We start from the raw sequence: 55,529 nt of genomic DNA on the forward strand, positions 1-55,529 counted from the left end.
CAGTGTTTAGACCTTGGATTCCACGGACCCTTCTTCCCTCCCCCCCGAACCCCCGAACCAACAAACAACCCTCCACCCGGCGCCCGGGCCCCCCCCGCCCCGCCCCCCCCACTCCCACGGCGGCGGCCGGGCCCTGGGACCTACGACTGGCGCTTGCGCTTGTTGAACTCCGCGACCAGCTTCTCGTGGTCCTTGAGGTTGGTCGTGAAGTCCGTCTTCTTGCCGTCGATCGAGATGAAGAACAGCCACTTGGCGCTGTTGTCCGGGTCGATGGACGCCTTCAGCGCGTCCTCGCCCGGGTTGCCGATCGGGCCGGGCGGCAGGCCCTTGTAGAAGTACGTGTTGTACGGGTCGTCGTAGCTGCGGATCTCGCGCGTACTGATGTCGATCTTGCTCTGGTTCTTCAGGTAGTTGTACGTGGAGTCGAATTCGAGCTTCTGGTTGGTGACCGTGTTGCTCGGCGCGAGCCGGTTGTAGACGACCGCGGCCATCTTGCGGAAGTCGTCGTGGGTGATGCCCTCGGCCTGGGTGAGGCTGGCGACCGTGATCAGGTCCAGCGGTGACTTGAGGTCGAGCTTCTTCGCGTTCGCCTCCAGGTCGTACTTGGCGTACTCCCGGTTGGCCCGCGCCACCATCTCCTTGAGGACGTCCGCCGGCTTCGCCTTGCCGCTGACGCTGTAGGTGGAGGGGTAGAGGAACCCTTCCAGCGGGTCCTTGATCTTCGGGTTGCTGTTCGCCCAGGAGGGCAGCCCGAGGTTCTTGGCCTGGGAGAGGGCGACGTCCTTGGTCGTGCCGGACTTCAGGCGCAGCTTCTTGTCGATCAGGTCGTAGACGGCACCGTTGCGCAGGCCTTCGCGGACGGTGAGGCCGTTGCGGCTCTTGGGGTCGAGCATGAGCTGCACCGCGGACGCCGCCGACATCTGCTTGCGCAGCGAGTAGGCACCGGCCTGGAGCTGCTTGTCGCTGGCCGCCTCGGTGAAGGCGTCGGCGCTCTTGACGACGCCCTCGCGTTTGAGGATCAGGCCCATCTCCATGACGGAGGTGCCCGACGGGATCTGGACCTGGACGTCCCCGCTGCCCTCGCCCTCGAAGTCGGGGGCCGGGCCGAAGTGGCTCATCCAGAAGTCGTAGCCGAAGTAGGCGACCGCGCCGCCGCCGACGACGAAGACACCGGCGACGATCAGGCAGGCCATGCGGCTCCGCTGTCTGGTCTTCTTGCCGCGGCGCTCGCGCCCGGCGCGGCGTTCCTCGCGCGGGTCGGTGTCGTCGTAGCCGTCCCGCTCGTCGCGGTCGTCCCGATCGTCCTGGAAGAAGGAGTGCGCCGGGTCCCGTACCTGCTCGTCCTGGCCGGGCCCGGGAGCGGCCCGGAAGTCATCGCCGGGCGGGGACGGGTGCGGCGGCTGGCGCAGCTGCTCCGGCCGTACGGCCTCGAACTGGGCGGTCTGGGCGACCTGGTCACCCTGGTCGCCCTGGCCCTGCTGCTGCCCGTGCGGGCCGGGCTGTCCCGGTCCCTGCTGCCGGTGGTGCTGCGGCTGCGGCGGCGGGTAGGCGTCCTGCGTCCCGTAGTAGTCCGGGCTCTGGCCGCTGTACGGGTCGACCGGCGGGTGCTGTCCGTACGGGTCGTACGGGGCGCCGCCCTGGGAGGCGTCCCATCCGCCGCCGTACTGCTGCTGGGCCGGGGGGTAGGGGCCGGACAGCTCGTCCCACTGCCGGTCCTGCGGCTGCTGCCCGTAAGGCGGCTGCTGGCCGCCGTGCTGCTGGCCCCCGTGCTGCGGACCACCGTGCCCCTGGCCGTAGGCGGCCTGCTGCTGACCGCCGTACCGCCCCCCGTAGGAATCTTGCTGAGGTTGTTGCGGCTGACCTCCGTAACGACCCTGGTCTCCGTAGAGAGGGTCGTCGGGATGCCACGGTTCGGAGCCGTAGCCCCGGCCATACTCAGTCATCGATCCCCTAGAGCCGCGAGGCGGTGCGCTCCTGGGTGGCAGCGCCTGCGGTACCGACCGCCTCTTTCTGCACGTGCGGTTGTTCGATCCGCCGCGACGTCGCGCGGAACGTTACCGTACCGCGATCAGATGACCACTTCGACGCTCTCTCCGGGTGGCTGCCCAGACACCCGTTCGGTCTCCAGTGCGCTCTGCAGAATCACCACGGCAGCGGCCTGATCCACCACCGAACGGCCCTTCTTGCTCCGGACCCCCGAGGCCCGCAGACCCTGCGTGGCTGTGACGGTTGTCATGCGCTCATCGACGAGACGTACCGCCACCGGAGCGATCCCGCGCGCCATCTCCTGCGCGAAGGCCCGCACCTTGGCCGCGGCCGGCCCCTCTCCCCCGTTCAGGGAGCGGGGCAGGCCGACGACGACCTCGATGGGCTCGTACTCCTCGACGATCGCTTTGAGCCGCCGGTGCGCGGCCGGGACGTCCCGGCCCGGCACCGTCTCCACGGGGGTCGCGAGGACCCCGTCGGGGTCGCACGAGGCGACCCCGATCCGGGCGTCCCCCACGTCGATGGCGAGGCGCCTGCCGCGCCGCATCTCACTCACGCGCTCAGGCCGCCTCGGCCACGAGCCGCTCGACGGCCTCGACGGCCTCGGGCACCGCGGCGGCGTTCTGGCCGCCGCCCTGGGCCACGTCCGGCTTGCCGCCGCCACCGCCACCGAGCGTCTTGGCGGCCGTACGGACCAGGTCACCGGCCTTGATGCCGCGCTCGCGGGCGGCCTCGTTGGTGGCGATGACGGTCAGCGGGCGGCCGCCCGCCACCGTGAACAGGGCGACCACGGCCGGGCGGTCGCCCGGGATGCGGCCGCGCACGTCCAGCACCAGCTTGCGCAGGTCGTCGGCGGAGGTGCCGTCGGCGACCTGGGCGGCGGCCAGCGCGACACCCCGTACGTCCTTGGCGCCCTGGGCCAGCCCGGCGGCGGCCTGGAGGACCTTCTCCGCGCGGTAGCGCTCGATCTCCTTCTCGGCCTCGCGCAGCTTGGCCAGCATCCCGGAGACCTTCTCGGGCAGCTCCTCGGGGCGGCCCTTGACCAGCTCGGTCAGCTGCGAGACGACGGTGTGCTCGCGGGCCAGGAAGTGGTACGCGTCGGCGCCGACCAGGGCCTCCACGCGGCGCACGCCGGAGCCGATGGAGGACTCGCCGAGCAGCTTGACCAGGCCCAGCTGGGCGGTGTTGGCGACGTGCGTGCCGCCGCACAGCTCCTTGGAGAAGTCGCCGATGGTCACCACGCGCACCCGGTCGCCGTACTTCTCGCCGAACTCGGCGATGGCGCCCTGCTTCTTGGCGTCCTCCATGCTCATGACCTCGGCCTGGACGTCCAGCTCACGGGAGAGCACCTCGTTGATCCGCTGCTCGACGTCGGTCAGGACCGTGCCGGGTACGGCGGCCGGCGAACCGAAGTCGAAGCGGAAGCGGCCCGGGGAGTTCTCCGAACCGGCCTGGGCGGCGGTCGGGCCGAGCGCGTCGCGCAGCGCCTGGTGGGTGAGGTGGGTGGCGCTGTGGGCACGGGCGATGGCCCGGCGGCGCTTGACGTCGATGGTGGCGTACGCGGACGAGCCGACCACCACCTCGCCGACCTGGACGACGCCCTTGTGCACCGTGACGCCCGGGACCGGCCGCTGCACGTCGCGGACCTCGACGACGGCGCCGGACTCCAGCCGGATGCGGCCGGTGTCGGCGAGCTGGCCGCCGCCCTCGGCGTAGAAGGGGGTGCGGTCCAGGACGACCTCGACCTCGTCGCCCTCGTGGGCGGCGGGCGCGGACACGCCGTTGGCCAGCAGGCCCACGACGGTGGACTCGCCTTCGGTGTGGCTGTAGCCGGTGAATTCGGTGGCGCCGGCGCGGTCGGCGACCTCGCGGTAGGCGGACAGGTCGGCGTGGCCGTGCTTCTTGGCCTGGGCGTCGGCCTTGGCGCGCTCCCGCTGCTCCTTCATCAGCCGGCGGAAGCCGTTCTCGTCCACCGAAAGGCCCTGTTCGGCGGCCATTTCGAGGGTGAGGTCGATGGGGAAGCCCCAGGTGTCGTGGAGCAGGAACGCCTTGTCGCCGGGGAGCACCGTGCCGCCGGCGGCCTTGGTCTCGGTGACGGCGGTGTCCAGGATGTTGGTGCCGGCCTTGAGCGTCTTGAGGAAGGCGGCCTCCTCGGCGAGCGCGACCGTCTCGATGCGCTTGCGGTCCTCGATCAGCTCCGGGTACTGCTGGCCCATCGTCTTGATGACGACGTCGAGCAGGTCGGCGACGACCGGCCCGGTGGCGCCGAGCAGGCGCATGTTGCGGATGGCGCGGCGCATGATGCGGCGCAGCACGTAGCCGCGGCCTTCGTTGCCGGGGGTGACGCCGTCGCCGATGAGCATGGTGGAGGTGCGCATGTGGTCGGCGACCACGCGCAGCGACACGTCGCTGTCCTCGCCGGCGCCGTAGCGTACGCCGGTCAGCTCGCCGGCCTTGTCGATGACGACACGCAGGGTGTCGGTCTCGTACATGTTGCGGACGCCCTGGAGGATCATCGCCAGGCGTTCCAGGCCGAGGCCGGTGTCGATGTTCTTGCTCGGCAGGTCACCGAGGATCTCGAAGTCCTCCTTGCCGGTGCCCTCGCCGCGCTCGTACTGCATGAAGACCAGGTTCCAGATCTCCACGTACCGCTCGTCGTTGACGGCCGGGCCGCCCTCGACGCCGAACTCCGGACCGCGGTCGTAGTTGATCTCGGAGCACGGGCCGCACGGGCCCGGGACGCCCATGGACCAGTAGTTCTCCTTCTTGCCCAGGCGCTGGATGCGCTCCTTGGGCACGCCGACGACCTCGTGCCAGATGCGCTCGGCCTCGTCGTCGTCCAGGTAGACGGTGATCCAGAGCTTCTCCGGGTCCAGGCCGTAGCCACCGTCCGCCTGCGAGCCGGTCAGCAGCTCCCAGGCGTGCTTGATGGCGCCTTCCTTGAAGTAGTCGCCGAAGGAGAAGTTGCCGCACATCTGGAAGAACGTGCCGTGCCGGGTGGTCTTGCCGACCTCTTCGATGTCCGGCGTGCGCACGCACTTCTGGACGCTGGTGGCCCGGGCGAACGGCGGCTTGACCTCGCCGAGGAAGTACGGCTTGAAGGGCACCATGCCCGCGGGGACCAGCAGCAGCGTCGGGTCGTCCGCGATGAGCGACGCCGACGGCACGACGGTGTGCCCGCGCTCCTCGAAGAAGCGCAGCCAGCGGCGGCGGATTTCAGCCGACTCCATCAGTGGTCCTCATTTCCGGTCGGTCCGGTCGGTCCGGGTGTTCTCGTTCGGTGCTGCGTGATCTGGTACTGCGTCGGTTCGAGCGCGGTGCGGGGACGCGCCGGCGGCAGCTCGCGGGCGTCGCCCCGGTCCGTGAGGCCCAGTGCTTCGTGGAGCTGCCCTTCACGGTCCGCCATTCCCGTCCGGACGTCCAATGCGAATTGGCGGAGCCGGTGTCCGGTCTCGACGGCCTTGTCGGCGGCCTGCGCCGCGAGGCTGTCCGGCTGGAGCTTGCGCAGCTTGCGGTTGACCTTGGTGGTGGCCCAGACCCCGGCGGCGGCGCCGGTGGTGAACCAGAATGCGCGGCGGAACATCGCGGCGATCAGTCCTTGGAGCGACGGTTGCGGCGCCCGCCTCGGCGGGCTGCGGGCAGGGTACGGCCGACGACGGTGCGCTTCGGCTCGGGCGGCGCGCCCTTCTTGCCGATCGCGCGGCGCACGCCGTAGCCGAACGCCGCGACCTTGACCAGCGGCCCGCCGAACGCGGAGGAGACGGTCGAGGAGAGCGCGGAGGCGTTGGCGGTGACCTCCTGGACGTCGGAGGCGATCGCGTCGACGCGGGCGAGCTGGGTGTGCGCGGAGCGGACGGTCGCGGACGCGTCGGCCAGGAGCGGTACGGCCTGTTCGGACACCTCGGCGACCATCTTGGTCGTCGCCTTGAGCGTCTGTGCGAGCCTCACCAGCACGAGGGCGAGGAAGGACACGAGGATCGCCCAGAAGACGGCCACGAGGATCCCGGCCACCTCTCCACCGGACACGTTGGCACCACTCTCCGACTGACTTGGTCTGGCTTCGTCCTGCTCGAACGGCAGAGCCCGAGCCTATCGCGCCGCGGCCGTCCGCCCGTACCGCGTATCCCGTGCGGCGCGGGGGCCGCCGCCGGGCGATTGTACGGTGCGCACACCTGCGAGTACGCTCCGTGTTCCATGCGACGCCCGATGCGCCCCGGCCCCGTTTCCCGCCCCTTCGCCACGCGCCTGCGGGTGCCGGGGAACCTGCCGGCGGAGCTGACCCGGTTCGTCGGCCGCGATGGCGAACTCACCGCGCTCGCCGGCCATCTGGAGGCGGCCCGGCTGGTGACGCTCACCGGTGTCGGCGGGGTCGGCAAGACCCGGCTCGCCACCCAGGCCGCCGCACTCGTGCAGGATCGCTTCTGCGACGGGGTGTGGCTGGTCGAGCTGGCCGCCCTGCGCCACGGCAGCCTGCTGGACCACGCCGTCGCCGAAGCGCTGGGCCTCGCCGGCCACACGGGACGGCCGCCGCGCGCCGCGCTGCGCGACCACCTCGCCGACCGCGAGCTGCTGCTCGTCCTGGACGGGTACGAGCACCTGGTCGACGACTGCGCCGCACTCGCCGCCGACCTGCTCCGCCGGGCACCCGGCCTGCGCGTCCTGGCCGCGGGCCGCCGGCCGCTCGGCCTGCCCGGCGAGCAGAACCTGCCGCTGCCGCCGATGGACGGCCCGGACGCGGCCGCCCTCTTCCGCGACCGCGCCACGGCCGTGGTCCCCGGCTTCCGCACCGACGCGGACGACGAGGCCGCCGTCGCCGAGCTGTGCCGCCGGCTGGACGGCATCCCGCTCGCCCTGGAGCTGGCGGCCGGGCGGCTGCGGGTCCTGTCGGTGGAACAGGTGCTGCACCGGATCGACGACCGCTTCCGGCTGCTGACCGGGGGCGCCCGCACCTCTCCCCCGGGCTTCCCGGCGTCCCCCGGGGAGGGGGCGCCTCCGTCGCGCCACCAGACGCTGCGGACGGCCATCGGCTGGAGCCACGAGCTGTGCACGCCCGCGGAACGGCTGTTGTGGGCGCGGCTCTCGGTCTTCGCCGGGCAGTTCGACCTGGACGCCGCGGAGTACATCTGCTCGGGCCCCGACCTGCCGGCCGACGAGCTGCTCGACGTCCTCGGTGAACTGGTGGCCCAGTCCGTGGCCGTACGGGAGGAGACCCCGGCGGGCCTGCGCTACCGGATGCTGGACACCGTACGGGAGTACGGTGCGGGCTGGCTGGAAGCGCTGGGCGACGTCGAGCGGCTGCGCCGCAGGCACCGCGACTGGTACGTGGGCCTGGCCACCTGGTGCGAGCTGGACTGGTTCAGCCCGCGGCAGGCCGAGGTGGCCGCCCGTATCGAGTGCGAGCTGCCCAACCTGCGGATCGCCCTGGAATACAGCCTCGACAGCCCCGGTGACGCGCACCTGGGCCAGTACCTGGCGGGCACTCTGTGGTTCTACTGGGTCGGCTGCGGCCGGCTCTCGGAGGGACGGCACTGGCTCGACCGCTCACTGGAACTGGACGGCGAGCACGACGACGCCCGCCTGAAGGCCCTCTGGGTGGCCGGATACGTGGCGGTGCTCCAGGGCGACGCGGTCGGCGCGATGAGTGTGCTCCAGGAGTGCGGCGAGGAGGCGGAGCGTGCGGGCAACGCCACCGCGGCCGCGTACGCCGTGCACCGCACCGGCTGCCTCGCGCTGGTCCGCGACGACATGCCGCGCGCCGAGCGGCTGCTGCGCGACGCCCTGGGCCGCTATCGGGAGATCGGAGAACTCAACAGCAACGTGCTGATGGGGCAGGTCGAGCTGGCGATGACGGTGGCCTTCCAGGGCGACCTCGCGCAGGCGGTACGGCTGTGCGAGGACGTACGGCGGATCTGCGACGACCACGGGGAGCGGTGGACCCTGGCGTACGCGCTGTTCGTGCTGGCCTACGCGGCCTGGAACCGGGGCGAGGCGGCGCGGGCGCGCGCGCTGCTGGAGGAGTGCCTTGCCATCGACCATGCCTTCCACGACCTGCTGGGCGCGGTGCTGGCCATCGAGCTGCTGGCGCTGGTCACGCTCGGCGAAGGCGATCCGGCGGAAGCGGCGCTGCTCCAGGGGGCCGCCGGGCGGATCTGGCCCTCGGTGGGGCTGCCGCTGTTCGGCTCCCGCTACTACAACCGGCCGCACCAGCTGTGCGAGGAGCAGGCACGGGAACTGCTCGGGGCGGAGCGGTACGAGCGCTGCGTGGGCGCCGGCGCCCGGCTGGACCTGGACGCGGCGGTCGCCCGGATCCTCGACGGTGGCGGGGACACCCGGCCGGGCGGAGCCGTACCGGGCCCGCGCGCCGCGACATCGCGACCGCGCCCGGAAACGGGCGAACCCGCCGCCTCTCCCACCGCGAGCGGTGGGGAGACGACGGGCTGAGCACGCGGCCGGCTGCGCGCGGGGCGCGCGGCCGTGCGGTGATGACGCCTGGATCAGCGGGCGTAGTACTCGACGACGAGCTGCTCGTCGCAGATCACCGGGATCTCCTTGCGCTGCGGGTCACGGTCCAGGCGGAAGGCCAGGGCCTTGAGGTTGACCTGCAGGTAGCGGGGGGTCTCGCCGTCGGGGGCGTAGCCACCCTCGCGCGCGACCTGGAAGGGGTGCTTCTCGCGGCTGCGCTCGCGGACCATCACGACGTCGTCGGGACGGACGCGGAAGGACGGCTTGTCGACCTTGCGGTCGTTCACCGAGATGTGGCCGTGGACGACCATCTGACGGGCCTGGTAGATCGTCCGGGCGATGCCCGAACGCAGGACGAGCGCGTCCAGACGGCGCTCAAGCTCGATGATCAGCGCTTCGCCGGTCTTGCCTTCGACCTTCCGAGCGCGGTCGTAGGCACGCGCCATCTGGCGCTCGCTGATGTCGTACTGCGCACGCAGACGCTGCTTCTCCAGCAGACGGACCTTGTAGTCACTGTTCTGCTTGCGGCCACGGCCGTGCTCGCCGGGCGGGTAGGGACGGGCCTCGAAGTACTTGACGGCCTTCGGCGTCAGGGCGATGCCGAGAGCGCGCGACTTCTTGACCTTGGGACGCGACTGGTTCACGTGGAACGGACCTCCGTGTAGGTTAGGTTAGGCTTACCTTACTTCGAGGAGAACGCATGTTTCGACCTGGGATCCCCCTGCCCGGTGCTGGTCAGAGCACCGGGACGGGTCAGCCGCGTCCCGTGGAAGACGCCCAGCAGCCAGCCGCCGCCGAGCGCGTACGAACCCTCGTCGAGTCCAATGGTATGGCCTCGCTGAGCATCCCCGGAATCGAGGACCCCGACGACGCCGGACTCTCCGCACCAGTATGCCGTACGGTCACCCCTGCTGGTGACGTCCTGCTACTGGTTCCCGGGGACTCCGCGGCCGCCAGGGCCGCCGCACACGCCCAGGACGACGACCTCACCGCCGTGATGGAGATCACCGATGTGGCACCCGTCTCGGTGCCCCACCGCATCCGCGGCCGCGCCTGGATCGCGGGCTGGCTCACCCCCGTACGCAACGAGGAGCGCGCCCGCGCCGCCATGCTGCTCGCCGAGCGGCACCCGGTCGGCGAGCTGCTCGGCATCGGCGAGGCCCTGCAGCCGGATCCGCCGCCGGGCATGTTCGGGCGGCCCGCCTGGATGATGCTGCGCATGGAGGTCGGCGAGGCCTCCGTGGACGACCTGTGGGGCGCGCAGGCCATCGAGCCGGAGGAGTTCGCCAAGGCCGACCCCGACCCGCTGGCGGCTCACGAGGCCGAACTGCTCCAGCATCTGCACTCGGCCCACAGCGACCAGGTCCGCGGCCTGTGCACGCTGCTCGGCGACCGCTCGCAGCGCGCCTGCGACTTCCGCGACCGCGCCGTGCCGGTGGCCCTGGACCGCTTCGGCCTGCGCGTCCGCTTCACCGACGCCGCACACCGCTCCTTCGACGCCCGCTTCGACTTCCCCGAACCCGTCCGCGACGTCTTCGAACTCCGCCGGGCCATGCACACCCTCTTCGACGCGGCCGCGTCGGGATGACCCCGAGAGCCCCCGATCGCCGGACGGGCGACCAGCCGGCCCGTCCGGCGATCGGGGAGCGGCGCGAAAGCTCCTTGTCTCCGCACACCCCCTAGGCCGGGATCACAGATAGAGCGCCCGGTTGACCGGGATGCCCTGCTCCTGGCAGCCGCGCTCGTAGTGGTCGATGAACCAGAAGACGTCGATCACCTCGGTCACCCGGTCCTGCGCGTCGAGGAACTCCACCGGCCCGTTCAGCCAGAAGACGGTCTTCATGCCCTCGTCGGAGACCAGGGTGTGGGTACGGCCCGGACTCTCCCGCACGAAGTCACCGGGGCGGCCGACCCAGTCGTACTCCAGGTAGCGCCAGCTGCCGTCGAGCACATAGCCCGAGACCGGGCCGCGGTGGCGGTGACGGCCCAGCACGCCGCCGGCCTGCACCCACAGCACGTTCGCGGCCGAGCTGCTGCGGACGTCGAACGTCAGATGCTTGATCATCACCTGCGGGACGAAGGGGAGCCAGGGCGAGTCCGCCTCCGCGATATGGCCTTCGGGCAGCGCGTACTGGTCCCGGCGCCGGTCGATCCGCGCTTCGATCGCGGCCAGGCTGTCCGCACCCGGGTGCGAGCTGATCGTCATGGCGGACGTCCTTCCTGTCGGCACTGGAACGGACACACAGGCACAGCCATGTTCGGCTCTCCCCGGCCCGGCGCGACAGTCGCCTTCCGGACGGCCGGGTCAGCAGCACACAGCCCGTCCGGCGATTGAGGACGGCCCTCAGCCGCGAGTGACCCGCACCCGGCGCGCGACCGCCCCCGTCCACGCACCCGCGTTTACGGTTCCTCGCCGCGCAGCCGGCTTCGGACGCGATCCGTCACGTCCGCGTACCGCGCCTCCGCGCCGTACCGCGTCGGCTCGTAATACCGCTTCCCGTGCACCTCGTCCGGCGCGTACTGCTGGGCCGCGATGCCGCCGGGCAGGTCGTGCGGGTACTGATAGCCCTTGCCGTGCCCCAGCTTCTCGGCGCCCTTGTAGTGGCTGTCGCGCAGATGCGGTGGGACGGGGCCCGCGAGTCCGGCGCGTACGTCTGCGAGGGCGGCGTCGATCGCCAGGTAGGCCGCGTTGGACTTGGGGGCCAGGGCCAGCGCGATCGTGGCCTGGCTGAGGGTGATGCGGGCCTCGGGGAAGCCGATCAGCGCGACGGCCTGGGCGGCGGCGACCGCGGTCTGCAGGGCGGACGGGTCGGCGAGCCCGATGTCCTCGCTCGCCGAGATCATCAGCCGGCGGGCGATGAACCGCGGGTCCTCCCCCGCCTCGATCATCCGTGCCAGATAGTGCAGCGCTGCGTCCACGTCGGAGCCGCGGATGGACTTGATCAGGGCGCTGGCGACGTCGTAGTGCTGGTCGCCGGCCCGGTCGTACTTCACCGCGGCCCGGTCGACGGACTCCTCCAGCGTCTGGAGGGTGATCTCCTTCTCGCCCTTGGAGATCGCCGACCCGGCGCCGGCCTCCAGTGCCGTGAGCGCGCGGCGCGCGTCGCCGCCCGCGATGCGCAGCAGGTGCGCCTCGGTGTCCTCGGGCAGGGTGACCGCGCCCGCCAGCCCCCGCGCGTCCGTAAGCGCGCGCTTCAGCAGGCCGCGCAGGTCGTCGTCGGTGAGCGGTTCGAGCGTGAGCAGGAGGGAACGGGAGAGCAGCGGGGAGATCACCGAGAAGTACGGGTTCTCGGTCGTGGCGGCGATCAGCGTCACCCAGCGGTTCTCGACGGCAGGCAGCAGGGAGTCCTGCTGGGCCTTGCTGAAGCGGTGGATCTCGTCGAGGAAGAGGACGGTCTCCTTGCCGTAGCCGCCCGAGGCGCGGCGCGCGCCGTCGATGACGGAGCGCACTTCCTTGACCCCGGCGGTGATCGCGGACAGCTCCACGAAGCGCTTGTTCGTCGCCTGGCTGACCACGTACGCGAGGGTGGTCTTGCCGATGCCGGGCGGTCCCCACAGGAAGACGGAGGACGGGCCTGCGGGCCCGCCGTTGCCCTCGCCGACCAGGCGGCGCAGCGGCGAGCCCGGCTTGAGCAGGTGTTGCTGGCCGACCACCTCGTCGAGGGTGCGCGGACGCATCCGTACGGCGAGGGGTGACCCGGTGGGGTCTTTCTCCTGGCGGTCTTCGGCAGCGGCGGTGAACAGGTCGGGCTCCACGTTCCCGAGCCTAGTTCACCCCACTGACAACGCCGCCGGGGAGCCGGTTCCCCGGCCGCCCGACGGCGTTTCGAAAAGACTCGCGGACCGGTTCAGATCAGCGTGCTCCAGTACGACCACCACTTGGTGAGGATCAGCAGCGCGATCACGCCGTACCAGAGCACCGGCACGACCCAGTGGAACTCCAGCACCGCCTTCCGCAGCCCGTCCGGCGCGGGGATGATGCCGTGCTTGAGGTTGTGCACGGTGGTGTACCAGAACATCAGGATGGTGACGCACCAGGTCAGCGTGCACCACAGGCACAGCGAGTTGATGACGTACAGCGACTGCGACATCAGCCACATGCAGAAGACGGCGCCCGCGAGCGTGCCGATGTTCAGACCGATCCAGTACCAGGCGCGGTAGCGGGCACCCGCGAGCAGTCCGACACCGACGGCGATGACCACGCCGAACGCGATCAGGCCGGCGACCGGGTTGGGGAAGCCGAAGACCTCGGCCTGCGCGCTCTGCATCACGTTGCCGCAGGAGATGATCGGGTTCAGGCTGCAGGCCGGCTTGAAGCTGGGGTCCTTCAGCAGCTCGATCTTGTCCAGGGTGATCACCCAGGACGCGAGGATGCCGAGCGCACTGGTGATCACCAGCAGCCAGGCCAGGCCCCGCCCCGAGCCGGTCGTGCCGCCGCGGCGCGGGTGACCGTCGCCGGTGGACACGTCGTCAAGCGCTGTCGTCGTCATATCGCCGTTCCGTCGGTGCCTTGGGGAGTGAGCGGACGGCGCGTTCCAACTGGCGCGCGCCGGGCCCTCATTCTGCCCCAACCGGACACGCGACCACTGTTCGATGCATATAAAGACCCCCTTCCGAGCCACCGTGCGGACAGCGCGGTGGACGGCCGGAAGGGGGTCCCGTACCCGACGGCGGGCGTCCCGTACAGAGGCGGCCGGGGTCAGCCGAGCCTGCGGCGGACCTCTTCGACGACCTGGTCCAGCGCGACCGGGGTCTGCTCGCCGCTCTCCAGGTCCTTGAGCTGCACGACGCCTTCGGCCAGATCCCGCTCACCGGCGACGACCGCGAGGCGGGCACCCGAGCGGTTCGCCGACTTCATCGCGTTCTTCAGGCCCTTGCCGCCGTACGCGAAGTCGGTGGCGACCCCGGCCCTGCGCAGCTCGGTGACCGTGGCGAACAGGGTCCGCCGGGCCTCCTCGCCGAGCGGCACGGCGAACACGGCCGTGCTGGCGGGCAGCTCCAGCTCGACGCCCTCGGCCTCCAGGGCCAGCACCGTGCGGTCCACGCCGAGCGCCCAGCCCACCGAGGGCAGCGCGGGGCCGCCGATCATCTCGGACAGGCCGTCGTAACGTCCGCCGCCGCCGACCGCGGACTGCGAGCCGAGGCCGTCGTGGACGAACTCGAAGGTCGTACGGGTGTAGTAGTCCAGCCCGCGTACCAGCTTCGGGTCGTCCTCGTAGGCGACGCCCGCCGCGGTCAGCAGCTCGCGCACCTGCTCGTGGTACGCCTTGCACGCCTCGCACAGGTGGTCGCGCAGCAGCGGCGCGCCCACCAGCTGCTTCTGCACGTCGGGACGCTTGTCGTCGAGCACCCGCAGCGGGTTGATCTCGGCGCGGCGGCGGGTGTCCTCGTCCAGGTCGAGCCCGTACAGGAACTCCTGGAGGGCCGCCCGGTAGACGGGACGGCACTCCTTGTCGCCGAGCGAGTTGAGCAGGATGCGGAAGTTCTTCAGGCCCAGCGACCGGTAGGCGTCGTTGGCCAGGATGATCAGCTCGGCGTCCAGCGCCGGGTCCTCGGCACCGATGGCCTCCGCGCCGACCTGCGAGAAGTGGCGGTAGCGGCCCTTCTGCGGGCGCTCGTAGCGGTAGTACGAGCCGGAGTACCAGAGCTTGACGGGGAGGTTGCCCGCCTTGTGGAGGCTGGCCTCCAGGGCGGCGCGCAGGACGGAGGCGGTGCCTTCGGGGCGCAGCGCGAGCTGGTCGCCGCCCTTGGTCTCGAAGGCGTACATCTCCTTGGTCACGATGTCGGTGGACTCACCGACACCGCGCGCGAACAGCTCGACGTTCTCGAAGCCGGGCGTCTCGATGTAGCCGTAGCCGGAGCGCTTGAGGGGTCCGGAGATCGCGTCGCGGACCGCCAGGTAGGTCGCGGACTGCGGCGGGATCAGGTCGTAGGTGCCCTTGGGGGCCTTGAAGGTGCTCACGGAAGTTCTCGTCACATTCCTCGTCGCGGAGCCGGGCGCTGCGGTGCGCCGTCTCCGAGGCCGGCGGCCACGTCCCGCAGGAACGGGTTGGTGGCGCGCTCGCGGCCGATGGTGGTCTGGGGGCCGTGGCCGGACAGCACCACGGTCTCGTCCTGGAGCGGCAGGCACACCCGCTCCAGCGACCGCAGTATCTCGGCGTGGTCGCCGCCCGGCAGGTCGGTACGTCCGATGGAGCCGGCGAACAGCAGGTCGCCCGAGAAGAAGACCGGCGGAATGTCGGCCTGCTCGGGCATCCTGAAGGTCACCGACCCCTTGGTATGGCCCGGGGCGTGCGCGACGGAGAACTCCAGCCCGGCCAGCTCCAGCGTCGCGCCGTCGCCCAGCTCCTTGACGTCGTCCGGCTCCCCCACGGTCAGCTCGCCCATGAGCTGCTGCCCGATGGAGCGGCCGAGGGCCTTCTCCGGGTCGCTCATCATGTAGCGGTCCTCGGGGTGGATCCAGGCGGGCACGTCGTGCGCGCCGCACACCGGGACGACCGAGGCGACGTGGTCGATATGGCCGTGGGTGAGGACGACGGCGACGGGCTTGAGCCGATGCTTCTTCAGTGCTTCCTCGACGCCCTGGGCGGCCTGGTGGCCCGGGTCGATGATCACGCACTCCTCGCCTGCGGCCGGGGCGACCAGATAACAGTTGGTCCCCCAGGCCCCGGCGGGGAACCCGGCAATGAGCACGTTCGTCCTCAACATTCGACAGCGGCGGACGGATCACCGCACGGCGATCCGGAAGATTTCGGCTGTTGAAGAGCCTACCGGCGGGACTCCCACCCGGGCGAACCCGTATACGGTACGGCCCACGGCAGACCTCAGCGCACACCTAGGAGACGACCGGTGGTCAGCAGCGATCAGCGGCGGCGGCAGCTCGCCCGTGAGAAGTTCGAGCGCCAGCAGCAGCGGCGTGCCGCGGCCCGGCGCAAGGCCAAGCGCCGCAACGTGATCGTCGCCTCGGCGGTGGCGGTCGCACTGGCCGCGGGCGCGGCCGCGTACGCCTCGGTCGGGCTGGCCGGCGGCGACGGCAGCACGACGGACGCCGCGGCGCCGAGCCCGGGCAAGGCCGCCGACCCGTGCGGCAAGCCGGCCCCGGGCGCGCCGTCCAAGGAGCGCTGGAAGAAGGAGCCGGCGATGTCCGTGGACACCTCCGCTTCGTACGCGATGAAGCTGGAGACGACCTGCGGCGACATCGGGATCAAGCTGGACGCCGCGAAGGCTCCGCACACCGTCAACTCGTTCCGTTTCCTGGCGGGCGAGAAGTTCTTCGACCACAGCAAGTGTCACCGCCTGGTCGACCAGGGCATCTACGTCCTGCAGTGCGGCGACCCGACCGGCACCGGCGCGGGCACCCCCGGCTACACCGTCCCGGACGAGAACCTGAAGGACCCGAAGCTCAAGGGCGACGTCTACCCGGCGGGCACGGTCGCGATGGCGAACCGCTACGACGGCAAGAGCGACAAGACCCGTAACAGCGGCGGCAGCCAGTTCTTCCTGGTCTACCAGGACAGCAAGCTGCCCCCGAACTACACGCCCTTCGGGACGGTCACCGAGGGCATGGACGTCCTGAAGAAGATCGCGGCGGCGGGCTCCAGTCCCGACCAGGCGACGGGCAACACCGCGCCGAACGCGACGGTGGTGATCAACCGGGCGACGGTCACGAAATCCTGACCCGGGTGCGCCCCCGGGCACGCCGGAGGCGCCGCCGCGGTGGGCGAACCGCGAAATTTCGGTCGTGCTGGATGCGGACAGCCGGCCCGCCGGTCGCCTAGATTGGCGTTGTGTAGGGTGCCTGCTCCGACGGCTGCCACCCGCACCCGCAAGACACCCGTCGGACCGGCCGGGGCGCTGCCCCGCCGGACAGAAACTGTGGACGATGCCGGGGGGCGACGCGCTCTCGTCGGCATCATGTGGAGGAGGCGCTGTGAGCAGCGACCCATGGGGCCGCGTCGACGAGACGGGGACCGTGTACGTGCGTACCGCCGACGGCGAGAAGGTCGTCGGATCGTGGCAGGCGGGAACCCCCGAAGAGGCCCTCGCCTACTTCGAGCGCAAGTATGAGGGCCTGGTCGTCGAGATCGGCCTCCTCGAACGGCGGGTCAGGACCACCGACCTGTCGGCCAAGGACGCGACGGCCGCGATCGACCACCTGCGCCAGCAGATCGACGAGCACCACGCGGTGGGCGACCTGGAGGCGCTGCGCAAGCGGCTGGACCAGCTCGTCACCGATGTCGAGGCGCGCCGCGAGGAGCGCAAGGCGCAGAAGGCCCGGCAGAGCGACGAGGCCCGGCAGGCCAAGGAGAAGCTGGTCGCCGAGGCCGAGGAGCTGGCGGCCAGCGAGCAGTGGCGGGCGGCCGGCGAGCGGCTGCGGGCCCTGGTGGACACCTGGAAGGGCCTGCCGCGGCTGGACCGCAAGGCGGACGACGAACTGTGGCACCGCTTCTCGCACGCCCGCTCGGCGTTCTCCAAGCGGCGCAAGGCGCACTTCGCGTCGTTGGACGCCCAGCGCGAGGAGGCCCGTAAGACCAAGGAGCGGCTGGTCGCCGAGGCCGAGGCGCTGTCCGACTCGACGGACTGGGGGCCCACCGCGGCCCGCTACCGCGAGCTGATGGCCGACTGGAAGGCCGCGGGCCGCGCCCAGCGCGAGCACGAGGACGACCTGTGGAACCGCTTCCGCGGCGCTCAGGACGTCTTCTTCCAGGCGCGCAGCGAGGTGTTCGCGGAGCGCGACGCCGAGCAGCGGGAGAACCTGACGCGCAAGGAGGAGCTGGTCGCCGAGGCGGAGAAGCTGCTGCCGGTCTCGGACCTGAAGGCGGCACGGGCCGCGTTCCGTTCGATCAACGAGCGGTGGGAGGCCATCGGGCACGTACCGCGGGACGCCCGCCCGAAGATCGAGGGCCGGATGCACGCGGTCGAGCGCGCCATCCAGGAGTCCGAGGAGGCCGAGTGGCGCCGTACGAACCCGGAGGCGCGGGCGCGCGCGGCGGGTCTGACCGGGCAGCTCCAGGACGCGGTCGACAAGCTCCAGAAGCAGATCGACGCGGCCCGCGCGGCGGGCAACGACGCCAAGGCGGACAAGCTCGGGCGCGAGCTGGAGGGCCGGCAGGCGCTGCTGGACCAGGCGCTGAAGGGGCTTGAGGAGTTCGGCGGCTGACAGCCGCATGACGAGGGCCCCGGTACGGATGTCCGTACCGGGGCCCTCGTTTGTGATCGTTACGGCCGCCGGGCCGACGTGACCCGGTACACGTCGTACACGCCCTCCACGCTCCGTACCGCCTTCAGGACGTGCCCGAGATGCTTCGGGTCGCCCATCTCGAAGGTGAAGCGGGAGGTCGCCACCCGGTCGCGGGAGGTCTGGACGGCCGCGGACAGGATGTTGACGTGCTGGTCGGAGAGGATGCGCGTGACGTCCGACAGCAGCCGGGACCGGTCCAGCGCCTCGACCTGGATGGCGACCAGGAAGACCGAGGACTGGGTGGGTGCCCACTCGACGTCCAGGATCCGCTCCGGCTGCTTGGACAGCGAGTCGACGTTGACGCAGTCGGCGCGGTGCACCGAGACGCCGTTGCCGCGGGTGACGAAGCCGATGATCGGGTCGCCCGGCACCGGCGTACAGCAGCGCGCCAGCTTCACCCACACGTCGTCGACGCCCTTGACCACCACGCCCGGGTCGGCACTGGAGCGCCGTTTGGAGCGCGGCCGGATCGGCGTCGACTCGGCGATGTCCTCGGTCGCCTCGTCCTGCCCGCCGAGCGCCTGGACCAGCTTCTGCACGACGCTCTGCGCCGTGACGTGGCCCTCGCCGATGGCGGCGTACAGGGACGAGATGTCCGGGTAGCGCATTTCGTGCGCGAGGGTGACCAGCGAGTCGCCGGTGAGGATGCGCTGGATCGGCAGGTTCTGTTTGCGCATCGCGCGGGCGATGGCGTCCTTGCCCTGCTCGATGGCCTCGTCGCGGCGCTCCTTGGAGAACCACGCGCGGATCTTGTTGCGGGCCCGCGGCGACTTCACGAAGCCCAGCCAGTCGCGGGAGGGGCCGGCGCCGGGCGCCTTGGAGGTGAAGACCTCCACGAGGTCGCCGTTGTCGAGGGTCGATTCGAGCGGTACGAGCCGTCCGTTGACGCGGGCGCCTATGGTCCGGTGGCCGACCTCGGTGTGGACCGCGTATGCGAAGTCCACGGGAGTGGCACCGGCCGGCAGCGCTATCACGTCACCCTTCGGCGTGAAGACGAAGACCTCGTTGCGGGACAGGTCGAAGCGCAGCGACTCCAGGAACTCGCCCGGGTCCTCGGTCTCCTTCTGCCAGTCCAGCAGCTGGCGCAGCCACGCCATGTCGTTGACCGTGTCCTGGCCGTCGGCCTTGTTCTTCGGTACGTCCGTGCGCACCTTGGACGCCCCGGCCACGGCCTCCTGCTTGTACTTCCAGTGCGCGGCGATGCCGTACTCCGCGCGCCGGTGCATGTCGAACGTACGGATCTGCAGCTCGACGGGCTTGCCGCTGGGACCGATCACGGTCGTGTGCAGCGACTGGTACATGTTGAACTTGGGCATCGCGATGTAGTCCTTGAACCGCCCCGGGACCGGGTTCCACCGGGCGTGGACGGTGCCGAGCGCCGCGTAGCAGTCGCGGACGGTGTCGACGAGGACGCGGATGCCCACCAGGTCGTAGATCTCGGCGAAGTCGCGGCCCCGCACGATCATCTTCTGGTAGACGCTGTAGTAGTGCTTGGGCCGGCCGGTGACGGTGGCCTTGATGCGGGCCGCGCGCAGGTCGGCCTGGACCTCGTCGGTCACTATGGCCAGGTACTCGTCGCGCTTGGGGGCGCGTTCGGCGACGAGCCGCACGATCTCGTCGTACATCTTGGGGTAGAGGATCGCGAAGGCGAGGTCCTCCAGCTCCCACTTGATGGTGTTCATGCCCAGGCGGTGCGCCAGCGGAGCGTAGATCTCCAGCGTCTCGCGGGCCTTCTTCTCCTGTTTCTCGCGCTTGAGGTAGCGCATCGTGCGCATGTTGTGCAGCCGGTCGGCGAGCTTGATGACCAGGACGCGCGGGTCCTTGGCCATCGCGACGACCATCTTGCGCACGGTCTCGGCCTGCGCGGCCTCACCGAACTTGACCTTGTCCAGCTTGGTGACACCGTCGACGAGCAGCGCGACCTGGTCGCCGAAGTCGCGGCGCAGGGTGTCCAGGCCGTACTCGGTGTCCTCGACGGTGTCGTGCAGCAGGCCCGCCATCAAGGTGGCCGGGTCCATGCCCAGCTCGGCGAGGATCGTGGTGACCGCGAGGGGGTGGGTGATGTACGGGTCGCCGCTCTTGCGCTTCTGGCCGCGGTGCCAGCGCTCGGCGACCTGGTAGGCACGCTCGACCTGCCGCAGGGTGGCAGCCTCGATCTTCGGGTCGTTGCTGCGCACGATCCGCAGCAGCGGTTCCAGGACCGGGTTGTACGGGCTCTGCCGCTGCACGCCCAGGCGCGCGAGGCGGGCCCGTACCCGGTTGGAGGAACCGGTACGGCCGGTGTAGACGGGCGGCGTGGGCTTGGCGGCCGGTACAGGGGAGGCGGCGGGCCGGACGGCGGGCGGCTGGGACTTGGGCACGCCGGTGCCCTCGCTCTTGTTCTGCGCACCCGAGGCAGCGCCGGGGCCGGGCTGGTCCGGGTGGGCGGACTGCGGCGCCCCCGGGCGGAGTCCGGGAGAAAGCGGCTGGGCCTCGTCTGGCAAGAGCACTCCTCAAAGGGGGTCCGGACCACAAGACCACGAACGGGTCGGGCTGCCATGGTATCGACCTCGGCGCTCCGGCTCTTCCGCGGCCGCCAGTCCGTACATGACAGCAAAAGGGCATCCGGGTTTGTTCCGGATGCCCTTTTGCTCGTTTTTTGCGGAATTTCGTGTGTACGGGTGCGGTGCGGCCACCGCCGTACGCACGCTCCACAGGCCCGTCAGACCGTGATCAGCGACTCCAGCGGAGCACCCTTCAGGCCCGGCTCCAGCCGCTGCCGCCCGGCCAGGAAACCCAGCTCCAGCAGGACCGCGACGCCCGCTACCTCGGCCCCGGCCCGCCGGATCAGCTGGAGCGACGCCTCGGCCGTACCGCCTGTGGCCAGCACGTCGTCGATCACCAGCACCCGGTCGCCGGGCGCGACGGCGTCCGCGTGTATCTCGATCTCGGCCGCGCCGTACTCCAGGTCGTACGCCTGGCGGAGCGTCGCACCGGGCAGCTTGCCCGCCTTGCGTACGGGGACGAACCCGATACCGGCCCGTACGGCCACCGGAGCGGCCAGGATGAACCCGCGCGCCTCCAGGCCCACGACCTTGTCGGCCTCGTACCGCTCGCACAGGGCCACGAACGCGTCGGTCAGCGCACCGAAGGCGGCCGGGTCCGCCAGCAGCGGCGTGATGTCCTTGAACACCACGCCCGGCTTCGGGTGGTCCGGCACGTCCGCGATCCGGCTGAGCAGCAGCTCCCGCAGGCCGTCGGGGGCGCTCATCGGCGCTTGCCCGACGGGCGGCCGCGGCCGCGGCTGCGGGACGCGGGCTGGCTGCGCCGGCCGGCCAGGCTGCCGGCCGCGGCCGGGTCCTCGTCGCCCTCCGCGTCCTGCGGCACGGTCCCGTCCCCGGCGTCCTGCCCGCTCTCCTGCTGCTCCGGCCCGTCGGCCTTGGCGGCGGCCGCGGCACGCTTCGCGCGCACCCGCTTGGCCAGCGCCTTCATCGCCGGGTCGCGCTCCTTGAAGTCGGCGACCAGCGGGGTCGCGATGAAGATCGAGGAGTACGCACCGGCCGCGAGACCGACGAACAGGGCGAGCGAGATGTCGTTGAGCATCCCGGCGCCGAGCACACCGCCACCCACGAAGAGCAGGCCGGCGACCGGCAGCAGCGCCACGACCGTGGTGTTGATGGAGCGCACCAGGGTCGAGTTGATGCTGCGGTTGGCCAGCTCACTGTAGGTGAAGCGGGTCTGCTTCCCGATGTCCTTCGAGGTCTCCTTGAGGCTGTCGAAGACCACGACGGTGTCGTAGAGGGAGTAACCGAGGATCGTCAGCAGACCGATGACGGTGCCCGGGGTGACCTCGAAGCCGACCAGCGCGTACACGCCGACCGTGATCGTGAGGTCGTGGATCAGGGCGATCAGGGCCGCCAGCGCCATTCTCCACTCGAAGGCGATGGCGAGGTAGATCACCACGAGGATCATGAAGATCCCCAGGCCCAGCCAGGCCTTGTTGGCGATCTCCTCACCCCAGCTGGGGCCGACGAGCTGGGTGTTGATGTCCTTGACCGGGACGTTCAGGTCCTTGGCCAGGGCCTCCTGCACCGGCACCGACTGCTGGGTGTCCAGCTCGCTGATCTGGATGCGCAGGCTGCCGTTGCCGAGCTTCTGGACGGTGGCCTGGTGGCCCTCCGCCGCGGCCTCGGCCTTGTGCTCCGCCTCCGTCGCCGAGACGCTCGTCTTGGGAGTGGTGAAGACCGCGCCGCCGGAGAACTCGATGCCCATGTTCAGGCCGCGCACCGCCAGGCCGACGATGGCCGTGATGGTGATCAGGATCGAGATGCCGTACCAGATCTTCCGCTTGCCGATGAAGTCGTAACCGACCTCACCGCGGTAGAGCCGGGCGCCGATGTTGCCGAGCTTCGACATCTCACGCCTCCTTCGTCTCGATGGGGGCGGTGGTGCGACGGCGGCGCAGCGGCGGCTTGGCGCCCAGGCGCTTGGGGTCCAGACCGGACCACGGGTGGCCGTCGGCGAAGAACTTGCGCCGGGCCAGCAGCGTCATCAGCGGCTTGGTGAAGAAGAAGACCACCACGACGTCCAGGAGGGTCGTCAGGCCCAGCGTGAACGCGAAGCCCTTGACCTTGCCGACGGTGACGATGAACAGCACGAACGCGGCCAGGAACGACACGAAGTCGGAGACCAGGATCGTGCGCCGGGCGCGCGGCCAGCCGCGTTCGACGGCCGGGCGCAGCGTGCGGCCCTCGCGGATCTCGTCCCGGATGCGCTCGAAGTAGACGATGAAGGAGTCGGCCGTGATGCCGATGGCGACGATGGCGCCGCAGACGGCCGGCAGGTTCAGCGCGAAGCCGATGGCCGGGCCCAGCAACGTCATGATCGTGTACGTGAGGACCGCGGAGACCCCGAGACTGGCCAGCGCGACCAGCGCCAGGCCCCGGTAGTACGCGACCAGGTAGACGACGACCAGCACGAGGCCGATGGCGCCCGCGATCAGGCCCGCCTGGAGCTGCTCGCCACCGAGCGCCGCGGTGACCGTGGTCTCGTCGGCGATCTTGAAGGAGAGCGGCAGGGCACCGTAGGACAGCATGTTCGCCAGGTCCTCGGCGGTCTGCTGGGTGAAGCCGCCGGAGATGGTGGCGCTGCCGCCGTTGAGCTGCTGGCTGACCCGCGGGTCGGAGACGACCGCGCCGTCCAGCACGATCGCGAACTGGTTCTGCGGCTGGGTCTTGGCAGCCAGCTTGCCGGTGATGTCGGCGAACTTCTTGCCGCCGGCGCCGGTGAAGTCCATCTGGACGATCCAGCCCTGGCCCTGCTGGCTGTCGAAGACCGCGGAGGCGTCCTTGACGTCGGTGCCCTCGACCCCGACCGGGCCCAGCACGTACTTCTGCGAACCGTCGTCCTTGCAGGCCACGACCGGGTCGCTCGGCTTGGTGCCGGCGGCCTTCTCGCCGGCCGTGGCGCGCGACTGCTTGGTCGAGCAGTCCAGGTCGGCGAGCTGCTTCTGCAGGGCCGCCGGGATCTCGTCGGCGCCGGTGGAGGGCTGCGGGGTGTCGCTCGGCTCGGGCGTGCTGCTGCCGGAGGCCTTCGGCGGGTCGGACGGGCCCTTCTTGAGGGCGCTGGTCACGGCGCGGCCCTGGGTGGTGGAGCTCGCGGACGGCTTCGCGGAGGACTTGTCGTCCTTCTTGCCGTCGTCCTTCCCGTCCTTCTTGCCGTCGTCGCCCTTGCCGCTCGCGGAGGGGCTGGGGCTCGGGCTGGCGGGCGGCGTCTTCGTACCGGCGGTGGTGGTCAGCACCGGCCGGAAGCCGAGCTGAGCGGTGGTACCGACCTGCTGACGGGCCTGCTTCGCGTCCGTCCCCTTGGGGATGTTGACGACGATGTGGTTGGTGCCCTGGGTCTGGACCTCGGCCTCGGACACACCGAGACCGTTGACCCGCCGCTCCATGATGCCCGCGGCGGTGTTCATGTTGGTCTCGTTGATCGCGTTGGGCTTGCCGGGCTGGTTACGAGCCTCCAGCGTGAAGCTCGTACCGCCCGCGAGGTCGATGCCCAGCCGGGGCGTCGAGGTCCCGGAGATGAACATACCGCCGACCAGCGCCACCATGGCGATCACGATCAGGACCAGGGTACGCCCCGGCCTTCCCTGGCCCCCAGGGGACCTGCGGCCCTTTTTCGGTGCTGCCACCTTCTCGTATCTCCCTGTCCAACCGCCCGGCTCGGTGCCTGCCGAGCGGCCACGAAGTGTAGTGGGGACGTGCCCCCGCCGGAGCCTAAACCGTCCCGGAACCGCGGTGCACCGTTCGAAGGGTGCTCCGCGGTTCCGTCGGGGCGGGGCTACTTCGCGTCGGCGCCGCCGTCCTTCTTCTCGGCCTGGTCGGCCTGGGCGCCGCTCTTGGCGCCGTCGGCGGCCTCGGCACCGGCCGCGTCCCCGGCCTTCCCGGCGTCCTGGGCGTCGGCGGCGGGCTCGCTCTTGGCAAGGTCGGTCTTCGGCGACTTGTCCAGGTTCGCGGGCTTGTCGCCGGCGTCGGCCTTGTCGTCCGCGGCCGGGGTGCCGGTCAGCGAGGACGCGTCGTCGGGGACGACCGCGTCGGTCTTGCCCTCGGCGCCGTCGAGGATGCGGTTGTACTCCTCGTCCGCGAGGACCGCGCCGACCGCGTTCTTGGCGTAGAGGGCGTGCACGCCGGGGGCAACCTCGAGGAGGACGGTGTCGTCGTGGATCTCCTTGACGGTGGCGTACATGCCCCCAATCGTCCGGATGCCGGTGCCGGGCTGCATCTCATCGCGCATCTGCGCGGCCGCCTGCTGCTTCTTCTTGGCGGACCGGGTCATCAGGAACATGGCCCCGATGAGGACGATGAAGGGGAGGAGAGTCACGATACTCACGGGACGGAAATCCTTCGCACGACCGCACGTCCGCGGTCTGATATACGGGGGTGGATATGCCAGACCATACGGTCGGCATCGGCGGAGTCTAAGCGAGTCCGCACCGGTGGAACAACGCCCAGCATGGCACCGCAGTTCCTGACCGGGCGAGTCCCCGCGCCGTCACGTCCCGAAGAGGCCCTGCTGTCCGGTTCCCCCTGCCTGCTGCTGGGGCGGCGTCAGACCCATGTGCGTCCAGGCGGCGGGGGTGGCGATCCGGCCACGGGGGGTACGGGCGAGCAGGCCCTCGCGTACCAGGAACGGCTCGGCGACCTCCTCGACCGTCTCACGCTCCTCCCCCACGGCCACCGCCAGGGTGGACAGGCCCACCGGGCCACCGCCGAACAGCTTGAGCAGCGCGGTGAGGACCGCGCGGTCCAGGCGGTCCAGGCCGCGGCCGTCGACCTCGTACACGTCCAGGGCCTGCGAGGCGATCTCCTGAGTGATCACGCCGTCCGCCTTGACCTGCGCGTAGTCACGGACGCGGCGCAGCAGGCGGTTGGCGATGCGCGGAGTGCCGCGGGAACGCCCGGCGATCTCCGCGGCGCCCTCGGCCTCTATGTGCACGTCGAGCAGCCCGGCGGAGCGGTGGATGACACGTTCCAGTTCGCCGGGGGCGTAGAACTCCATATGGCCGGTGAAGCCGAAACGGTCGCGCAGCGGCGGGGGCAGCAGACCGGCCCGGGTGGTGGCGCCGACCAGGGTGAAGGGCGGCAGCTCCAGGGGGATGGCGGTGGCTCCGGGGCCCTTGCCGACGATCACGTCGACGCGGAAGTCCTCCATGGCCATGTAGAGCATCTCCTCGGCGGGCCGGGACATCCGGTGGATCTCGTCGAGGAAGAGCACCTCGCCCTCCTGGAGGGAGGACAGGATGGCGGCCAGGTCGCCGGCGTGCTGGATGGCGGGGCCCGAGGTGATCCGGATCGGGGCGCCCATCTCGGCGGCGATGATCATGGAGAGGGTGGTCTTGCCCAGGCCCGGGGCGCCGGAGAGCAGGACGTGGTCGGCGGTCGCGCCCCGGGCACGGGCCGCGCGCAGGACCAGGTCGAGCTGCTCGCGCACCCGCTCCTGGCCCACGAACTCCTCCAGGTCCTTGGGGCGCAGCGCGGCCTCGACCGCGGTGTCCTCGCCGTCCGCATCGGCCCCCACCAGCCGGTCGGGCCCCTCGGCCGTACCGCCCTGGAGCGGGCCGGCCGCGGTCTCGGTGGGCTCGTCCCAGTTCACTGCGTCCTGCCTCACGTGGTCGTACCGGCCCGGCGGGCCGGCTTCGCGTCGCGCTTCTTACGGGGGTGGTCGGTCGTACGGGCCCGGGCCGCCGGGCCGCCGTCCGCGCGTCGCACCGGGCTCATCGGGCCCGGTTCAGCGTCTGGAGGGCCGCCTTGAGCAGCTGCGACACCTGCGGCGTACCGCCCTCGGCGACGGCCGCCTCGGCCTGCGGCGCGACGGCGGACACCGCCTCGTCGGCCTCCCGGGTCGCATACCCGAGACCGATCAGCGCGGCGTGCAGCTGATCGCTCCAGCCGGCCGTCACGGCGCTGCCGACGCCCGCGCCGCCCCTGCCGACCGGGGCGCCGAGCCGGTCCTTCAGCTCCAGCAGCAGCTTCTGGGCACCCTTCTTGCCGATGCCGGGCACGGCCGTCAGCGTCTTCTCGTCACCGTTGGCGACGGCGAGCCGCAGCGTGTCCGGGGAGTGCACCGCCAGCATCGCCTGGGCCAGGCGCGGGCCCACCCCGCTGGCGGTCTGGAGGAGTTCGAACGTCTGGCGCTCGTCGTCGTCGGCGAAGCCGTACAGGGTGAGCGAGTCCTCCCGTACGACGAGGGAGGTCGCCAGCTTGGCCTGCTGGCCGACGCGCAGCCCGGACAGGGTGCCCGGGGTGCACTGCACGGCCATGCCGATGCCGCCGACCTCCACGACGGCGGTGTCCGGGGCCAGGGCCGCGACCGGGCCGGAGACGAAGGCGATCATCGGGTGCCCTTCTGGGGTGCCTCGGAGCGCGGTCCGAGAGCGCGTGCGGGGGTGCGTCGGGTGGGGGCGGGCGCCGGGCGGGCGCGGGCGGCGGCCTGCGCCTGCTGGAGCCGGTTGACGGCGTGCGCCTGCTGGAGGCGGTTGACGGCGGGGGCGCGCCAGATGTGGCAGATGGCCAGCGCCAGCGCGTCCGCCGCGTCGGCCGGCTTGGGCGGGGCGTCCAGCCGCAGCAGCCGGGTGACCATCGCGCCGACCTGTGCCTTGTCGGCGCGGCCCGAACCCGTCACGGCGGCCTTGACCTCGCTGGGGGTGTGCAGCGCCACGGGCAGTCCGCGGCGCGCCGCGCACAGCATGGCGACCGCGCTGGCCTGGGCGGTGCCCATGACCGTACGGACGTTGTGCTGGCTGAAGACGCGCTCGACGGCGACGCAGTCGGGCCGCTGCTCGTCGAGCCACTCGTCGATGCCGCGCTCGATGAGCACCAGGCGGTGCGCGATGTCCGCGTCGGCGGGCGTGCGGACGACACCGACGCCGGCCATCGTGAGCGGGCGGCCCGCGACGCCGTCGACCACGCCGACACCGCAGCGCGTCAGCCCCGGGTCCACGCCCAGCACTTTCATCGCCGCTCCCCCACTCTCCCCTTGGTCCAGCACGTTCGCCGCGGGCCTCGACCCGCTGATCAGCACAGTATCCGCTGCCACTGACAACGCAGGACGGGCCGGCGGGGTGTGTCCCCGCCGGCCCGTCGCCGCCGCAGCTGACCGCCCGTCAGGCGTCGACCTTCGCCATGACCTCGTCGGACACGTCGAAGTTGGCGAAGACGTTCTGCACGTCGTCGCTGTCCTCCAGCGCGTCGATCAGCTTGAAGATCTTGCGGGCGCCCTCTTCCTCCAGCTCGACCTGCATGGTCGGCACGAAGTTGGTGTCCGCCGAGTCGTAGTCGATGCCCTCCTTCTGGAGAGCGGTGCGGACCGCGACCAGGTCGGTGGCCTCACTGAGCACCTCGAAGGACTCACCGAGGTCGTTGACCTCCTCGGCGCCCGCGTCCAGGACCGCGCCGAGCACGTCGTCCTCGGTCAGCTCACCCTTGGGGACGATCACCACGCCCTTGCGGTTGAACAGGTACGAGACCGAGCCCGGGTCGGCCATCGAGCCGCCGTTGCGGGTCATGGCGACACGGACGTCCGAGGCGGCGCGGTTGCGGTTGTCGGTCAGGCACTCGATGAGCACCGCGACACCGTTGGGGCCGTACCCCTCGTACATGATCGTCTCGTAGTCGGCGCCGCCGGCCTCCAGGCCCGCGCCGCGCTTGACCGCGCTGTCGATGTTCTTGTTCGGCACCGAGCTCTTCTTCGCCTTCTGGATGGCGTCGAAGAGGGTCGGGTTGCCATCGGGGTCGGCGCCGCCGGTGCGGGCCGCGACCTCGATGTTCTTGATCAGCTTCGCGAAGAGCTTGCCGCGCTTGGCGTCGATCACGGCCTTCTTGTGCTTCGTCGTAGCCCATTTAGAGTGGCCGGACATCCGCCTGTCTCCTTCGCGTAACCAGGTTGAGAAACGAACGCCACAGATCCTACCGGGACGGGATCAGGCCACCGCACACACGGCGGCCGACCCGCGGCGGACCCTCAGACGGCGCGCACCATGTCCACGAAACAGGCGTGCACCCGGTGGTCGCCGGTGAGCTCCGGATGGAAGGACGTGGCAAGGACGTTACCCTGCCGGACCGCCACCGTGTGCCCGTCGTACGACGCCAGTACCTCGACGGCGGCGCCCGTCGACTCCACCCAGGGCGCCCGGATGAACACACCCTGGACAGGCCCGCCCTCGACCCCGGCCATCACGACCGCCGCCTCGAAGGACTCGTTCTGCCGCCCGAAGGCGTTACGGCGCACGATCATGTCGATGCCGCCCAGCGTCTCCTGGTCGGCGCGGCCGTCCAGCAGCTTGTCGGCCAGCATGATCATGCCCGCGCAGGTGCCGTACACCGGCTTGCCGGAGCGCACGAACGCGCGCAGCGGCTCCAGCATGCCGAAGGCGACCGCCAGCTTGGACATGGTCGTGGACTCACCGCCCGGTATGACCAGGCCGTCGACGCCGTCCAGCTCCTCGGGCCGGCGCACCGGCCTGGCCAGGGCGTCCGCCGTGGCCAGCGCCGTCAGATGCTCGCGTACGTCGCCCTGGAGGGCCAGCACGCCGATGGTGGGTGTCGTCATCCGTCCGTCGTTCTCCCGCTCGCCGTTCCCGCGTCCGTCCGCCCGCTCACCAGCCGCGGTTGGCGTAGCGCTCCGCCTCGGGGAGGGTGTCGCAGTTGATGCCGACCATGGCCTCACCCAGGTTGCGCGACACGTCCGCGACGACCTTCGGGTCGTCGTAGAACGTGGTGGCCTTGACGATGGCGGCGGCGCGCTTCGCCGGATCGCCGGACTTGAAGATGCCGGAGCCGACGAAGACACCCTCGGCACCGAGCTGGCGCATCAGCGCGGCGTCGGCCGGAGTGGCCACACCGCCGGCGGAGAACAGCACGACCGGCAGCTTGCCCAGCTCCGCGACCTCCTTGACCAGCTCGAACGGGGCGCGCAGCTCCTTGGCGGCGGCGTACAGCTCGTTGTTGTCACAGCCGCGCAGCTTGGCGATCTCACCCTTGATCTGACGCAGGTGGCGCACCGCCTCCACGACGTTGCCGGTACCGGCCTCGCCCTTGGAACGGATCATGGCCGCGCCCTCGGCGATCCGGCGCAGCGCCTCGCCCAGGTTGGTCGCGCCGCACACGAACGGGGTGGTGAACGCCCACTTGTCGGAGTGGTTGACCTCATCGGCCGGAGTGAGGACCTCGGACTCGTCGATGTAGTCGACGCCGAGCGACTGCAGCACCTGCGCCTCGACGAAGTGGCCGATCCGGGACTTGGCCATGACCGGGATGGAGACCGCGTCGATGATCCCGTCGATCATGTCCGGGTCGGACATCCGGGCCACGCCGCCGTCCTTGCGGATGTCCGCGGGGACCCGCTCCAGGGCCATGACCGCGACCGCGCCGGCATCCTCGGCGATCTTCGCTTCCTCCGGCGTGACGACATCCATGATCACGCCGCCCTTGAGCTGCTCGGCCATGCCGCGCTTGACGCGGGCGGTACCGGTCTCGGGGTTCCCGGCGGGAGCGGTGGCAGACGTGGCGTTCGGCGTGCTGGACACGGTATGACCTCACTAAGTGCGGGCGGATGGACTCCGCCGCCCACACAACCGTTCGCCCCGGTCCACTGAAAAGGGCCAATCGCAAGGCAGTGGCTCGTCAGCGGCACCGACGGCGGCCGGCGGACGCCCTCTCAACGCCCGGCGGCACGGTCGTCGAGCACGGCCGGCGGCTCGTCATCCATCTCGAACGCCATCGGGAACGGCGCGTGCCCCGCCAGCCGGAACCAGCGCACCACCCGGTGGCGGCGTACGGCACGGGCCGCCCGTACGGAGTCGTTGTGAAACCGCCGTGCCATCGGCACCCGGCGCACCGCCGCCGTCAGCTCACTGACCGTTTGCTCCCCGCCGGGCGCCTCCCGTACGGCCGCGAGCTGCCCCTCGCCGTCGAACACCGCGCGCAAGGCCTGGCTCAGCCCGCTCTCCGCGACTTCCCGCTGCTCCTCGGCCGCCTGCCGGGCCTCGTGCGCCACCTCGTAGAGCACGATCGACGCCGCCGGATCCAAAATGCCGGACGTCCCCAGCTCCTGCGCCACCGAGGCCCGCCGCAACAACTGCGCGTCCAGCGCCGCACGCGCCGCGTCGATACGGGCGTGCAGACGGTCCAGCCGCCCCGCGGTCCAGCTCAGATAGACACCGATGACGACGAGGACCGCCGCGATCCAGATGAAAGTGGTCACGCCGGGCCACAGTACCGGCCACCGGGCTCTCCCCCGCGGGCGGAACCCACTCCCACGGGAACCACCCCGCACTCAGCACAGCCGTCGCGGCCCGTCGGTCCCGCGGTAGACCGCTCCCTGGCCGGACTGGGGTGCGTGTTTTGCGCTGTCTGTCCGGTGGGGGGCTCGGGGCCACACAGGGGTCCCCCCGGCCGGAGGCTGGGGGAGAGTTGGCCCCCTACGCACCCCCGCCCCCCAGAACCAACCAATGCGATCCGCGCGACAGCGCAAAACCCCGCGCGAAGCGCGAAACCCCAGCCACCCACCGACACCAGGTCACCCCGAAAACCCGCGCGCGCAGCGCGCATCAGTCCCGAGCCAACCCCCACCGCCCCCACAACCCCGTCCGCTCATCCGTAGCCACCATCGCCGCCCCCGCGGTAACCGTCTCGTACACAGCCAGAATGTCGGCCCCCACCGTCGACCAGTCGAACCGCCGCACATGCCGACTGCCACGCTCCCGCAGCTCAGCAAGGCGCGCAGGATCGTCCAAGAGCCGTACGGCCGCAGCGGCGAGCGCCTCCGCGTCCTCGTTGGCGAACAGTTCGCCCGCCTCTCCCTGGTCCAGGACCTGGGCGAACGCGTCGAGGTCGCTGGCGAGCACCGGCGCCCCCGCCGACATCGCTTCGACGAGGATGATGCCGAACGACTCGCCGCCGGTGTTGGGCGCCACGTACAGGTCGACGCTGCGTAGCAGGCGCGCCTTGTCCTCGTCGCTGACCATGCCGAGGAACTCCACTCGCGACCGGAGGTCGGCGGGCAGGTCCGCGACGGCTTCCTCCTCGTCGCCGCGGCCCGCGACCAGCAGTCGGGCGTCGGGAATCGCGGCGAGGATCTTCGGCAGGGCGCGCATCAGGACGGGCAGGCCCTTGCGGGGTTCGTCGATGCGTCCGATGAAGCCGATGGTGCGGCCCTGCCACTCTTCCTTCGGCGTGGCTTTGGCGAAGAAGTCCACGTCGACGCCGTTGGGGATGACGACCGCGTCGCCGCCGAGGTGTTCGACCAGGGTGCGCCGCGCGTATTCGCTGACCGCGATCCGCGCGCTGATCTTCTCCAGCGCGGGCTGCAGGATCGGGTATGCGGCGACCATGACGCGGGAGCGTGGGTTGGAGGTGTGGAAGGTCGCGACGATCGGGCCCTGCGCGGCCCAGCAGGCGAGCAGTCCGACCGACGGGGTGCCGGGTTCGTGGATGTGGATGACGTCGAAGGCGCCGTCGTGGAGCCAGCGGCGGACGCGGGCCGCGGACAGGAAGCCGAAGTTGAGCCGGGCGACCGAACCGTTGTAGGGCACGGGGACGGCGCGTCCGGCGGAGACGACGTACGGCGGCAGTGGTGTCTCGTCGTCCGCCGGGGCGAGTACGGACACCTCGTGGCCGAGCCGGATGAGGTGCTCGGCGAGGTCTCGGACGTGGAACTGGACGCCGCCCGGGACGTCCCAGGAGTAGGGGCAGACGATACCGATCCTCAAGACCGCTCCGTCCGCCGGGCGCCGCCGCGCGACGCCTGCGCGTCAGCCCGCGCAGCGGGCTCGCGGGGCTCCAGGTCTCCCAGCCATAGCCGTTGCAGCATGTGCCAGTCCTCCGGGTGGTCGGCGATGCCGGAGGCGAAGGCGTCGGCCATCTCCTGCGTCATCGTGGCGGCCTTCTCGGCGCGGGTGCCGGTCTGCGGTACCTCGATCTCCGGGTGCACCCGCCCGCGCATGACGGGGCTCTCGTCGTACCACAGGGTGACCGGCAGGAGCATCGCCCCGGTCTGCACCGCGAGCATCGCGGGCCCGGCCGGCATCTTCGCGGCCTCGCCGAAGAATTTCACCTCGATGCCGGAGGCGGACAGGTCCCGGTCGGCGACGAGGCAGACCAGGCCGCCGGCCCGGAGCCGCCGGGCGAGGATGCCGAAGGCGGCGCCGCCGGTGTGGGGCAGCACTTCCATGCCCAGTCCCTCGCGGTAGGCGACGAACCGGTCGTAGAGCGTCTCGGGCTTGAGGCGTTCGGCGACGGTGGTGAAGGGTACGCCGAGCTCGGTGGTGACCCAGGCGCCCGCGAGGTCGTAGTTGCCCATGTGCGGCAGGGCGAGGATGACGCCGCGGCCGCTCTTGAGGCCTTCTTCCAGGTGGTGCACGTCTGCCGGTGCGAAGCCGCCTTTTATCCGGTCCTTGCTCCAGGCGGGCAGCCGGAAGGATTCCATCCAGTAGCGCAGGTAGGAGCGCATTCCGGCCCGGGACAGCTGGGCGAGGCGCTGTGGTGTGGCGTCCGGGACGACGCGCGCGAGGTTGGCCTCCAGGCGCAGGACGCCTTTGCCGCGCCGTTTCCAGACGGCGTCGGCGATTTGTCGGCCGAGTGCCTTCGCGGCCGGTTCGGGCAGTTTTTTCACCGCGCTCCAGCCCAGGGCGTACGCCCTGTCGGTCAGCTGTTCGCGGTCGATGGTCGGGCGCTTCACGCGCTGTTCCCCCCTTGTGCGACGGCGTCGGCCTCGGCGGATTCCCGGCGTACGGTCACCACGCGCTGGGCGAGGGTGACGGTGCTGCCGACGGCGACCACCCACAGGGCGACCGGCAGCAGGTACTGCACGCCGGGGACGCCGAAGGCGTGCAGTCCGGCGAGGCCGGCGGCGACCAGCGTGATGACGAGCCGCTCGGCCCGTTCCACCAGTCCGTTGACGTTCACCGGCAGTCCGATGCTCTCGCCCCTGGCCTTGGTGTACGAGACCACCTGCCCGCTGGCCAGGCAGAAGATTGCCACCGCGCAGAGCCAGAGGCTGTCGCCGGCGCCCGCGTACCAGAGCGCCAGTCCGCCGAAGATCGCGGAGTCGGCGACCCGGTCGAGGGTGGAGTCGAGGAAGGCTCCCCAGCGGCTGGACCGGCCGAGTTGCCGGGCCATGTTGCCGTCCACCAGGTCCGAGAACACGAACAGCGTGATGACGATGGTGCCCCAGAAGAACTCGCCGAGCGGGAAGAAGACCAGGGCGCCCGCCACCACACCCCCTGTGCCGACGAGGGTGACCGCGTCCGGGCTGATCCCGAGGCGGATGAGCAGGGCGGCGAATGGCGTGAGGACACGCGTGAAGAATGCACGCGCGTACGTGTTCAGCATGGCCTTCCCGGAGGTCGATACGGGCCGCGCGGTCAATGGGGCCACCGGCTGGCCCATCGTAGCCAGGCGGCCCCCGCGTACCGCGAACGCACCACGGCCCGGGGCACGACCTGTGACCGGCCAAGACGTCGGCGCAGGAGCCGTCACGCCGTCGCGGGTCCGCGGGCCTGGGCGTGCCGCAAGATCCCTGATCGTCCCTTGTGCGATGTATGGACGTGCCATGACCAGGGTGGAAAGCTCGAACCACCGCAAAGTGTCGACCGGGAGGCGAGACACATGGGCGAGAAGACGAGGACACATCCGGGAGCCGCCGGCAGGGCGACATCGGCCGACCAGCCCACGTCCCTGAGGAATGTGGTGCTGGTCGGCCACAGTGGTGCGGGGAAGACGACGCTGGTGGAGGCGCTCGCGCTGGCGACCGGGGCGGTCAACCGGGCGGGCCGGGTCGAGGACGGCGGCTGCCTGTCGGACTACGACGAGATCGAACACCGGCAGCAGCGGTCGGTGCAGCTGTCCCTGGTTCCTGTCGACTGGGGCGGAATCAAGATCAACGTACTGGACACACCGGGGTACGCCGACTTCGTCGGAGAGCTGAGGGCCGGTCTGCGGGCAGCGGACGCGGCCCTCTTCGTCGTTTCGGCCGCGGACGGCGTGGACGGCGCGACCCGTATGGTCTGGGACGAGTGTGCCGCGGTCCGGATGCCGCGCGCGCTGGTCGTCACGCATCTGGAGGCGGCGCGCGCCGATTTCGACCAGATGACGCGGCTGTGCGGCGCCACTCTGGGCGGTGACGACCCCGACGCCGTACTCCCCCTGTATCTGCCGTTGTACGGCGAGGCGGGCGCCGACGGCCATGCGCCGGTGCACGGTCTGATCGGTCTGCTCACCCAGCGGGTCTTCGACTATTCCTCCGGCGAACGTGTGGAGCGCGCGCCGGAGCCCGACGAGCTGCCGCTGATCGAGGAGGCCCGCAACCGGCTCATCGAGGGCATCATCGCCGAAAGCGAGGACGAGTCCCTGATGGACCGCTATCTCGCCGGCGAGGACATCGACGTGAAAACGCTCATCGGTGACCTGGAGACGGCGGTCGCGCGCGGCACCTTCCACCCCGTGCTGGCCGCGGCGCCGGCCGCCGAGGGCGCCCGGCAGGGCCTGGGCACCGTCGAACTGCTGGACCTGATCGCCCGCGGCTTCCCCACCCCCGCCGAACGCGAGGCCCCCGCCGTCACCACCCCCGACGGCAAACCGCGCCCCGCGCTGACCTGTGACCCGGCGGGCCCGCTGGTCGCGGAGGTGGTCAAGACCTCCTCCGACCCCTATGTCGGCCGGCTCTCGCTGGTGCGGGTCTTCTCCGGCACCCTGCGCCCGGACGAGACGGTGCACGTCTCCGGGCACGGCCTGGAGGACCGCGGCCACGAGGACCACGACGTGGACGAGCGGATCGGCGCCCTGTCCGCCCCGTTCGGCAAGACCCAGCGCTCGCTGTCCAAGGCGATCGCCGGCGATCTGGCCTGTGTGGCGAAGCTGACCCGCGCCGAGACCGGTGACACCCTGTCCGACAAGGACGCGCCGCTCCTGATGGAGCCGTGGACCATGCCGGACCCGCTGCTGCCGGTCGCCATCCAGGCGCACAGCAAGGCCGACGAGGACAAGCTCTCCCAGGGGCTGTCCCGCCTCGTCGCCGAGGACCCGACGATGCGCCTGGAGCACAACCAGGGCACCCACCAGGTCGTGCTGTGGTGCCTGGGCGAGGCGCACGTCGACGTGGCGCTGGAGCGGCTGCGGTCCCGGTACGGCGTGCAGGTCGACACCGTGCCGTACAAGGTCTCGCTGCGGGAGACCTTCGGGGGCAGGGCGGCGGGCCGCGGGCGGCACGTGAAGCAGTCCGGCGGGCACGGCCAGTACGCGATCTGTGAGATCGAGGTGGATCCGCTGCCCGGCGGCAGCGGCATCGAGTTCGTCGACAAGGTCGTGGGCGGCGCGGTGCCGCGGCAGTTCATCCCGTCCGTCGAGAAGGGCGTACGGGCGCAGGCGGCGCGCGGTGTCGCGGCCGGGTATCCGCTGGTCGACGTCCGGGTCACGCTGCTGGACGGCAAGGCCCACTCGGTGGACTCCTCCGACGCCGCGTTCCAGACGGCCGGCGCCCTGGCGCTGCGCGAGGCCGCGGGTGACGCCCGTATCCATCTGCTGGAGCCGGTGGCCGAGGTGACCGTGCTGGTTCCGGACGATTTCGTCGGCGCGGTGATGAGCGACCTGTCCGGGCGGCGTGGCCGCGTGGTGGGCACCGAGCAGGCCGGGCACGGGCGCACTCTGGTCCGGACCGAGGTGCCAGAGATCGAGATCAGCCGGTACGCCGTGGACCTGCGCTCCCTCTCGCACGGCACCGGGCGCTTCCACCGCTCCTATTCGCGGCACGAGCCGATGCCTGCGCAGCTCGCCGCGAAACTCCGTGAGCAGGAGGAGAACGGCTCCTGATCCGCCGGCCGTCGCCGGCCGTCCACCTCGGCGCTCCCGGGGTGGACGGCGGCGGTACGCTGTGATCGCAGCTCAGAAGGTGTGCGACGGACGGTAGTTGGGAAGAAGGCCGCAGCAGCGGATGCGGGCGGGCGATGGGGGCGGCAGTGGCAGCAGACGGCTTCGACTTCAGTCCCGGGGCGCAGGTCCCGCTGTCCGGCGGCGCCGGACAGACCGCGGCCACCCAGGCGTTGGCCTCGGCCGCGTACCGGGACAATCCGCTCGCCGACATCTCCAAGGCCGACTCCTCCTCGGCGAAGTCGACCATCAAACCGCCCAAACTCTCCCTGTTCGAGCCGAATCTGGGGGAGGCGTTCTCCCGCGCGCTGCAACTGCGGATGCTCGGTGGCGCCCGTGGCGCGCTGATCCAGTCGTTCGGCATCGAACCGCAGACGGTCGTCGAGCACTGTCTGGCCGCCAGCCGCATCCGCAAGATCCGCGACGTGAAGCTGACCGTCCTGATGCTGTGTTTCGGGCTGCTCTTCCTGCCCGGCGTGCTGCTGTGGCTGGGTGCCTTCCAGCTCAAGAAGCTGCTCGCGAGGGCGCAGGGCACCGGCACCTCGGCACTCGGTGTGGCACTGCTGCTCGCCGTCGGCGCCATCGCGGTGCTCTTCCTGGTCAAGCTGCCGTTCACCGGCTTCTGGTCGGTGTATCTGCGTGCCATGGTGGTGGTGCCGGTGATCGGCTGGTGGTGGGCGAAGCGGATCAGTGAGTCCACCGCCAAGGATCTGCGGGAGGCCTGGAAGGGCCTGCTCGAAGGCGGCGGTGTGGGTGCCAAGATCCCCGAGGCGGTGCCCAGGGACCCGAACGAGACCGCCGCCGAACAGATGCGCCAGAGCCTGGCCAAGCTCACCGCCGAGCAGCAGAGCAACGTCGCCTTCTACGCGGGCCCCAACGGCATACTCGGCATGGGCACCCGCTGGGGCAGCTGGCAGATGGCCGAGGAGCTGCGGCCCGCCGCGGAGGGCGGCGAGATCAACCCGTTCCGCAGCTACGACGTGATCCGCGTCATCCACGACCGGCTGCGCCTGCTGGAGCGCAGCCCGCTGCACACCGGCGGTTTCAAGGACGCCCCTTCCGTACGCCACTGGGTCGTGGTACCGGTCGGCGAGAAGGCCGGATCCGTCTCCCGCCCGGAGGGCACCGAGGTGGAGGCGTTCCAGGTGCGCCAGCACGAGATAGAGCGGATCTGCAACGAGCAGCAGTTCGGCAGCGGCAGCCGGCACTACCTGGGTGTGCAGTTCGTGCTGTGGGACGGCCAGCTGGTGATAACCCTGCTGATCACGGTCACCGTGCTGCACGAGACGCTGCGCGTGGAAGTGACCGGCCACGCGCTGGGCCCGGTGAACCCGCTGTTCACCTCCAAGCCCGCGCCGAAGAGCAAGAGCGTCTCCAAGACGGTGAAGTTCTGGGAGACCAAGTCCGTGAGCCTGCCGCTGGTCGACGCGAGCGAGGTGGTTCGGCTCGCCGCGCGCGCCCCGCTGACGTGGTTCCCCGGCTTCCTGGAGTTCCTCGGCGGGAAGCTGACGCTGCCGGAGCCGTTCGGCCTGCGGCACGCCTGGGCCGACAAGCCGTGGCGGCACCGCTTCATGGCCGATGACGCGCTGCGCGCGGCGACCCCGGTGCTGCGCGTGGTGCACTCCGCCGCCCTGAGCGTGCTCAAGGAGAACGGCGTGGACATTTCGCGCTTCGACAGCCGCTCGCTGGTGCTCAGCGGCCAGGTGCAGGCGGCGGAGCCGCGGAAGGCCGACGAGTACAACGCGTAGCCGCTGGTCGCGGCGGGGAGGGCCGGAGCCCCTGGCCGGCCGGGCCTCGGTTCCACCGGGCCTGCCTTGTGCCGGGCCTGCCTTGTGCCGGGCCTGCCTTGTGCCGGGCCTGGTGACCTTCGCCAGGCCCGGCGAGGCCTGGACCCGCCGTACGCTGACCGCCTACCGGAAGATCCCCGTATGCCCCAGTGAGTACCGCCCCGGCTGCGGGTAGACCGCCAGGCCGTGCGGGCCCTCGCCCACCGGGATCTTGGCGAGGGTCTTCCCGGTCCTGGTGTCCATCGCGTAGACCTCGGAGTTGTAGCGGCCGGACAGCCACAGCACGTTGCCGTCGGCGGACACCCCGCCCATGTCCGGGCTGCCGCCGCCGGGGATGTGCCACTTGTCCACGAGCTTGCCGCTCTTGAAGTCGAGCAGGGACACCGAGCCCTCGCCCCGGTTGGAGATGTACATCTTCCTGGAGTCGCGGCTGACGTAGAGGCCGTGGGTGCCCTTGCCGGTCGGCATCAGCTTCGGCTCCTCGAAGGTGTCGCCGTCCAGCACCCACATGCCGTCGGCCATCATGTCCGCGACGTACCAGGTCCTGCCGTCCGGTGACATCTTGACGTCCTGCGGCATGGCGCCCCGGAACGGCAGTTTCCGCTGGCCGATCACCTTCATCTTCTCGGTGTCGACCTTCAGCAGTTCGCCCGAGAACTCGCAGGAGACGATGAAGTACTTCCCGTCCACCGAGAAGTCCGCGTGGTTGACGCCCGCGCAGGTGACCGGGACGGTCTTGCGCACCTCCATCGTCTTCGGGTCGCGGAAGACCAGTTCCTTGTCCATGGAGGCCATCACGACCGCGTACCTGCCGTTCGGCGTGAAGTACAGGTTGTACGGGTCGTGCACGTCCACCGGCTTGCCGGACCTGCCGTTCGCCGGGTTGATCGGCGTCAGGTCGTGGCCGCGGTTGTTGTTCACCCACAGCGTCTTCATGTCCCACGACGGGACGACGTGCTGCGGCTGCACGCCCACCGGGATGGTCTCGATGACCTTGTACGTCTTCGGGTCGATGACGCTGACCGTGTCCGAGCCGGTGTTGGGCACGTACACGCGCGACGGGAAGTCCTTGACCTGCGGCGCGAGCTTGTTGGGGCGGTCCGCCGCGTACACGTCGTGCTCGTCCAGCGGCGGCGGCATGCCCGGCAGCAGCGACGTGGCGGCCTTCGCGGGGGAGGCCGGGGTCGATGCCCCGGGGCTGCCGCCGGCGGCCTTCGTCCCGCTGCCGCCGCCGCACCCCGCCGCCACCAGTGCGCAGGCGACGGCCAGCAGCGCGGCCCGCCGGCCGGTACGGGCACGATTTTGATCGTGGAGGGGGGTCCGGTCAGCCATCAGGTCACAAGCTCCGTTGTCGTCACCGCGCGCAGTCCGCGCCGGTGCAGGCCGTCGAGGATCGGGGGCAGCGCGGCAACCGTGCCGGTGTGCCCGAGGTGGAGGCTCACAATGGATCCCGCGCGTGCCCGGTCCAGCACGGTGCGCTGGACGGCGGGGGCGCCGGGGTCGTCCGCGTCGAGGGAGTCGACGTCGTAGGAGAGGACGTGCGGGTATCCGGCCTTACGGGCCAGCCGGGTCACCAGTTCGGTGGCGTACCGCGTACGGGAGGGGCGGAACCAGCTGCCGATCGTGCCGGTCAGCTTGCGCAGCCGGTCGGCGCACCCGCTGATCTCGGCGTACGCCTGGTCCGCCGGGAGCGCGCAGATGTCGAGGTGGCGCTGGGTGTGATTGCCCAGTTCGTGACCGCCGTCGAGGATGCGGCGGGCCATCCGCGGCTGCTCGTCGAGCCAGCTGCCGACGGCCAGTACGGTCACCCGGGCGCCGGCTCGCTCGGCCTCGCCGAGCAGGGCGGCGGCCGTCTTCGCGTCGCCCTGGCCGTGGAAGGTGAGGGCGACGGCGTTGCCGCGCGGGGGGCCGTGCTGGATCTGTACGGGCAGGCCGGGGACACGGGTCGGCGGGCGGGCGGCCCGGGCGGCGCCCGAGGCGGCCGTCCCGGAGGGGCGCCCCGGTCCGGGCGGGCCGGTCCCGTCTGTCGGCGGGGAGCCGGAGGCCCGTACGGAGGCGGTGTCCGTACGGGCCGTCGCGCACCCCGGCGCGAGCGCACCGGCGGCCGCGGCCGAGGCGGCGCGCAGCACGGAGCGACGATGCAGGGAAGTCACCCCACCATTAGAGGGCAACACGTCCGCATTTGTCGCTTTGTCGGATTTACCGCGGCGCGTGTCTCGGCCGGCGCTGCGGCGTCCGGGCTACTGCGGCCAGGCGTCGGCCAGCATCGTCCGGGTGTCGGCCAGCAACTGCGGAAGCACCTTCGTCTGGCCCACCACGGGCATGAAGTTGGTGTCCCCGCCCCACCGCGGCACGACGTGCTGGTGCAGATGGGCGGCGATACCGGCACCGGCCACGGCGCCCTGGTTGAGGCCGATGTTGAAGCCGTGCGCTCCGGAGGCGGCCCGCAGCGTGCTCATCGCCCGCTTGGTGAACTCGGCCAGCTCCAGGGTCTCGTCCCGGTCCAGCTCGGTGTAGTCCGCCACGTGGCGGTACGGGACCGACATCAGGTGGCCGCCGTTGTACGGGTAGAGGTTGAGCACCGCGTACACGTGCTCGCCGCGGGCGATCACCAGCCCGTCCTCGTCCGACTTGGCCGGAATCGTGCAGAAGGGGCAGCCGTCCTCGGCGCCCGGTCCGGACGGTTTGTTCTCCCCCTGGATGTACGCCATCCGGTGGGGCGTCCACAGTCGCTGGAAGGCGTCCTGTGTCCCGACTCCGATCTGCTGCTCCGGCTCACTCGTCATGCGGGCCAGCATATTCCCCGGTCGCGCGGGCACGCGGCGAGGGGCGGCCCCCGTCCGGGACCGCCCCTCGTGCGCCCCGCGCGAGCGGGGCCCGTCTCACACCTGGATCCGGCGCTCCACCGCGTCCAGGATCTCGGCGATCGCCTGTGCCTTCGGGATGCCGTTCTTCTGCGACCCGTCGCGGTAGCGGAAGGACACCGCGCCGTTGGCCACGTCCTCGTCACCCGCGATGATCATGTACGGCACCTTGCTGCGCTGCGCGTTCCTGATCTTCTTCTGCATCCGGTCCGAGGAGGCGTCCACATCGATGCGCAGGCCCTTCTTCTTGGCCTCGGCCGCGAACTCCTGGAGGTACGGCACGTGGTCGTCACCGATCGGGATGCCGGTGGCCTGCACGGGGGCCAGCCACACCGGGAACGCTCCCGCGTAGTGCTCCAGCAGCACCGCGAAGAACCGCTCGATGGAGCCGAAGAGGGCTCGGTGGATCATGACCGGGCGCTGCTTGGAACCGTCCGGCGCGGTGTACTCCAGGTCGAAGCGCTCCGGCAGGTTGAAGTCCAGCTGGACGGTCGACATCTGCCAGGTGCGGCCGATGGCGTCCTTGGTCTGCACCGAGATCTTCGGGCCGTAGAACGCGGCGCCGCCCGGGTCAGGGACCAGCGGCAGCCCCTGCTTCTCGGCGACCTTGCGCAGCGTCTCGGTGGCCTCTTCCCAGACCTCGTCCGAGCCGACGAACTTCTCCGGGTCCTTGGTGGACAGCTCCAGGTAGAAGTCGGTCAGGCCGTAGTCGCGCAGCAGGTCCAGGACGAAGGTGAGCGTGGCGTCCAGCTCGTCGGCCATCTGCTCCTTGGTGCAGTAGATGTGCGCGTCGTCCTGGGTGAAGCCGCGGGCCCGGGTCAGGCCGTGCACCACGCCCGACTTCTCGTACCGGTACACGGTCCCGAACTCGAACAGACGCAGCGGCAGTTCGCGGTACGAGCGGCCGCGCGCGTCGAAGATCAGGTTGTGCATCGGGCAGTTCATGGGCTTGAGGTAGTAGTCCACGCCCTCGTCGAGCTGCATGGGCGGGTACATCCCGTCGGCGTACCAGTCCAGGTGGCCCGACTTCTCGAACAGCTTCCCCTTGGTGGCGTGCGGGGTGTAGACGAACTCGTAGTCCGCCTCCTCGTGGCGCCGCCGCGAGTAGTCCTCCATGACCCGGCGGATGATGCCGCCCTTGGGGTGGAAGACCGCCAGGCCCGAGCCGATGTCCTCCGGAATGGAGAACAGATCCAGCTCCGCCCCCAGCTTCCGGTGATCGCGCTTCTCCGCCTCGGCCAGGAACTCCAGGTATGCCTTGAGCTCGTCCTTGGTCGGCCACGCGGTGCCGTAGATGCGCTGGAGCTGCTTGTTCTTCTCGCTGCCGCGCCAGTACGCGGCGGCCGAGCGCATCAGCTTGAAGGCGGGGATGACCCGGGTGCTGGGCAGGTGCGGGCCGCGGCACAGGTCCTTCCAGCACAGGTCGCCGCTCTTGGCGTCGAGGTTGTCGTAGATGGTCAGCTCGCCGGCGCCGACCTCGGCGGACGCGCCCTCGGCGGCCTCCGCGGCGGAGCCCTTGAGGCCGATCAGCTCCAGCTTGTACGGCTCGCCTGCCAGCTCGGCGCGGGCGTCGTCGTCGCTCACCGCGCGTCGGGCGAACTTCTGCCCGCGCTTCTGGATCTCCTGCATCTTCTTCTCGATGCGCTTGAGGTCCTCGGGGGTGAACGGAGTCTCGACGTCGAAGTCGTAGTAGAAGCCGTCCTTGATGGGCGGGCCGATGCCCAGCTTCGCCTCCGGGAACAGCTCCTGCACGGCCTGCGCCATCACGTGCGCGGTGGAGTGGCGCAGGATGTTCAGACCGTCCTCGCTGGCGATGTCGACGGGCTCGACCTCGTCGCCCTCGGCGAGCTCGTACGCCAGGTCCTTGAGCTGCCCGGCGACGCGGGCGGCGACGACGGAGCGCTCCCCCTGGAAGAGGTCGGCGGCCGTAGCGCCCGTGGTCACCACGCGTTCTTCCCGCTCGGAATCGCGTTGGATGGTCACACGGACGTCTGACACCGGTCTCTCCTGACTTCTCGGGCGCGTCAGCGATTTTGCTGCGCAGGCGAATCGTACCGAGCGACCGGCGTTCCTCGCGAAACGGTTATGGCGGCCGGCGTCGGGGCGCGCTTCTTGAGGACCGCGTCGCGGTGCGCGCCTCTGGCGCGGTGGGGGCGGGTAGGGGGTGCGCGCTTCCCGCGATGGGTCCGGCGGGTGGGGGCTCGGGGCCCCTGCGCGCCCTGCCCCGGTACCTACCTATGCGAGCCGCGCGACAGCGCAACCCTCGCGCGAAGCGCGAGACCCGCACCCGTCACTCCCCCGGCAACGGCCCCCCACACGCCTCCTCAAAGAAGTCCAGATTCTCCTGGAGCGATTTCAGCAGCCGGTCCCGCTCCGCCTCGTCCACCTGGACGGGGGTGACGTCCGCCGCGCCGGTGATGCGGCGGAAGCCGCCCCGGCTCTCCAGCCGCCCGCTGACCCGAATCGGCAGCCCCACCAGATGCGCATGCCCCGCGATCCGGTAGTCCTCCTCGTCCAGCGCGACCCGCACCTGGAGCACGTCGGCCCCGGACAGCACCCGCAGCCGTGCCACGCCGGGGCCGCCGGGCCGCTCGCGCCGCAGCCGTACCACCGCGCCGGTCACCCGTACCGGCAGCGACGGCTCGTCGCGGACGTAGCGCTGGGCGGCCTGCTGGAGTGCGGGCAGGTCGCCGGGCGAGAACTCGACCGGTTCGGGCCGGGCCGCGAAGCCGGGCGGCGGGCCCGCCCCCGGTGACCACTCCACGGAGATCCGTACCCCCTCCGCGTCCCGCACCAGCGAGATCAGCGCCTCCGCCAGCTCGTGGCAGACGCCCAGCTCCACGGCGGCGTCGAACGCCTCCATGCCACCGGTCGCCCGCTGGTAGTCGGTGGCGTCGCGGGTGGCGTGCAGGGCGCGCTGGAGCCCGGCGACGGCCGCGCGGCCCGCCGCCACCGGCACGTAGGCGGTCAGCCGCCGGCCGGCCGGCGCGGGTCCGACCAGCACGTCCGCCATGAACGCCTCGGCCTTGCGCTTGTGCCGGGCGCCGTAGAAGCCCGCCCGCCCGTAGGTGCCGAGGGCGCCGGCCATCAGCATCGAGCGCGCCGCCGTACGCAGCTGCTCCTGGGCGACCCACGGCGTGCCGCCGATGCCGTCCTCGGGGACCTCGCGTTCCCAGCGCACCTCGTCGCTGGGCACCGCGAGCGCCGCCAGGACCTCGCGCGCGGACGGCGCGGCGCTGTGCGCGAGGGCGGCCAGCGCCTCCGCGATCAGGTCGGTGCTGTCCGGGAACGTCCGGGTCTGCGGTACGAGCAGGCTGGTCCCCCCGGCGGCACCGCCGGGCGGTGTCCAGCGGGCGTAGTGGCCGGCGGCGCCTCCCCGCCGCCGCCAGCCGTGCCGCGCCAGCAGGGCGCCGAGCACCGCCGGATCCAGCTGCGCCGGGTCCGGAAGCCGGAATGCGTAATCGTCGGTCGGCCGGTGCATCAGGGTCTCCCTCCCGCCCCGACCCGCGTCATGATCTCGCAGAGCGCGCGGTCGTCGAAGATCCGCGTGGTCGGGATCCGCACGTTGGTCCTGCGCCGGCCGGTCACCTCGTGGCCGGCCAGGTTGATCCAGTAGCAGCTGTGCCGCAGTTCGAGCCGGTCGTGGTCCGCCCGCAGCCAGTCTTCCTGGGTCCGCGGCACCAGCATCACGACCAGGATCTTGTGCACCGCCACGGGCGTACGCGCGAGCTTGACCAGGTGCGCGTTGTCCAGGGTGAAGGCGAAGCTGGCACCCGGCGGCCGGGGGCCGACCTGGTACGTGCACTTCAACTGCACCTTGATGGTCACTTCGTCGTCGACGGCATGGCCGGGCGCGCCGTGGCTGACGTGCCAGTCGATGCCGTTGTCCGGGAAGGGCTGGGCCAGCGAGCAGCCCGACGCGGCGGCCACCGCGTGAAGATAGCCCACCTGGAGCGTCTCCATACAGGCCGTGGTGGCGATCGCGCCGCGCAGCGAAGCCGTGTGCGCGGGCACCGGTCCCCCCGGGTCGGGCTGCGCGAGCGTCATCGCTCAAGTGCCTTCCGGGCCGGGTCGTTCGAAGGGGCCGCCCCCGTGGCGACGGCCCGTTGTGATGTTCTTGTCCGCCCCAAGTGGTCAACAAACCAGGACGGTTCGGCAACCGGAAGCCTCGGGTATCACCTGGTCGGGTGGGCGCGTCGGCCCACCCGCCGCACGAGCGCGAGGAGTTGTGAACATGCCGTGCTGGTACGACGGTCCGCTGGCCTCCTTCGACACCGAGACGACCGGGATCGACGTGGAGCGAGATCGCATCGTGTCCGCCGCCCTGGTCGTCCAGGAAACCCCGCGCAGTGTGCCCCGCGTCACCCGGTGGCTGGTCAACCCGGGTGTGCCGATCCCCGAAGCGGCCACCGCCGTGCACGGCCTGACGGCCGAACACCTGGCGCTGTACGGCCGCTGGCCCTCGCCGGTCATGGAGGAGATGGCCCGCGCGCTGACCGACCAGTCGCTCGCCGGACGGCCGTTGATCGTGATGAACGCGCCGTTCGACCTGACGCTGCTCGACCGTGAGCTGCGGCGCCACCGCGCCGCCTCGCTCACCCACTACCTGGGCGCCCACCCGCTGTCCGTGCTGGACCCGCGGGTGCTGGACAAGCACCTGGACCGTTACCGCAAGGGCCGCCGTACGCTCACGGACCTGTGCGCGGAGTACGGGGTCGAGCTGGCCGGCGCCCATGAGGCCGCCGCGGACGCGCTCGCCGCGCTCCAGGTCGTACGGGCACTGGGCCGGCGGTACGCCGAGCGGCTGGAGTCGCTGAGCCCGGCGCAGCTGCACACCCGGCAGGCGGTGTGGCACGCGGCGCAGGCGCGCGGCCTGGAGGCGTGGTTCGCGCGCAACGGCACGGAGGAGGCGGTGGATCCGCACTGGCCGATGCGCCCGGAGCTCCCGGCCGCCGCCTGAGCGGCGACGCGTACGGCAGGGCCGGGCCGGCTTGGGTACGCCAACGCCGAGGGCCGGGCTGCCTGTTGGCAGCCCGGCCCTCGGTCCCGGTGGGCGATACTGGGTTCGAACCAGTGACCTCTTCGGTGTGAACGAAGCGCTCTCCCACTGAGCTAATCGCCCGGGTCTTTTCCGTTCCCGGGTTCCCCCCGCGAACGACCTGAACAATACAGGCCGTCGCGCCTTTCCATCAAATTCCCGGCCCGCGCATTTGCGTTCCCGTCTCCGGGCGCGCCCCCGGCGGCCGGGCCGGGCCCGGTCGCGGATCACCTGCGGGCCAGCCGGGAGGCCAGCCCCCGGCGTCCGGCACGCATCATCAGCGTGTGGTTGGCGAGGAAGAACGGCCGCCCCGGCAGCGCGAGCCGGCGCAGCGACGGCTTGCGCACCTCGACCTCCTGCTCGAAGACGGCACGCGTCCCGCGGCCGGCCGCGCCGACCGTCCAGCGCGCGAAGCCCTCCAGGTCGCCGCGCATCGCTATCTCCAGGACGCCGGTGCCCGGGTCGCGGCAGGTCTCGGTGGCGGTGACGGTGAGGACGTACGGGAGTAGGGACCGGAAGCTGGCGGTGCCGCTGCGCTCGCCGACGCGGGTCACCCGGCGCACTTGGGGCCACCACTGCGGATACGTTTCCGCATCCTCCAGGACGGCGAAGACCGCCGGAGGCGGCGCGGCCAGCCGCCACTCACTGCGGAAGCGGTACCGGTGCAGGACGTGCTGCCAGTCGGTCATGGCCCCAGTCTGCCGCCCCGGCGGCGGCGCGAGACCGGAAACGACGACGGCCCGGAGGTCTGGAACCTCCGGGCCGTCGTCCGGTGTGGGCGATACTGGGTTCGAACCAGTGACCTCTTCGGTGTGAACGAAGCGCTCTCCCGCTGAGCTAATCGCCCGGGCGCAGAGAGAACATTACCGCACGTCGGAGGGGTCTCGTCACCACCTGCGAGGGCGGGCCGCCGGGCGTGCCTCACTCACCGGTGTTCCATGGCAGCACGAAGCCGAACTTCCACAGGTAGACGGCCAGCCCGGCCACGATGATCACGGCACCGATACTGGTCAGAATGATGTTGCGGCGCCGCACCTTCGGATCCAGGGCCTTCTGCGTGGCCTCGGTGACCTTGCGCTTGGTCCAGCGCAGCACCAGCTGCGCCCAGACGAACTCGGTCGCCCAGATCGCCATGCCCGCGAAGATCACCAGCCAGCCCGGCCCGGGCAGCGGCAGCATGATGATCCCGCCGACGACCACGGCGAGGCCGACGATGAAGATGCCGACCTGCCAGCTCAGATGCAGGGGCCGGGAGCGCTTGATGAAGTGCGGCGCCCGGGAACCGAGTCGCTGTTCCACCTTCGCAGTCTCTCCCGCGGCGCCCTCTTGCGCAGCCGGGGCCGCCGCCGCGGCGGTGACCCCCACTCCCCCGTCACTCTCCGTATTCATACGGCCCAACCTACCCGACGGAAGACGGTCACCGGAATGGCCGCTGAGGAGGATTGGCAACTCCGCCGTAAGAGGTACCGGAAGTCACCCAAAACCCTCAGAGGGGTTTACAACGGCACCGTAGGTGGCATGTCGATTTCGCCGACGTGCGAATCCCCGAGCGCACACTGAGCGAAAGGCCCTGGCGCTTATGAACACCACGGTCAGCTGCGAGCTGCACCTGCGCCTCGTTGTGTCGAGCGAGTCGTCACTGCCTGTACCCGCGGGCCTGCGGTATGACACGGCCGATCCCTATGCCGTGCACGCGACCTTCCACACCGGAGCCGAGGAAACCGTCGAGTGGGTCTTCGCCCGCGACCTCCTCGCCGAGGGCCTGCACCGGCCCACGGGCACCGGAGACGTCCGCGTATGGCCGTCCCGGAGCCACGGACAGGGTGTTGTCTGCATCGCCCTGAGCTCCCCGGAAGGCGAGGCCCTTCTGGAGGCCCCGGCGCGGGCCCTGGAGTCGTTCCTCAAGAGGACCGATGCGGCGGTTCCACCAGGTACGGAGCACCGGCACTTCGATCTCGACACGGAGCTCTCCCACATCCTCGCGGAGAACTGAAAGGCGGCGCAGCAGCCCATCGCAGCCATCCACCGCACCGAACCGCTCACACCTGCACCGTCCGACTCGGGGCGACGGAACAGGCCCGACAAGTTCATACGGCACGAGCCGGCGCCGTCGCCGCGGACCCACCGCGGGGACGGCGCCGAGGCTTGTTGGACGCGCTAGAGTCGGCGACCATTCGGCAAGGACACCGGGGCGGCGACGTCCGCCCCACCCGGCCAGGGAGCGAAACCGTGATGATCACCCACGACACCCGGTGCGCGCTCGACGCGGTCGTCGACCTGTTGAACACCGCCCCGGAGGGCGAGGCCCCCGGCGCCACCGACAGCCTGACCGACCTCGCGGCGCTCCAGGCGTTCGTCACGCGTAACGCGATCAGCGACGTGGGCACGCTCGCCGACCGCGACCTGGCCTCCGTACGGGCCGTACGGGCGCGGTTCGCCGAGGTCTTCGCGGCGCCGGACGACCGTACGGCGGCCGAGCGGCTCAACGACCTGGTCGCGGCGGCCGGCACCACGCCGCGGCTGACCGACCACGACGGTTACGACTGGCACGTGCACTACTTCGCGCCGGGCGCCTCGGTCGCCGAGCACCTGGCGGCGGACGGCGGCATGGCGCTGGCCTTCCTGGTGGTCGCCGGGGAGCGGGAACGGCTGCGGCACTGCGAGGCGCCGGACTGCCGGTTCGCCTTCGTGGACCTCTCCCGCAACCGCTCGCGCCGCTACTGCGACAGCCGTACCTGCGGCAACCGGCTGCACGTCGCCGCGTACCGGGCACGCCGCCGCGAAGCCACCCGCTGACGGTACGGCTCATCGCCGCCCCGGCCGGCCTCACAGCAGGAGGAGGTCGTGCAGGGCGCCGATGAGCAGGAGGACGGCGATGACGGTGAGGAAGAGCATCAGCGGCGGCTGGGACAACGCGAAAAGGCAGCCACGCGGTTCGGGAGCGGGAGGGTCCGCCGCTGTGACGGCGGGGTCCCGGGGAAGGGCGCACTCGTCGTTCATCTCTCGCCGATGATGGCGTAAGCGATCACGCGGAAAAGCCCGGATCACCCTTCAGCGACGGGAGTTCATCAGATCCCGTGCACTTCCGTGATCGCTACGGTGTCCGAGAAGTCACCCGCGCGGGCCGCGGGGCACCCGCCGTACAGCACCTCCGGCGGCCGCCCCCGCCGGGCGCTCGGCTGCCGTCTTTCACACCCCCGCGCTCCTTTCGGATGCCGTCAGATGCCGTGCTTCTTCAGGATGGCCTCGATGTCGGAGAAATCCTCCTCCGGCGCGCCGCCCTTGCTCCGGCCCTTGGGCTGTGCCTGGGGCGCCGGCTGCCCGGCCCGTGCGCCCGCGCCGAGCGACGGTGTGGAGGCCTTCGGTGCCACCGCCGCGGTCCCCTGCTGCCGGGCCGCGGCCCGGCGCTCCTTGCGGCTGCCGCCGGCCTTGAGGCTGTGCCGTTCGGCCAGCCTCGCGATCATGAACAGTACGACGGACAGGGCCAGCACCCCGAAGCCCGCCCAGACGACGGGCTTGAAGACCACGCCGGTGAGCCAGTCGATCACGCCGGTCATCGCCAGGCCCACGGGGACCAGGGAGACCGCCGCGATACGGGTGGCGGCCAGGAAGCGCTTGCGGTAGGCGGTCAGCGCGGCGATGCCCAGGCCCGCCACCGACACCACGGTACAGACGGTCGAGCTCAGCATCCCGGTCCTCCTGCCGATCGTTTGCTTCGGACGTCGCACTGTGCGGGCAGCCGTCGGCCCGGTCGCGTGGAGCGGCCGCGACGCCCTCTTGTCCCGTTCTGCCTCCATCCTGCCTCCTCACAGGCGCCCGGTGCCACGGTCCGGGGCAGGCTCAGGGACATCTCGGGGTCCGGCTCCTCCGCAGGTGCCGGTTCGGCCGGGATGCCGCGGGCTGGGAGACTGGGCGTATGAACGACGCCACGACCTCCGGTTCCGCCCGCCCCGTCGTCCTCGACGTGTGGTGCGAGCTGCAGTGCCCGGACTGCACCACCGCGCTCGACGACCTGCGGGCCCTGCGCGAGCGCTTCGGGGACCGGCTGGACATCCGGCTGCGCCACTTCCCGCTGGCCAAGCACAAGCACGCCTACGCCGCGGCCCAGGCCGCCGAGGAGGCCGCGGAACAGGGCACGGCCTGGCCGTACGTGGAAGCCGTCCTGGCCCGTACGGAGGAGCTGGGCACCCAGGGCGAGCAGCTGCTGCTCTCGGTGGCCGGTGAACTCGGCCTGGACGCGGAGGAGATGGACACCGCCCTCATCGACGGCCGGCACCTGCTCGCCGTCGACGCGGACCAGGCGGAGGGCAAGGCGATCGGGGTGACCGGCACGCCCACGTATGCGATCGGCGGGGAGCTGCTGGACGGCAGCAAGAGCCAGGACGGTCTGCGCGAGCGCATCGCGGAGATCGCCGGCCGGCTGCTGGCCGAGCAGGCCTGACGCGGCGGTCCGCCCGGGCGGGCGGACCGTCCGTTCAGAGCAGGAGTTTGTGCAGGGAGTACTCGGTCGGCCGGTAGCCCAGGGTCTCGTAGAGGCCGCGGGCCCGCGGGTTGTCCACGAAGACGTTGAGCGCCAGGACGGTGCGTCCCGCTTCGAGGGTGTCCCGCTCGGCGACCAGCATGAGCGTACGGCCGTGCCCGTGCCCGCGGTGCTCGGGTGCCACGCGGACGTCCATGACGTAGCCGCCGGGCCGGTCCGGGTGGTACGTCGTGGTCCAGACGGTGCCGACGTCGGTGCCCTCGTGGGTCAGCACGCGCAGCGACTGGTGCGGGGTGGCCGGCCCGTCCGGGAGCAGCGCCGCGTGGTCCTGCGCCGACTTGCGTTCCGCGCGCTCGCGCGGCATCCCGTTGGCCGCCTGGGTCTCGACGTAGTGGGCGTGCGCGGCGGCCAGCCAGGCCGGGTACTCCGCCGCGCCGAGCGGCCGGACGCCGCTGCCCGCGGGGAGCCCGGGCGGCGAGGTCAGCTCCTTGAGCATCCGGCGGCTGTGCTCCGTGTAGCCGAGGGCGGCGGCCAGCTGGAGCGCCGGTGCCGAGGCGGCCGGCACGTCCACCGTGATCCGCCGGCAGCCCCAGCCGCGCAGCACCTCCTCGGCGGCGAGGGCCGCGACGGTGCCGCGGCCGCGGTGCCGGTCGCGTTCGTCGATGTGCAGGTCAGCGATGCGCCCGGCGGACAGGCCCAGCCGGGGGTCGGTCACCAGGCTTATCCGGCCCACCGGGCGGCTGTTGACGCAGACTTCGTACGTACGGGCCCGGCCGCCGTCGGCGCGTCGTTCCTCGGGTCCGGCGGGGCGCAGCGTAGTGGTCACGCTGGCTTTCTACCCGGTTTCGCGGGCGTACGTCATCAGCGCGGGTCGAAGTCGGCGGCGGCGCGCTCCGCGAAGACCCGCATGGCCTCGGCGGTCAACGGTCCGGGCGTGTCACCCAGTTGGCGTCCGTCGACCCGGGTGACGGCCTGTACGTCGCGCAGCGTGGAGGTCAGGAAGACCTCGTCGGCGTGTTCCAGGACGTCCAGCGGCAGGTCGGTCTCCTTGGCACCGGTCCACTCGACGGCCAGGGCGCGGGTGATGCCCGCCAGGCAGCCGGAGGACAGGGGCGGGGTGTGCAGTACGCCGTCCAGGGCGACGAAGACGTTGGAGCCGGTGCCCTCGCAGAGCTGGCCGACGGTGTTGCCGAAGAGCGCTTCGGAGGCGCCCTGCGCGCGGGCGCGGGCGAGCGCGACGACGTTCTCCCCGTACGAGGTGCTCTTCAGGCCCGCCAGCGCGCCGCGCTCGTTACGGGTCCAGGGGACGGTGACGACGGCGGTGGTGTCGGGGCGGCGCGGGGCCTCACCGAGCGCGACGACCAGGGTGGGGGCCGCCTCGCCGCGGTCCGAGCCGAGGGGCGAGAGGCCGCCGGTGTAGGTGATGCGCAGCCGGCCGAGCGGCATCGGCTCGGCCTCCAGGACGGCTGCGCAGGCGCGCCGGATCTCGTCGGGATCGGGATCAGGGAGGCCCAGGCCGCGCGCGGAGGAGGTGAGCCGGTCCAGGTGGCGGGTGAGGGCGAAGGCCCGCCCGTCGACGGTCCGCAGGGTCTCGAAGACCCCGTCGCCGACCGTCAGGCCGTGATCGAAGACCGAGACCCGCGCGTCCCCGGCGTCCCGCAGCTCCCCGTCGAGCCAGATCTTCATGGTCGTGTCCCTCCGCTCGCCTCGTGCAGGCCCGACGCTACCGCGAGCAGCCTGCGGGCCTTCAGCTCGGTCTCGTCCCACTCCCCCTCGGGGTCCGAACCCCAGGTGATGCCGGCCCCGGCGCCGAAGCGCAGCACCGGCCCCTCGGGGGCCGTGCGGTCGATCCAGAACGTGCGGATGCCCACCGCCAGCTCGCCGGTGCCGCGGTCGGCGTCCACCCAGCCGATGCCGCCGCAGTAGGGGCCACGGGGCGCGGTCTCCAGTTCCTCGATGATGCGCTGCGACGCGAGCTTCGGGGCTCCGGTGATGGAGCCCGCCGGGAAGGTGGCGCCGAAGAGGTCCGCCCAGCCGGTCTTCTCGTGCTCGTCGGCCAGCTCGCCGCGCACCGTGGAGACGAGGTGGACCAGGCCGGGGTGGGCCTCGATCGCGCAGAGTGCCGGGACGGTGACGGAGCCGGTGCGGCAGACCTGGCCGAGGTCGTTGCGGACCAGGTCCACGATCATCACGTTCTCCGCCCGGTCCTTGTCCCGCAGGTCCTCGGGCACCCGGCCGGTGCCCTTGATCGGGCCGGACTCGACGGTGCGCCCCGAGCGGCGCAGGAACAGCTCGGGGGACGCGGTGGCGACCTCGGTGCCGTGCGCGGGCAGGCGGACCGTGCCCGCGTACGGGGCGGGGTTGCCGCGGGCCAGGACGGCGGAGAGCGCGTCGATGTCGGCGCGCCCGGGGTCCGGCAGCGGCGCACTGAGAATCCGGCAGAGGTTCACCTGATAGACCTCGCCCGCGGCTATGTACGCGCGTATGCGCCGTACGCCCTCGATGTAGGCGGCGCGGTCCAGGGAACTGCGCCAGTCCCCGGGGGCGGGGCCCCGCCAGCGGGCGGGGTCCGGCGCGGCCGCCGTCCCGGTCTCCCGGACGTCCCCGAAGCGCGCACAGAGCAGACCGCCCTCGTAGTCGGCGACGACGGCCCACCAGCCCGCCGAGTCCAGGGCCTCCGGATCACGGGTGACATCGCGCAGGTCAGTGGCTGTACGGCCGCCGAAACGGGCCAGCGGAGGGAGGTCGTTCACGCCATCGAGTCTATGGCTGGGGGCCGGCGGCCGCCCCGATCGGGCGAGCAGCGCAGCACGCTGCACAAACGCGTTTTTGTACTGGCCCAGGAATCCGCTAGAGTTCAACACGTCGCCGGGACGCGGAAGCGAAACGGAGACGGGGTTCCTCCCCGGACCTGGTCCGGAAAGGCACCTGCGGACGTAGCTCAGTTGGTAGAGCACCACCTTGCCAAGGTGGATGTCGCGAGTTCGAGTCTCGTCGTCCGCTCGAAGTGGGGGATCTTCCCGACCCCCGCACTCCTGGTGGAGTGGCCGAGAGGCGAGGCAACGGCCTGCAAAGCCGTCTACACGGGTTCAAATCCCGTCTCCACCTCCAAGGACGATTAGCTCAGCGGGAGAGCGCTTCCCTGACACGGAAGAGGTCACTGGTTCAATCCCAGTATCGTCCACTGGTCCGCAAGGACCGACTCCCCGGCCTTCGGGCCTGGCGGAACCCGCGCGATTAGCTCAGCGGGAGAGCGCTTCCCTGACACGGAAGAGGTCACTGGTTCAATCCCAGTATCGCGCACGCAGCACCCCGCGGCCCCTGGCCGCGGTCCCGAGGACGATTAGCTCAGCGGGAGAGCGCTTCCCTGACACGGAAGAGGTCACTGGTTCAATCCCAGTATCGTCCACACCGTAGGCCGAGGGCCGGAGCGTTCGCTCCGGCCCTCGGTCGTTGTGGCGTCTCAGGGAAGCCTCGGCAAGGCTCTCCAGAAGGCCTCGGCAGGGTGGTCCAGGAAGGTCCCCCGGCAGCCGGCGCACTGCTCGATCCGCACGCCGTCGCGGTTGCGCGTCCGCATCGGTGCATGGCACTTGGGACAGCGCGTGTCGCTCATCTCCTGTCAGGGCGGTCTCCCGGAACGGACGTCCGGTGGTGACGGATTCACCCTACGGCTCCGCCCGGTCCGCCAACTCCGGTCCTGCGCAAGCCATCCGGCCGCGGGCATCCACGACGGCCCGCTCGTCCTCGTCCAGCGGACGGCCCGCCGTCGCGGCCTTCGCCACGGCGAGCGCGGCGATCTGGGCCGTCAGGGCGCGGGCTGATACGTCCCGTTCCGGCCAGGGGGTGCCGTACGGGCGTACCGCGGGCCCGCCGGCTGCCCGGCAGGCGCGAGCAAACGGGACCAGACGGCCGGGCCAGCAACCCGGTGGCGAACCAGGCGGCGGGGCCTCGTCGCGAGCCCATGGGGGCAGCAGGGGCCAGGCATGGTCGATGGTGGGGGCTGCGTGGAGGAGGACGGTGGCGGGTGGGGCGGCTCGGGGGCCCGGTGCGGTGGCGGCACACATCCGGGCCAGGGCGCGGGCGGCCTTCGCCGGGCCGCGCATCGGCGGGACCGGACCGGGCAGCTGGTCGGGGTCGCAGTCGGGTGCGTGGGCCTTGGCGATGACACGCCCGTGGCGGAGGACGGTGGTGACGGGACGGTTGGTGAGGAGGGTGGGGGTTTGGAGATCGGGGGCGGGTGGGGAGCCGGCGTCGGGAGCGGGTTCGGATGCCAGGGTGGTCAGTCGGGTGATGCGCGCCGCGGCCGCATCCTGGTCGCGGTCCGGAGCCGGCGCAAGGGCCGGGGCCGGGGCCGCGGACTGCGTGGTTTCGGTGGCGGGTCCGGAACGCTCTGGTGCGGGCCCGGGTGCGCGCGGTTCGCCGGGGATCGTACGCGGCCGGGCCCCGGACAGGCCGATGGCCGGGCATCTCCCCAGATGCCCGGCCACTCGTGCCGTCCGCCGCACCCCCGTCCCCACGGGGTTGTAAGCCGGAAGGTCCCCCGTCCCGGGCCGCTCTCCCAGGACCGGGGCGCCTCAGCGCCCCAGCATTCCGGCCACGGACGACGCCTGTGTCATGACGGCCTCCCAGCCGCCGAACACCACGGCGAGCAGGACCGCCAGCGGCAGCACCATGGCCACCGCGACGAGCGGATGGCGGGTACCTGAGGACTGCCGGCCGAACGCCGGGGCGGCCCCGCGCCCTTGCGTACGGACGACCGTGCGCCCAAAGATGTCTGCCATCGCCCCGCTCCCGTCGATTTTGGGGCGGCGGGCGTCTGACCTCGGGGGACGAGTGCGTTCGCCCGCCGCTTGCACCCAACATTAGGGAACCGGCGGGCCCCGGGCGTCATGCCGTCGTACCCATTGGGCGGCCTCCAGGAGGATGACGGTACGCCGCGCCGCGTACTCCCCTGGGTGGAGACGCGCTCCCGGAACCCCGGGTCATCCCCGAGGGGGCGGTCACCCGGCGGCCGCCTCCGACTCCTCGGCCCGCGGGACGGGGTGCTCGACCAGGGCCAGGACCCGGCTGGCCATGAACCGGGCCGTACGCACCACGGACCCGCTCCGGGTGACTTCGCTCACTTCCACCACTCCCCTGCGCACCGCCGTCTCGACCCTGCGGCCCGCCCTGCTCGCCGCCACTTCGTACGTCCGGGTCGTGTCCCCGGCGTCCACGACGATCTCGACTCGGTCACCCTTCACCGCGTCAATCCCCCTTCCGCGACGGATCAT

The 55,529-nt window shown here is 71.4% G+C and carries 51 protein-coding genes, 7 tRNA genes and 2 pseudogenes; 15 read left to right on the top strand and 45 right to left on the bottom strand.

What is annotated here, in order from left to right; translation table 11 throughout:
• Positions 1–140: 140 nt before the first annotated feature.
• The 5 genes from mltG to ACZ4Z1_RS01470 form a co-directional block, all read right to left on the bottom strand.
• A complete protein-coding gene (gene mltG / locus ACZ4Z1_RS01450) occupies positions 141–1,943 on the bottom strand; it encodes an endolytic transglycosylase MltG (protein ID WP_468484535.1) in 1,803 nt (600 codons plus the stop codon).
• Positions 1,944–2,068: 125 nt separating this feature from the next.
• The gene (gene ruvX, locus ACZ4Z1_RS01455; protein ID WP_030023480.1) at positions 2,069–2,533 is read right to left on the bottom strand and encodes a Holliday junction resolvase RuvX; all 465 of its coding nucleotides are present in this window, start codon (positions 2,531–2,533) and stop codon (positions 2,069–2,071) included.
• A gap of 13 nt (positions 2,534–2,546) precedes the next feature.
• Positions 2,547–5,216, bottom strand: coding sequence for an alanine--tRNA ligase (gene alaS, locus ACZ4Z1_RS01460; RefSeq protein ID WP_468484536.1), 2,670 nt, complete (start codon positions 5,214–5,216; stop codon positions 2,547–2,549).
• The gene (locus tag ACZ4Z1_RS01465; protein ID WP_468484537.1) at positions 5,216–5,569 is read right to left on the bottom strand and encodes a DUF6167 family protein; all 354 of its coding nucleotides are present in this window, start codon (positions 5,567–5,569) and stop codon (positions 5,216–5,218) included. Before ACZ4Z1_RS01465 ends, alaS begins: the two co-directional genes overlap by 1 nt.
• Before the next feature lie 8 nt (positions 5,570–5,577).
• A complete protein-coding gene (locus tag ACZ4Z1_RS01470) occupies positions 5,578–6,012 on the bottom strand; it encodes a DUF948 domain-containing protein (protein WP_365842155.1) in 435 nt (144 codons plus the stop codon).
• A 168-nt stretch (positions 6,013–6,180) separates the two neighbouring features.
• Between ACZ4Z1_RS01470 and ACZ4Z1_RS01475 the strand changes: the two genes are divergently transcribed.
• Entirely contained in the window at positions 6,181–8,427 is a 2,247-nt protein-coding gene (locus tag ACZ4Z1_RS01475) for an ATP-binding protein (RefSeq protein WP_468484538.1), read from the top strand.
• A 53-nt stretch (positions 8,428–8,480) separates the two neighbouring features.
• Here ACZ4Z1_RS01475 and rpsD read toward each other — a convergent pair whose 3' ends face one another.
• Complete coding sequence (rpsD, locus tag ACZ4Z1_RS01480; protein ID WP_030023487.1) at positions 8,481–9,092, bottom strand: 30S ribosomal protein S4; 612 nt, start codon at positions 9,090–9,092, stop codon at positions 8,481–8,483.
• 185 nt (positions 9,093–9,277) lie between these two features.
• On the opposite strand from rpsD, the gene ACZ4Z1_RS01485 reads away from it, so the two are divergent.
• Positions 9,278–10,036 (top strand): DUF2470 domain-containing protein, encoded by a 759-nt coding sequence (locus ACZ4Z1_RS01485; protein ID WP_468484849.1) that lies wholly within the window; start codon positions 9,278–9,280, stop codon positions 10,034–10,036.
• Positions 10,037–10,138: 102 nt separating this feature from the next.
• On the opposite strand, the gene ACZ4Z1_RS01490 is transcribed toward ACZ4Z1_RS01485, so the two are convergent.
• The 5 genes from ACZ4Z1_RS01490 to ACZ4Z1_RS01510 form a co-directional block, all read right to left on the bottom strand.
• Positions 10,139–10,654, bottom strand: coding sequence for a 2,4'-dihydroxyacetophenone dioxygenase family protein (locus ACZ4Z1_RS01490; protein WP_468484539.1), 516 nt, complete (start codon positions 10,652–10,654; stop codon positions 10,139–10,141).
• Between the two features lie 194 nt (positions 10,655–10,848).
• On the bottom strand, positions 10,849–12,204 hold the full coding sequence (locus tag ACZ4Z1_RS01495; RefSeq protein WP_468484540.1) for a replication-associated recombination protein A: 1,356 nt from the start codon (positions 12,202–12,204) through the stop codon (positions 10,849–10,851).
• A gap of 92 nt (positions 12,205–12,296) precedes the next feature.
• Positions 12,297–12,938: a vitamin K epoxide reductase family protein gene (locus ACZ4Z1_RS01500; protein WP_468484541.1), complete on the bottom strand. Its 642-nt coding sequence runs from the start codon at positions 12,936–12,938 to the stop codon at positions 12,297–12,299.
• Between the two features lie 209 nt (positions 12,939–13,147).
• The gene (hisS, locus tag ACZ4Z1_RS01505; RefSeq protein WP_468484542.1) at positions 13,148–14,410 is read right to left on the bottom strand and encodes a histidine--tRNA ligase; all 1,263 of its coding nucleotides are present in this window, start codon (positions 14,408–14,410) and stop codon (positions 13,148–13,150) included.
• Positions 14,411–14,421: 11 nt separating this feature from the next.
• Positions 14,422–15,141, bottom strand: coding sequence for an MBL fold metallo-hydrolase (locus tag ACZ4Z1_RS01510; RefSeq protein WP_468484543.1), 720 nt, complete (start codon positions 15,139–15,141; stop codon positions 14,422–14,424).
• Between the two features lie 156 nt (positions 15,142–15,297).
• Between ACZ4Z1_RS01510 and ACZ4Z1_RS01515 the strand changes: the two genes are divergently transcribed.
• Positions 15,298–16,125: a peptidylprolyl isomerase gene (locus ACZ4Z1_RS01515; RefSeq protein WP_468484544.1), complete on the top strand. Its 828-nt coding sequence runs from the start codon at positions 15,298–15,300 to the stop codon at positions 16,123–16,125.
• Between the two features lie 253 nt (positions 16,126–16,378).
• Complete coding sequence (locus tag ACZ4Z1_RS01520) at positions 16,379–17,608, top strand: DUF349 domain-containing protein (protein ID WP_468484545.1); 1,230 nt, start codon at positions 16,379–16,381, stop codon at positions 17,606–17,608.
• Between the two features lie 59 nt (positions 17,609–17,667).
• Here ACZ4Z1_RS01520 and ACZ4Z1_RS01525 read toward each other — a convergent pair whose 3' ends face one another.
• From ACZ4Z1_RS01525 to pgsA, 15 genes are all read right to left on the bottom strand, one after another.
• The gene (locus tag ACZ4Z1_RS01525; RefSeq protein ID WP_468484546.1) at positions 17,668–20,172 is read right to left on the bottom strand and encodes a RelA/SpoT family protein; all 2,505 of its coding nucleotides are present in this window, start codon (positions 20,170–20,172) and stop codon (positions 17,668–17,670) included.
• 218 nt (positions 20,173–20,390) lie between these two features.
• Positions 20,391–20,939: an adenine phosphoribosyltransferase gene (locus ACZ4Z1_RS01530; protein ID WP_468484547.1), complete on the bottom strand. Its 549-nt coding sequence runs from the start codon at positions 20,937–20,939 to the stop codon at positions 20,391–20,393.
• On the bottom strand, positions 20,936–22,084 hold the full coding sequence (gene secF, locus ACZ4Z1_RS01535; protein WP_468484548.1) for a protein translocase subunit SecF: 1,149 nt from the start codon (positions 22,082–22,084) through the stop codon (positions 20,936–20,938). Before secF ends, ACZ4Z1_RS01530 begins: the two co-directional genes overlap by 4 nt.
• 1 nt (position 22,085) lies before the next feature.
• The gene (gene secD, locus ACZ4Z1_RS01540) at positions 22,086–23,858 is read right to left on the bottom strand and encodes a protein translocase subunit SecD (RefSeq protein ID WP_468484549.1); all 1,773 of its coding nucleotides are present in this window, start codon (positions 23,856–23,858) and stop codon (positions 22,086–22,088) included.
• Between the two features lie 149 nt (positions 23,859–24,007).
• Positions 24,008–24,556, bottom strand: a complete 549-nt coding sequence (gene yajC, locus ACZ4Z1_RS01545; RefSeq protein ID WP_468484550.1) for a preprotein translocase subunit YajC — start codon at positions 24,554–24,556, stop codon at positions 24,008–24,010.
• A gap of 162 nt (positions 24,557–24,718) precedes the next feature.
• Positions 24,719–25,819 carry a Holliday junction branch migration DNA helicase RuvB gene (ruvB, locus tag ACZ4Z1_RS01550; RefSeq protein ID WP_468484850.1) on the bottom strand — a complete coding sequence of 367 codons (1,101 nt, stop codon included), beginning with the start codon at positions 25,817–25,819 and terminating at the stop codon, positions 24,719–24,721.
• A 121-nt stretch (positions 25,820–25,940) separates the two neighbouring features.
• On the bottom strand, positions 25,941–26,561 hold the full coding sequence (gene ruvA / locus ACZ4Z1_RS01555) for a Holliday junction branch migration protein RuvA (RefSeq protein WP_468484551.1): 621 nt from the start codon (positions 26,559–26,561) through the stop codon (positions 25,941–25,943).
• A complete protein-coding gene (gene ruvC, locus ACZ4Z1_RS01560) occupies positions 26,558–27,181 on the bottom strand; it encodes a crossover junction endodeoxyribonuclease RuvC (RefSeq protein ID WP_468484552.1) in 624 nt (207 codons plus the stop codon). The genes ruvA and ruvC overlap by 4 nt, the downstream gene beginning before the upstream one ends.
• Before the next feature lie 148 nt (positions 27,182–27,329).
• Positions 27,330–28,082, bottom strand: coding sequence for a YebC/PmpR family DNA-binding transcriptional regulator (locus ACZ4Z1_RS01565; protein ID WP_365842120.1), 753 nt, complete (start codon positions 28,080–28,082; stop codon positions 27,330–27,332).
• 104 nt (positions 28,083–28,186) lie between these two features.
• Positions 28,187–28,774: a pyridoxal 5'-phosphate synthase glutaminase subunit PdxT gene (gene pdxT / locus ACZ4Z1_RS01570; RefSeq protein WP_468484553.1), complete on the bottom strand. Its 588-nt coding sequence runs from the start codon at positions 28,772–28,774 to the stop codon at positions 28,187–28,189.
• Between the two features lie 46 nt (positions 28,775–28,820).
• The gene (pdxS, locus tag ACZ4Z1_RS01575) at positions 28,821–29,750 is read right to left on the bottom strand and encodes a pyridoxal 5'-phosphate synthase lyase subunit PdxS (protein ID WP_468484554.1); all 930 of its coding nucleotides are present in this window, start codon (positions 29,748–29,750) and stop codon (positions 28,821–28,823) included.
• A gap of 131 nt (positions 29,751–29,881) precedes the next feature.
• The gene (locus ACZ4Z1_RS01580; RefSeq protein ID WP_468484555.1) at positions 29,882–30,427 is read right to left on the bottom strand and encodes a hypothetical protein; all 546 of its coding nucleotides are present in this window, start codon (positions 30,425–30,427) and stop codon (positions 29,882–29,884) included.
• A gap of 346 nt (positions 30,428–30,773) precedes the next feature.
• Entirely contained in the window at positions 30,774–31,934 is a 1,161-nt protein-coding gene (locus tag ACZ4Z1_RS01585; protein ID WP_468484556.1) for a glycosyltransferase family 4 protein, read from the bottom strand.
• Complete coding sequence (locus ACZ4Z1_RS01590) at positions 31,931–32,902, bottom strand: phosphatidylinositol mannoside acyltransferase (protein WP_468484557.1); 972 nt, start codon at positions 32,900–32,902, stop codon at positions 31,931–31,933. Before ACZ4Z1_RS01590 ends, ACZ4Z1_RS01585 begins: the two co-directional genes overlap by 4 nt.
• Positions 32,899–33,612, bottom strand: a complete 714-nt coding sequence (gene pgsA / locus ACZ4Z1_RS01595; protein ID WP_468484558.1) for a phosphatidylinositol phosphate synthase — start codon at positions 33,610–33,612, stop codon at positions 32,899–32,901. The genes ACZ4Z1_RS01590 and pgsA overlap by 4 nt, the downstream gene beginning before the upstream one ends.
• A 219-nt stretch (positions 33,613–33,831) precedes the next feature.
• On the opposite strand from pgsA, the gene ACZ4Z1_RS01600 reads away from it, so the two are divergent.
• Together ACZ4Z1_RS01600 and ACZ4Z1_RS01605 are read left to right on the top strand one after the other, a co-directional pair.
• Positions 33,832–36,030, top strand: a complete 2,199-nt coding sequence (locus tag ACZ4Z1_RS01600; RefSeq protein ID WP_468484559.1) for an elongation factor G-like protein EF-G2 — start codon at positions 33,832–33,834, stop codon at positions 36,028–36,030.
• A 134-nt stretch (positions 36,031–36,164) separates the two neighbouring features.
• Positions 36,165–37,835: a hypothetical protein gene (locus tag ACZ4Z1_RS01605; protein ID WP_468484560.1), complete on the top strand. Its 1,671-nt coding sequence runs from the start codon at positions 36,165–36,167 to the stop codon at positions 37,833–37,835.
• A gap of 162 nt (positions 37,836–37,997) precedes the next feature.
• Here the strand turns inward: ACZ4Z1_RS01605 and ACZ4Z1_RS01610 are convergent, their stop codons facing one another.
• The 6 genes from ACZ4Z1_RS01610 to ACZ4Z1_RS01635 all read right to left on the bottom strand — a co-directional run bounded on the left by ACZ4Z1_RS01610 (position 37,998) and on the right by ACZ4Z1_RS01635 (position 44,785).
• Positions 37,998–39,206, bottom strand: a complete 1,209-nt coding sequence (locus ACZ4Z1_RS01610) for a YVTN family beta-propeller repeat protein (RefSeq protein WP_468484561.1) — start codon at positions 39,204–39,206, stop codon at positions 37,998–38,000.
• Positions 39,206–40,027, bottom strand: a complete 822-nt coding sequence (locus tag ACZ4Z1_RS01615; RefSeq protein ID WP_468484562.1) for a polysaccharide deacetylase family protein — start codon at positions 40,025–40,027, stop codon at positions 39,206–39,208. The genes ACZ4Z1_RS01610 and ACZ4Z1_RS01615 overlap by 1 nt, the downstream gene beginning before the upstream one ends.
• 87 nt (positions 40,028–40,114) lie before the next feature.
• Positions 40,115–40,672 (bottom strand): HIT family protein, encoded by a 558-nt coding sequence (locus ACZ4Z1_RS01620; RefSeq protein WP_468484563.1) that lies wholly within the window; start codon positions 40,670–40,672, stop codon positions 40,115–40,117.
• A gap of 84 nt (positions 40,673–40,756) precedes the next feature.
• Positions 40,757–42,736 (bottom strand): threonine--tRNA ligase, encoded by a 1,980-nt coding sequence (gene thrS / locus ACZ4Z1_RS01625; protein WP_468484564.1) that lies wholly within the window; start codon positions 42,734–42,736, stop codon positions 40,757–40,759.
• Positions 42,737–43,028: 292 nt separating this feature from the next.
• Positions 43,029–44,219, bottom strand: coding sequence for a hypothetical protein (locus ACZ4Z1_RS01630; RefSeq protein WP_468484565.1), 1,191 nt, complete (start codon positions 44,217–44,219; stop codon positions 43,029–43,031).
• On the bottom strand, positions 44,219–44,785 hold the full coding sequence (locus ACZ4Z1_RS01635) for a DUF4365 domain-containing protein (RefSeq protein ID WP_468484566.1): 567 nt from the start codon (positions 44,783–44,785) through the stop codon (positions 44,219–44,221). The genes ACZ4Z1_RS01630 and ACZ4Z1_RS01635 overlap by 1 nt, the downstream gene beginning before the upstream one ends.
• A gap of 187 nt (positions 44,786–44,972) precedes the next feature.
• On the opposite strand from ACZ4Z1_RS01635, the gene ACZ4Z1_RS01640 reads away from it, so the two are divergent.
• Positions 44,973–45,698 carry an exonuclease domain-containing protein gene (locus ACZ4Z1_RS01640; RefSeq protein WP_468484567.1) on the top strand — a complete coding sequence of 242 codons (726 nt, stop codon included), beginning with the start codon at positions 44,973–44,975 and terminating at the stop codon, positions 45,696–45,698.
• Positions 45,699–45,788: 90 nt separating this feature from the next.
• Here ACZ4Z1_RS01640 and ACZ4Z1_RS01645 read toward each other — a convergent pair.
• From ACZ4Z1_RS01645 to ACZ4Z1_RS01660, 4 genes are all read right to left on the bottom strand, one after another.
• Positions 45,789–45,860 (bottom strand) — tRNA-Val (locus ACZ4Z1_RS01645).
• 143 nt (positions 45,861–46,003) lie between these two features.
• The gene (locus tag ACZ4Z1_RS01650; RefSeq protein WP_468484568.1) at positions 46,004–46,465 is read right to left on the bottom strand and encodes an SRPBCC family protein; all 462 of its coding nucleotides are present in this window, start codon (positions 46,463–46,465) and stop codon (positions 46,004–46,006) included.
• Positions 46,466–46,551: 86 nt separating this feature from the next.
• Positions 46,552–46,623: transfer RNA gene (locus ACZ4Z1_RS01655), tRNA-Val, on the bottom strand.
• Positions 46,624–46,697: 74 nt separating this feature from the next.
• Positions 46,698–47,165 carry a TIGR02611 family protein gene (locus tag ACZ4Z1_RS01660; protein ID WP_468484569.1) on the bottom strand — a complete coding sequence of 156 codons (468 nt, stop codon included), beginning with the start codon at positions 47,163–47,165 and terminating at the stop codon, positions 46,698–46,700.
• Positions 47,166–47,355: 190 nt separating this feature from the next.
• Here ACZ4Z1_RS01660 and ACZ4Z1_RS01665 point away from each other — a divergent pair, with 190 nt between their 5' ends.
• Positions 47,356–47,769: an SsgA family sporulation/cell division regulator gene (locus ACZ4Z1_RS01665; protein WP_003987206.1), complete on the top strand. Its 414-nt coding sequence runs from the start codon at positions 47,356–47,358 to the stop codon at positions 47,767–47,769.
• Between the two features lie 236 nt (positions 47,770–48,005).
• A complete protein-coding gene (locus ACZ4Z1_RS01670) occupies positions 48,006–48,572 on the top strand; it encodes a CGNR zinc finger domain-containing protein (protein WP_468484570.1) in 567 nt (188 codons plus the stop codon).
• Positions 48,573–48,602: 30 nt separating this feature from the next.
• Here the strand turns inward: ACZ4Z1_RS01670 and ACZ4Z1_RS01675 are convergent, their stop codons facing one another.
• Complete coding sequence (locus tag ACZ4Z1_RS01675) at positions 48,603–48,776, bottom strand: hypothetical protein (RefSeq protein WP_468484571.1); 174 nt, start codon at positions 48,774–48,776, stop codon at positions 48,603–48,605.
• A 218-nt stretch (positions 48,777–48,994) separates the two neighbouring features.
• A complete protein-coding gene (locus ACZ4Z1_RS01680) occupies positions 48,995–49,465 on the bottom strand; it encodes a hypothetical protein (RefSeq protein ID WP_468484572.1) in 471 nt (156 codons plus the stop codon).
• Positions 49,466–49,692: 227 nt separating this feature from the next.
• Here ACZ4Z1_RS01680 and ACZ4Z1_RS01685 point away from each other — a divergent pair, with 227 nt between their 5' ends.
• Positions 49,693–50,217 carry a DsbA family protein gene (locus ACZ4Z1_RS01685; RefSeq protein WP_468484573.1) on the top strand — a complete coding sequence of 175 codons (525 nt, stop codon included), beginning with the start codon at positions 49,693–49,695 and terminating at the stop codon, positions 50,215–50,217.
• Positions 50,218–50,251: 34 nt separating this feature from the next.
• Here the strand turns inward: ACZ4Z1_RS01685 and ACZ4Z1_RS01690 are convergent, their stop codons facing one another.
• The 3 genes from ACZ4Z1_RS01690 to ACZ4Z1_RS01700 are packed head-to-tail and all read right to left on the bottom strand — an operon-like array spanning position 50,252 to position 53,009.
• Positions 50,252–51,082, bottom strand: a complete 831-nt coding sequence (locus ACZ4Z1_RS01690) for a GNAT family N-acetyltransferase (RefSeq protein WP_468484574.1) — start codon at positions 51,080–51,082, stop codon at positions 50,252–50,254.
• A gap of 35 nt (positions 51,083–51,117) precedes the next feature.
• Entirely contained in the window at positions 51,118–51,942 is an 825-nt protein-coding gene (locus ACZ4Z1_RS01695) for an aminotransferase class IV (RefSeq protein WP_468484575.1), read from the bottom strand.
• Complete coding sequence (locus ACZ4Z1_RS01700; RefSeq protein ID WP_468484576.1) at positions 51,939–53,009, bottom strand: chorismate-binding protein; 1,071 nt, start codon at positions 53,007–53,009, stop codon at positions 51,939–51,941. The genes ACZ4Z1_RS01695 and ACZ4Z1_RS01700 overlap by 4 nt, the downstream gene beginning before the upstream one ends.
• A 177-nt stretch (positions 53,010–53,186) precedes the next feature.
• Here ACZ4Z1_RS01700 and ACZ4Z1_RS01705 point away from each other — a divergent pair.
• From ACZ4Z1_RS01705 to ACZ4Z1_RS01725, 5 genes are all read left to right on the top strand, one after another.
• Positions 53,187–53,259 (top strand) — tRNA-Gly (locus ACZ4Z1_RS01705).
• Positions 53,260–53,293: 34 nt separating this feature from the next.
• Positions 53,294–53,367, top strand: a tRNA-Cys gene (locus ACZ4Z1_RS01710).
• Position 53,368: 1 nt separating this feature from the next.
• Positions 53,369–53,440: transfer RNA gene (locus ACZ4Z1_RS01715), tRNA-Val, on the top strand.
• A gap of 47 nt (positions 53,441–53,487) precedes the next feature.
• A tRNA-Val gene (locus ACZ4Z1_RS01720) sits at positions 53,488–53,559 on the top strand.
• Positions 53,560–53,593: 34 nt separating this feature from the next.
• A tRNA-Val gene (locus tag ACZ4Z1_RS01725) sits at positions 53,594–53,665 on the top strand.
• Between the two features lie 96 nt (positions 53,666–53,761).
• Here the strand turns inward: ACZ4Z1_RS01725 and ACZ4Z1_RS01730 are convergent.
• From ACZ4Z1_RS01730 to ACZ4Z1_RS01745, 4 genes and pseudogenes are all read right to left on the bottom strand, one after another.
• A pseudogene (locus ACZ4Z1_RS01730) lies at positions 53,762–53,869 on the bottom strand (TFIIB-type zinc ribbon-containing protein); the annotation flags it as partial.
• Between the two features lie 52 nt (positions 53,870–53,921).
• Positions 53,922–54,743: a hypothetical protein gene (locus ACZ4Z1_RS01735; RefSeq protein ID WP_468484577.1), complete on the bottom strand. Its 822-nt coding sequence runs from the start codon at positions 54,741–54,743 to the stop codon at positions 53,922–53,924.
• Positions 54,744–54,830: 87 nt separating this feature from the next.
• Positions 54,831–55,037 carry a hypothetical protein gene (locus tag ACZ4Z1_RS01740; protein WP_468484578.1) on the bottom strand — a complete coding sequence of 69 codons (207 nt, stop codon included), beginning with the start codon at positions 55,035–55,037 and terminating at the stop codon, positions 54,831–54,833.
• A 197-nt stretch (positions 55,038–55,234) separates the two neighbouring features.
• Positions 55,235–55,499: pseudogene (locus ACZ4Z1_RS01745) on the bottom strand (hypothetical protein); the annotation flags it as partial.
• Positions 55,500–55,529: the final 30 nt, after the last annotated feature.

It is taken from the genome of Streptomyces sp. NPDC030165, assembly GCF_055573595.1.

What these genes read in the sequence shown, in the direction of transcription:
- ruvA (WP_468484551.1), bottom strand. Translation starts at nt 26,561, where the DNA reads ATGATCGCCTTCGTCTCCGGCCCGGTCGCGGCCCTGGCCCCGGACACC.
- ACZ4Z1_RS01620 (WP_468484563.1), bottom strand. Translation starts at nt 40,672, where the DNA reads ATGCTGGCCCGCATGACGAGTGAGCCGGAGCAGCAGATCGGAGTCGGG.
- ACZ4Z1_RS01605 (WP_468484560.1), top strand. Translation starts at nt 36,165, where the DNA reads ATGGGGGCGGCAGTGGCAGCAGACGGCTTCGACTTCAGTCCCGGGGCG.
- ACZ4Z1_RS01635 (WP_468484566.1), bottom strand. Translation starts at nt 44,785, where the DNA reads ATGACGCTCGCGCAGCCCGACCCGGGGGGACCGGTGCCCGCGCACACG.
- ACZ4Z1_RS01680 (WP_468484572.1), bottom strand. Translation starts at nt 49,465, where the DNA reads ATGCTGAGCTCGACCGTCTGTACCGTGGTGTCGGTGGCGGGCCTGGGC.
- ACZ4Z1_RS01685 (WP_468484573.1), top strand. Translation starts at nt 49,693, where the DNA reads ATGAACGACGCCACGACCTCCGGTTCCGCCCGCCCCGTCGTCCTCGAC.
- ACZ4Z1_RS01490 (WP_468484539.1), bottom strand. Translation starts at nt 10,654, where the DNA reads ATGACGATCAGCTCGCACCCGGGTGCGGACAGCCTGGCCGCGATCGAA.
- ACZ4Z1_RS01565 (WP_365842120.1), bottom strand. Translation starts at nt 28,082, where the DNA reads ATGTCCGGCCACTCTAAATGGGCTACGACGAAGCACAAGAAGGCCGTG.
- ACZ4Z1_RS01665 (WP_003987206.1), top strand. Translation starts at nt 47,356, where the DNA reads ATGAACACCACGGTCAGCTGCGAGCTGCACCTGCGCCTCGTTGTGTCG.
- ACZ4Z1_RS01465 (WP_468484537.1), bottom strand. Translation starts at nt 5,569, where the DNA reads ATGTTCCGCCGCGCATTCTGGTTCACCACCGGCGCCGCCGCCGGGGTC.
- ruvC (WP_468484552.1), bottom strand. Translation starts at nt 27,181, where the DNA reads ATGAAAGTGCTGGGCGTGGACCCGGGGCTGACGCGCTGCGGTGTCGGC.
- ACZ4Z1_RS01660 (WP_468484569.1), bottom strand. Translation starts at nt 47,165, where the DNA reads ATGAATACGGAGAGTGACGGGGGAGTGGGGGTCACCGCCGCGGCGGCG.
- ACZ4Z1_RS01600 (WP_468484559.1), top strand. Translation starts at nt 33,832, where the DNA reads ATGGGCGAGAAGACGAGGACACATCCGGGAGCCGCCGGCAGGGCGACA.
- ACZ4Z1_RS01610 (WP_468484561.1), bottom strand. Translation starts at nt 39,206, where the DNA reads ATGGCTGACCGGACCCCCCTCCACGATCAAAATCGTGCCCGTACCGGC.
- ACZ4Z1_RS01675 (WP_468484571.1), bottom strand. Translation starts at nt 48,776, where the DNA reads ATGAACGACGAGTGCGCCCTTCCCCGGGACCCCGCCGTCACAGCGGCG.
- secF (WP_468484548.1), bottom strand. Translation starts at nt 22,084, where the DNA reads ATGTCGAAGCTCGGCAACATCGGCGCCCGGCTCTACCGCGGTGAGGTC.
- ACZ4Z1_RS01530 (WP_468484547.1), bottom strand. Translation starts at nt 20,939, where the DNA reads ATGAGCGCCCCCGACGGCCTGCGGGAGCTGCTGCTCAGCCGGATCGCG.
- ACZ4Z1_RS01485 (WP_468484849.1), top strand. Translation starts at nt 9,278, where the DNA reads ATGGCCTCGCTGAGCATCCCCGGAATCGAGGACCCCGACGACGCCGGA.
- ACZ4Z1_RS01740 (WP_468484578.1), bottom strand. Translation starts at nt 55,037, where the DNA reads ATGGCAGACATCTTTGGGCGCACGGTCGTCCGTACGCAAGGGCGCGGG.
- ACZ4Z1_RS01500 (WP_468484541.1), bottom strand. Translation starts at nt 12,938, where the DNA reads ATGACGACGACAGCGCTTGACGACGTGTCCACCGGCGACGGTCACCCG.
- ruvX (WP_030023480.1), bottom strand. Translation starts at nt 2,533, where the DNA reads ATGCGGCGCGGCAGGCGCCTCGCCATCGACGTGGGGGACGCCCGGATC.
- alaS (WP_468484536.1), bottom strand. Translation starts at nt 5,216, where the DNA reads ATGGAGTCGGCTGAAATCCGCCGCCGCTGGCTGCGCTTCTTCGAGGAG.
- mltG (WP_468484535.1), bottom strand. Translation starts at nt 1,943, where the DNA reads ATGACTGAGTATGGCCGGGGCTACGGCTCCGAACCGTGGCATCCCGAC.
- ACZ4Z1_RS01695 (WP_468484575.1), bottom strand. Translation starts at nt 51,942, where the DNA reads ATGAAGATCTGGCTCGACGGGGAGCTGCGGGACGCCGGGGACGCGCGG.
- ACZ4Z1_RS01640 (WP_468484567.1), top strand. Translation starts at nt 44,973, where the DNA reads ATGCCGTGCTGGTACGACGGTCCGCTGGCCTCCTTCGACACCGAGACG.
- ACZ4Z1_RS01650 (WP_468484568.1), bottom strand. Translation starts at nt 46,465, where the DNA reads ATGACCGACTGGCAGCACGTCCTGCACCGGTACCGCTTCCGCAGTGAG.
- pdxT (WP_468484553.1), bottom strand. Translation starts at nt 28,774, where the DNA reads ATGACGACACCCACCATCGGCGTGCTGGCCCTCCAGGGCGACGTACGC.
- pgsA (WP_468484558.1), bottom strand. Translation starts at nt 33,612, where the DNA reads ATGGGCCAGCCGGTGGCCCCATTGACCGCGCGGCCCGTATCGACCTCC.
- ACZ4Z1_RS01630 (WP_468484565.1), bottom strand. Translation starts at nt 44,219, where the DNA reads ATGCACCGGCCGACCGACGATTACGCATTCCGGCTTCCGGACCCGGCG.
- ACZ4Z1_RS01475 (WP_468484538.1), top strand. Translation starts at nt 6,181, where the DNA reads ATGCGACGCCCGATGCGCCCCGGCCCCGTTTCCCGCCCCTTCGCCACG.